This is a genomic window from Mycobacterium persicum (genome assembly GCF_002086915.1).
GTDB lineage: Bacteria > Actinomycetota > Actinomycetes > Mycobacteriales > Mycobacteriaceae > Mycobacterium > Mycobacterium persicum.
The window spans coordinates 1,676,956-1,733,364 of sequence record NZ_MWQA01000001.1 but is presented as its reverse complement, the minus strand read 5'-3'; the positions used below and the strand labels follow the sequence as shown (position 1 = coordinate 1,733,364).

The 56,409-nt window shown below is 67.0% G+C and carries 55 protein-coding genes, 3 pseudogenes and 1 riboswitch (1 of these 59 only partly in view); of the genes and pseudogenes, 34 read left to right on the top strand and 24 right to left on the bottom strand.

Annotated features, from left to right (window positions below; translation table 11 throughout):
• On the top strand, positions 1-419 hold the 3' portion of the coding sequence (locus B4U45_RS07670; protein WP_075547344.1) for a DoxX family protein. The gene continues 91 nt to the left of window position 1, outside the view; the window shows 419 of its 510 coding nt (coding positions 92-510); the start codon falls outside the window, past its left edge; the stop codon is at positions 417-419.
• Between the two features lie 38 nt (positions 420-457).
• Here B4U45_RS07670 and B4U45_RS29810 read toward each other — a convergent pair whose 3' ends face one another.
• Entirely contained in the window at positions 458-649 is a 192-nt protein-coding gene (locus B4U45_RS29810; RefSeq protein ID WP_075547345.1) for a hypothetical protein, read from the bottom strand.
• Positions 650-709: 60 nt separating this feature from the next.
• Between B4U45_RS29810 and B4U45_RS07660 the strand changes: the two genes are divergently transcribed.
• The 4 genes and pseudogenes from B4U45_RS07660 to B4U45_RS07645 form a co-directional block, all read left to right on the top strand.
• Positions 710-1,495, top strand: a complete 786-nt coding sequence (locus tag B4U45_RS07660) for a prolipoprotein diacylglyceryl transferase (RefSeq protein ID WP_075547346.1) — start codon at positions 710-712, stop codon at positions 1,493-1,495.
• Positions 1,492-1,887: a hypothetical protein gene (locus B4U45_RS29015; RefSeq protein ID WP_075547347.1), complete on the top strand. Its 396-nt coding sequence runs from the start codon at positions 1,492-1,494 to the stop codon at positions 1,885-1,887. The genes B4U45_RS07660 and B4U45_RS29015 overlap by 4 nt, the downstream gene beginning before the upstream one ends.
• Before the next feature lie 5 nt (positions 1,888-1,892).
• Positions 1,893-3,428, top strand: a complete 1,536-nt coding sequence (locus B4U45_RS07650; RefSeq protein ID WP_075547391.1) for a radical SAM protein — start codon at positions 1,893-1,895, stop codon at positions 3,426-3,428.
• A 107-nt stretch (positions 3,429-3,535) separates the two neighbouring features.
• A pseudogene (locus tag B4U45_RS07645) lies at positions 3,536-3,805 on the top strand (WXG100 family type VII secretion target); the annotation flags it as partial.
• A gap of 84 nt (positions 3,806-3,889) precedes the next feature.
• Here the strand turns inward: B4U45_RS07645 and B4U45_RS07640 are convergent.
• From B4U45_RS07640 to B4U45_RS07630, 3 genes are all read right to left on the bottom strand, one after another.
• A complete protein-coding gene (locus B4U45_RS07640; RefSeq protein ID WP_075547348.1) occupies positions 3,890-5,236 on the bottom strand; it encodes a flavin monoamine oxidase family protein in 1,347 nt (448 codons plus the stop codon).
• 120 nt (positions 5,237-5,356) lie between these two features.
• Positions 5,357-6,673, bottom strand: coding sequence for a PPE family protein, SVP subgroup (locus B4U45_RS07635; protein ID WP_075547392.1), 1,317 nt, complete (start codon positions 6,671-6,673; stop codon positions 5,357-5,359).
• A gap of 464 nt (positions 6,674-7,137) precedes the next feature.
• Complete coding sequence (locus B4U45_RS07630; protein WP_075547349.1) at positions 7,138-7,356, bottom strand: hypothetical protein; 219 nt, start codon at positions 7,354-7,356, stop codon at positions 7,138-7,140.
• A 116-nt stretch (positions 7,357-7,472) separates the two neighbouring features.
• Here B4U45_RS07630 and B4U45_RS07625 point away from each other — a divergent pair, with 116 nt between their 5' ends.
• On the top strand, positions 7,473-9,194 hold the full coding sequence (locus tag B4U45_RS07625; RefSeq protein WP_075547350.1) for a DUF3556 domain-containing protein: 1,722 nt from the start codon (positions 7,473-7,475) through the stop codon (positions 9,192-9,194).
• A 72-nt stretch (positions 9,195-9,266) separates the two neighbouring features.
• On the opposite strand, the gene metE is transcribed toward B4U45_RS07625, so the two are convergent.
• The 3 genes from metE to B4U45_RS07610 all read right to left on the bottom strand — a co-directional run bounded on the left by metE (position 9,267) and on the right by B4U45_RS07610 (position 14,175).
• On the bottom strand, positions 9,267-11,546 hold the full coding sequence (gene metE, locus B4U45_RS07620) for a 5-methyltetrahydropteroyltriglutamate--homocysteine S-methyltransferase (RefSeq protein ID WP_075547351.1): 2,280 nt from the start codon (positions 11,544-11,546) through the stop codon (positions 9,267-9,269).
• A gap of 125 nt (positions 11,547-11,671) precedes the next feature.
• Positions 11,672-11,884: riboswitch (cobalamin riboswitch) on the bottom strand.
• A 58-nt stretch (positions 11,885-11,942) separates the two neighbouring features.
• Positions 11,943-12,785, bottom strand: a complete 843-nt coding sequence (locus tag B4U45_RS07615) for an SDR family oxidoreductase (RefSeq protein ID WP_075547352.1) — start codon at positions 12,783-12,785, stop codon at positions 11,943-11,945.
• 73 nt (positions 12,786-12,858) lie between these two features.
• Positions 12,859-14,175, bottom strand: coding sequence for a TetR/AcrR family transcriptional regulator (locus B4U45_RS07610; RefSeq protein ID WP_083155797.1), 1,317 nt, complete (start codon positions 14,173-14,175; stop codon positions 12,859-12,861).
• Between the two features lie 495 nt (positions 14,176-14,670).
• On the opposite strand from B4U45_RS07610, the gene B4U45_RS07605 reads away from it, so the two are divergent.
• Positions 14,671-15,837 (top strand): PPE family protein, encoded by a 1,167-nt coding sequence (locus B4U45_RS07605; protein WP_075547354.1) that lies wholly within the window; start codon positions 14,671-14,673, stop codon positions 15,835-15,837.
• A 119-nt stretch (positions 15,838-15,956) separates the two neighbouring features.
• Here the strand turns inward: B4U45_RS07605 and B4U45_RS07600 are convergent.
• Positions 15,957-17,426, bottom strand: a pseudogene (locus B4U45_RS07600) (PE family protein); the annotation flags it as partial.
• A 751-nt stretch (positions 17,427-18,177) separates the two neighbouring features.
• Between B4U45_RS07600 and B4U45_RS07595 the strand changes: the two are divergent.
• Entirely contained in the window at positions 18,178-19,350 is a 1,173-nt protein-coding gene (locus B4U45_RS07595; protein WP_075547356.1) for a PPE family protein, read from the top strand.
• Positions 19,351-19,425: 75 nt separating this feature from the next.
• Here B4U45_RS07595 and B4U45_RS07590 read toward each other — a convergent pair.
• The 3 genes and pseudogenes from B4U45_RS07590 to B4U45_RS07580 form a co-directional block, all read right to left on the bottom strand.
• Positions 19,426-19,578, bottom strand: a pseudogene (locus B4U45_RS07590) (SDR family NAD(P)-dependent oxidoreductase); the annotation flags it as partial.
• A complete protein-coding gene (locus B4U45_RS07585) occupies positions 19,575-20,681 on the bottom strand; it encodes an acyl-CoA dehydrogenase family protein (protein WP_075547357.1) in 1,107 nt (368 codons plus the stop codon). The pseudogene B4U45_RS07590 and the gene B4U45_RS07585, both read right to left, overlap by 4 nt.
• On the bottom strand, positions 20,678-21,823 hold the full coding sequence (locus B4U45_RS07580) for an acyl-CoA dehydrogenase family protein (RefSeq protein ID WP_075547358.1): 1,146 nt from the start codon (positions 21,821-21,823) through the stop codon (positions 20,678-20,680). Before B4U45_RS07580 ends, B4U45_RS07585 begins: the two co-directional genes overlap by 4 nt.
• 95 nt (positions 21,824-21,918) lie before the next feature.
• Between B4U45_RS07580 and B4U45_RS07575 the strand changes: the two genes are divergently transcribed.
• The 11 genes from B4U45_RS07575 to B4U45_RS07525 all read left to right on the top strand — a co-directional run bounded on the left by B4U45_RS07575 (position 21,919) and on the right by B4U45_RS07525 (position 33,053).
• The gene (locus B4U45_RS07575; RefSeq protein WP_075547359.1) at positions 21,919-23,601 is read left to right on the top strand and encodes a nitric oxide reductase activation protein NorD; all 1,683 of its coding nucleotides are present in this window, start codon (positions 21,919-21,921) and stop codon (positions 23,599-23,601) included.
• 32 nt (positions 23,602-23,633) lie between these two features.
• A complete protein-coding gene (locus B4U45_RS07570; RefSeq protein ID WP_075547360.1) occupies positions 23,634-24,467 on the top strand; it encodes a CbbQ/NirQ/NorQ/GpvN family protein in 834 nt (277 codons plus the stop codon).
• Between the two features lie 87 nt (positions 24,468-24,554).
• Positions 24,555-25,667, top strand: a complete 1,113-nt coding sequence (locus B4U45_RS07565) for an ABC transporter substrate-binding protein (RefSeq protein ID WP_075547393.1) — start codon at positions 24,555-24,557, stop codon at positions 25,665-25,667.
• Between the two features lie 3 nt (positions 25,668-25,670).
• The gene (locus B4U45_RS07560; RefSeq protein WP_075547361.1) at positions 25,671-26,789 is read left to right on the top strand and encodes a spirocyclase AveC family protein; all 1,119 of its coding nucleotides are present in this window, start codon (positions 25,671-25,673) and stop codon (positions 26,787-26,789) included.
• The gene (locus tag B4U45_RS07555; RefSeq protein WP_075547362.1) at positions 26,782-27,657 is read left to right on the top strand and encodes an SDR family oxidoreductase; all 876 of its coding nucleotides are present in this window, start codon (positions 26,782-26,784) and stop codon (positions 27,655-27,657) included. Before B4U45_RS07560 ends, B4U45_RS07555 begins: the two co-directional genes overlap by 8 nt.
• A gap of 30 nt (positions 27,658-27,687) precedes the next feature.
• Positions 27,688-29,172, top strand: coding sequence for an aldehyde dehydrogenase family protein (locus B4U45_RS07550; protein WP_075547363.1), 1,485 nt, complete (start codon positions 27,688-27,690; stop codon positions 29,170-29,172).
• Positions 29,173-29,183: 11 nt separating this feature from the next.
• Positions 29,184-30,410, top strand: a complete 1,227-nt coding sequence (locus tag B4U45_RS07545) for a cytochrome P450 (RefSeq protein WP_075547364.1) — start codon at positions 29,184-29,186, stop codon at positions 30,408-30,410.
• 143 nt (positions 30,411-30,553) lie between these two features.
• Positions 30,554-30,832: a YciI family protein gene (locus tag B4U45_RS07540; RefSeq protein WP_240316683.1), complete on the top strand. Its 279-nt coding sequence runs from the start codon at positions 30,554-30,556 to the stop codon at positions 30,830-30,832.
• A complete protein-coding gene (locus tag B4U45_RS07535; protein ID WP_205411775.1) occupies positions 30,829-32,055 on the top strand; it encodes an RNA polymerase sigma factor in 1,227 nt (408 codons plus the stop codon). The genes B4U45_RS07540 and B4U45_RS07535 overlap by 4 nt, the downstream gene beginning before the upstream one ends.
• Positions 32,028-32,495: an SRPBCC family protein gene (locus B4U45_RS07530; protein WP_306770980.1), complete on the top strand. Its 468-nt coding sequence runs from the start codon at positions 32,028-32,030 to the stop codon at positions 32,493-32,495. Before B4U45_RS07535 ends, B4U45_RS07530 begins: the two co-directional genes overlap by 28 nt.
• A gap of 300 nt (positions 32,496-32,795) precedes the next feature.
• The gene (locus tag B4U45_RS07525) at positions 32,796-33,053 is read left to right on the top strand and encodes a hypothetical protein (protein ID WP_131808297.1); all 258 of its coding nucleotides are present in this window, start codon (positions 32,796-32,798) and stop codon (positions 33,051-33,053) included.
• Between the two features lie 563 nt (positions 33,054-33,616).
• Here B4U45_RS07525 and B4U45_RS07520 read toward each other — a convergent pair.
• Together B4U45_RS07520 and B4U45_RS07515 are read right to left on the bottom strand one after the other, a co-directional pair.
• On the bottom strand, positions 33,617-33,859 hold the full coding sequence (locus B4U45_RS07520) for a hypothetical protein (RefSeq protein WP_083154745.1): 243 nt from the start codon (positions 33,857-33,859) through the stop codon (positions 33,617-33,619).
• 365 nt (positions 33,860-34,224) lie between these two features.
• Positions 34,225-34,644, bottom strand: coding sequence for a hypothetical protein (locus B4U45_RS07515; protein ID WP_198929529.1), 420 nt, complete (start codon positions 34,642-34,644; stop codon positions 34,225-34,227).
• A 208-nt stretch (positions 34,645-34,852) separates the two neighbouring features.
• Here B4U45_RS07515 and B4U45_RS07510 point away from each other — a divergent pair, with 208 nt between their 5' ends.
• Entirely contained in the window at positions 34,853-36,001 is a 1,149-nt protein-coding gene (locus B4U45_RS07510) for a thiolase family protein (protein ID WP_075547368.1), read from the top strand.
• Entirely contained in the window at positions 35,998-36,798 is an 801-nt protein-coding gene (locus B4U45_RS07505; protein WP_075547369.1) for a crotonase/enoyl-CoA hydratase family protein, read from the top strand. The genes B4U45_RS07510 and B4U45_RS07505 overlap by 4 nt, the downstream gene beginning before the upstream one ends.
• On the opposite strand, the gene B4U45_RS07500 is transcribed toward B4U45_RS07505, so the two are convergent.
• From B4U45_RS07500 to B4U45_RS07490, 3 genes are read right to left on the bottom strand one after another with little or no spacing between them, the layout of a single operon-like run.
• On the bottom strand, positions 36,795-37,808 hold the full coding sequence (locus B4U45_RS07500) for an NAD(P)/FAD-dependent oxidoreductase (protein WP_075547370.1): 1,014 nt from the start codon (positions 37,806-37,808) through the stop codon (positions 36,795-36,797). The two genes, B4U45_RS07505 and B4U45_RS07500, sit on opposite strands and share 4 nt — an antisense overlap.
• On the bottom strand, positions 37,805-38,305 hold the full coding sequence (locus B4U45_RS07495; RefSeq protein ID WP_075547371.1) for an isoprenylcysteine carboxyl methyltransferase family protein: 501 nt from the start codon (positions 38,303-38,305) through the stop codon (positions 37,805-37,807). Before B4U45_RS07495 ends, B4U45_RS07500 begins: the two co-directional genes overlap by 4 nt.
• A 3-nt stretch (positions 38,306-38,308) precedes the next feature.
• Positions 38,309-39,466 (bottom strand): type III polyketide synthase, encoded by a 1,158-nt coding sequence (locus B4U45_RS07490; protein WP_371687255.1) that lies wholly within the window; start codon positions 39,464-39,466, stop codon positions 38,309-38,311.
• Positions 39,467-39,501: 35 nt separating this feature from the next.
• On the opposite strand from B4U45_RS07490, the gene B4U45_RS07485 reads away from it, so the two are divergent.
• From B4U45_RS07485 to B4U45_RS07475, 3 genes are read left to right on the top strand one after another with little or no spacing between them, the layout of a single operon-like run.
• Positions 39,502-40,398 carry a hypothetical protein gene (locus B4U45_RS07485; RefSeq protein ID WP_075547373.1) on the top strand — a complete coding sequence of 299 codons (897 nt, stop codon included), beginning with the start codon at positions 39,502-39,504 and terminating at the stop codon, positions 40,396-40,398.
• Positions 40,399-40,443: 45 nt separating this feature from the next.
• Positions 40,444-41,604, top strand: a complete 1,161-nt coding sequence (locus B4U45_RS07480) for an NAD(P)H-binding protein (protein ID WP_075547374.1) — start codon at positions 40,444-40,446, stop codon at positions 41,602-41,604.
• Entirely contained in the window at positions 41,601-42,317 is a 717-nt protein-coding gene (locus tag B4U45_RS07475; RefSeq protein ID WP_075547375.1) for a CPBP family intramembrane glutamic endopeptidase, read from the top strand. The genes B4U45_RS07480 and B4U45_RS07475 overlap by 4 nt, the downstream gene beginning before the upstream one ends.
• Before the next feature lie 5 nt (positions 42,318-42,322).
• Here B4U45_RS07475 and B4U45_RS07470 read toward each other — a convergent pair whose 3' ends face one another.
• Both B4U45_RS07470 and B4U45_RS07465 read right to left on the bottom strand, forming a co-directional pair.
• Positions 42,323-43,705, bottom strand: a complete 1,383-nt coding sequence (locus B4U45_RS07470; RefSeq protein WP_083154761.1) for an NAD(P)H-binding protein — start codon at positions 43,703-43,705, stop codon at positions 42,323-42,325.
• Positions 43,706-43,817: 112 nt separating this feature from the next.
• Positions 43,818-44,627: an enoyl-CoA hydratase gene (locus B4U45_RS07465; protein ID WP_075547376.1), complete on the bottom strand. Its 810-nt coding sequence runs from the start codon at positions 44,625-44,627 to the stop codon at positions 43,818-43,820.
• A 102-nt stretch (positions 44,628-44,729) separates the two neighbouring features.
• On the opposite strand from B4U45_RS07465, the gene B4U45_RS07460 reads away from it, so the two are divergent.
• Positions 44,730-45,818: a CaiB/BaiF CoA transferase family protein gene (locus B4U45_RS07460; RefSeq protein WP_075547377.1), complete on the top strand. Its 1,089-nt coding sequence runs from the start codon at positions 44,730-44,732 to the stop codon at positions 45,816-45,818.
• Between the two features lie 43 nt (positions 45,819-45,861).
• Positions 45,862-46,614 (top strand): 3-hydroxyacyl-CoA dehydrogenase, encoded by a 753-nt coding sequence (locus B4U45_RS07455; protein ID WP_075547378.1) that lies wholly within the window; start codon positions 45,862-45,864, stop codon positions 46,612-46,614.
• A gap of 132 nt (positions 46,615-46,746) precedes the next feature.
• On the opposite strand, the gene B4U45_RS29805 is transcribed toward B4U45_RS07455, so the two are convergent.
• Complete coding sequence (locus B4U45_RS29805) at positions 46,747-46,878, bottom strand: hypothetical protein (RefSeq protein ID WP_116526608.1); 132 nt, start codon at positions 46,876-46,878, stop codon at positions 46,747-46,749.
• Between the two features lie 264 nt (positions 46,879-47,142).
• Here B4U45_RS29805 and B4U45_RS07450 point away from each other — a divergent pair, with 264 nt between their 5' ends.
• Genes B4U45_RS07450 through B4U45_RS07440 form a run of 3 tightly spaced genes read left to right on the top strand, consistent with a single transcriptional unit; the run spans position 47,143 to position 50,799 of the window.
• Positions 47,143-49,464 (top strand): MMPL family transporter, encoded by a 2,322-nt coding sequence (locus B4U45_RS07450; RefSeq protein WP_075547379.1) that lies wholly within the window; start codon positions 47,143-47,145, stop codon positions 49,462-49,464.
• Between the two features lie 7 nt (positions 49,465-49,471).
• Positions 49,472-50,161: a TetR/AcrR family transcriptional regulator gene (locus B4U45_RS07445; RefSeq protein WP_075547397.1), complete on the top strand. Its 690-nt coding sequence runs from the start codon at positions 49,472-49,474 to the stop codon at positions 50,159-50,161.
• Entirely contained in the window at positions 50,158-50,799 is a 642-nt protein-coding gene (locus B4U45_RS07440) for a class I SAM-dependent methyltransferase (RefSeq protein WP_075547380.1), read from the top strand. Before B4U45_RS07445 ends, B4U45_RS07440 begins: the two co-directional genes overlap by 4 nt.
• A 66-nt stretch (positions 50,800-50,865) precedes the next feature.
• Here the strand turns inward: B4U45_RS07440 and B4U45_RS07435 are convergent, their stop codons facing one another.
• Positions 50,866-51,723, bottom strand: a complete 858-nt coding sequence (locus B4U45_RS07435; RefSeq protein ID WP_075547381.1) for a hypothetical protein — start codon at positions 51,721-51,723, stop codon at positions 50,866-50,868.
• A 123-nt stretch (positions 51,724-51,846) separates the two neighbouring features.
• Positions 51,847-52,560, bottom strand: coding sequence for an NAD-dependent deacylase (locus tag B4U45_RS07430; protein WP_075547382.1), 714 nt, complete (start codon positions 52,558-52,560; stop codon positions 51,847-51,849).
• 37 nt (positions 52,561-52,597) lie between these two features.
• Here B4U45_RS07430 and B4U45_RS07425 point away from each other — a divergent pair, with 37 nt between their 5' ends.
• Positions 52,598-52,963 (top strand): Rv1152 family transcriptional regulator, encoded by a 366-nt coding sequence (locus tag B4U45_RS07425; RefSeq protein ID WP_075547383.1) that lies wholly within the window; start codon positions 52,598-52,600, stop codon positions 52,961-52,963.
• Positions 52,964-52,967: 4 nt separating this feature from the next.
• Here B4U45_RS07425 and B4U45_RS07420 read toward each other — a convergent pair whose 3' ends face one another.
• The gene (locus tag B4U45_RS07420) at positions 52,968-53,804 is read right to left on the bottom strand and encodes a class I SAM-dependent methyltransferase (protein ID WP_075547384.1); all 837 of its coding nucleotides are present in this window, start codon (positions 53,802-53,804) and stop codon (positions 52,968-52,970) included.
• A complete protein-coding gene (locus B4U45_RS07415; RefSeq protein ID WP_075547385.1) occupies positions 53,801-54,316 on the bottom strand; it encodes a DUF1697 domain-containing protein in 516 nt (171 codons plus the stop codon). Before B4U45_RS07415 ends, B4U45_RS07420 begins: the two co-directional genes overlap by 4 nt.
• 56 nt (positions 54,317-54,372) lie before the next feature.
• Between B4U45_RS07415 and B4U45_RS07410 the strand changes: the two genes are divergently transcribed.
• The 4 genes from B4U45_RS07410 to B4U45_RS07395 all read left to right on the top strand — a co-directional run bounded on the left by B4U45_RS07410 (position 54,373) and on the right by B4U45_RS07395 (position 55,825).
• On the top strand, positions 54,373-54,816 hold the full coding sequence (locus B4U45_RS07410) for a PPOX class F420-dependent oxidoreductase (RefSeq protein ID WP_036401561.1): 444 nt from the start codon (positions 54,373-54,375) through the stop codon (positions 54,814-54,816).
• 23 nt (positions 54,817-54,839) lie between these two features.
• Positions 54,840-55,013, top strand: coding sequence for a DUF5302 domain-containing protein (locus tag B4U45_RS07405; protein WP_089025177.1), 174 nt, complete (start codon positions 54,840-54,842; stop codon positions 55,011-55,013).
• Between the two features lie 87 nt (positions 55,014-55,100).
• Positions 55,101-55,682, top strand: a complete 582-nt coding sequence (locus B4U45_RS07400) for an HhH-GPD-type base excision DNA repair protein (RefSeq protein ID WP_075547398.1) — start codon at positions 55,101-55,103, stop codon at positions 55,680-55,682.
• Entirely contained in the window at positions 55,679-55,825 is a 147-nt protein-coding gene (locus tag B4U45_RS07395) for a hypothetical protein (RefSeq protein ID WP_064774821.1), read from the top strand. Before B4U45_RS07400 ends, B4U45_RS07395 begins: the two co-directional genes overlap by 4 nt.
• A gap of 52 nt (positions 55,826-55,877) precedes the next feature.
• Here B4U45_RS07395 and B4U45_RS07390 read toward each other — a convergent pair.
• On the bottom strand, positions 55,878-56,409 hold a 532-nt coding region (locus B4U45_RS07390), incomplete at its 5' end, for an Rv1157c family protein (RefSeq protein ID WP_479724741.1).

Below are 56,409 nucleotides of genomic sequence, written 5' to 3'. Positions count from 1 at the left end.
GCCGGATACCGGGCACCGCACGCTGGTTCGAGAGCATCGGCATGAAGCCCGGGAAGTTTCACGCGACGGTGGCCGCCAGCACCGAGACGGCCGCCGGACTGGGGTTGGCCGCGGGTCTGCTCACTCCCATCCCGGCCGCGGGTTTCGTGTCGCTCATGCTGGTCGCGGCATGGACCGTGCACCGGCCCAACGGCTTCTTCATCGTCAAGGAGGGCTGGGAATACAACCTGGTGCTGGCGGTCAGCGCCATCGTCATCGCCACCCTTGGCGCGGGAAAGCTCAGCCTGGACTGGGTGATCTTCGGAAAGAACTGGTTCGACGGGTGGCCCGGCCTGCTGATCTCACTCGGACTCGGCCTCGCCGGCGCCATCGGGCAGTTGCTGATCTTCTACCGGCCGCCGGTCCAACAAACCGGGTAGCGCATATCGGGCACGCGACCGGGCGGGTCCGCCGACTATCACCGGCCGTTGTTGCCGTGCTGGCCGAGCAGCTGGCCGCCGGCGCCACCGGTGGCGAACAGCCTGCCAACCGCCGCCGCTGAGCCGCCGGTCCCGCCGGCACCGCCGATCCCGAACAATCCCGCCGGCCCACCGTTACCGCCCGGCATGCCGGGCGCGCCCGAGCCGCCGGAGGCGGGTGCCGCGGTCAACGTAACGCTGTCCTCGGCGCGACGAGTCCGTTCGATGCCGGATCAATATAGGCTGTCCGGGTGGTTCCGCACTGGCGGGTAGGACCGCTGACGCTGCCGGTACACGGCGTGTTCGTCGGGCTGGGTGTGCTGGTGGCCACGGTAGTTTTTTTCGCCGAAGCCCGCCGCCGCGGTGCGGTGAATGACCAATCGCTGGTGGCGGTGACAGGAGCTCTGGTCGGCGGGGCAATCGGCATGCGGCTGTCCGGGTGGGCGGAACATATCGATGTCCGGCTCAACCCGACCTTGTTGCAGGCCTGGGAATTTGGGTCGCGCAGCATCCTGGGTGGCCTCGTGGGCGCCTACGTCGGCGTGCTGATCGCCAAGCGGATCGGCGGCTTCCGCGGCAAAACCGGCGATCTGTTCGCCCCGGCGGTCGCATTGGGAATGGCTGTCGGTCGCGTCGGCTGTCACCTCACCGAAGCTCCCGGCCGGCCGACCGGCCTGCCGTGGGGTGTGCACGCCCCTGCCGCCACGCCGAAATGCCCGGGTTGCCTCATTGGCGCCGCGATGCATCCGTCGTTCCTTTACGAGATCGGTTTTCAGCTGGCCGCGTTCGCCGTTCTGCTATGGCTGCGCAATAAGCTCACCCAACCCGGTGAGCTGTTCGTCCTCTACGTCGCGGGTTATGCGGTGTTCCGGTTCTTCGTCGAGTTCGTCCGGGCCAACGAAACCGTGTGGCTGGGTTTGACACGGCCCCAATGGTTTTTGCTGCCCTCGGTTGTTCTCATCGCCGTACGGCTAGGCTACGGGTACCGGCGTGGCCACTATGAGCCACTGCTGCACAGGCAGGCACTGCCAGCATGACAAACCCACCACCGGGTTGGCCTCCGCCGGGCCATCCCTACGACCCGAACCAGCCCTACCCCGGCTGGCCTCCGCCACCCGGCAGGTCCGGTGGGGAGATCTTCGGGGCGGTCGTGGTCGGTGTATTCCTTTATTTCGGAATCAATCTGGTGGTCGGATTCATGGTGGTTGCGGGCCTTGCCCAAGCCGTCTCGTCCCATGCCGCTCTGGTGACGGGAGCTATTGTCCTGGGGCTGATCGCCTTTGGCGGCGGTGGCGTACTGGTGGTGCTGCGAAACCCTTGGGCGAGGGGAATTGGGATGGGGTTGATGATCGGTTGGGCGATCACGTCGATCGTCACGGTCGGCTTCTGCACGGGCTTGAATCCGACGCTGTACGGATCTGCCGGATGACCGGCATGGGATTGCGGGGCGACAGCATTCATCGCTACGTCAACGCGTTCTGCCCGCGCTGTCACGACCAGGAACCGGATCGTCCGTTGAGTGATGTCGCCCGGCTTAGCGGCTGGCTGGCCGTGCGCGACGGGCTGGTCTGGCTGGAGCGCGGCTGCCGCTCCCACGGCCTGGTCCGAACCCTCTACGACGAAGATCCGGAAATCCTTTCCTACCTTGAAGAATGGACGGCTCCGACAAAGGCTCACGTCCCCGATACGCCGGTCAACTTCGACCCGATTCCGTCGGCGTATCTGCGTGGTCTGCCGCAGATGCAGACCCAGCACACCTGCATCCTGCTGGAGGACATCGCCGAGACGTGCAACCTGCGCTGCCCGACCTGCTTTGCCGATTCATCGCCGGACCTACGTCATGTCGTGGCGATCGGCGACGTGCTGGCCAACGTCGACCAGCGTCTCGAGCGCGAGAACGGGCGCCTCGATGTGCTGATGCTCAGCGGCGGCGAACCCAGCCTGCATCCGCAATTACCGGAGTTGTTGGCCGAACTGAGTGCGCGGCCTATCACGCGAATATTGCTCAACACCAACGGAATCCGAGTAGCCCAGGACGACGGATTACTCGACGTGCTCACCGAGCACCGCGAGCGCGCCGAGGTGTACCTGCAATACGACGGGCTCTCGCAGGCCGCACATCGATACCATCGAGGCGGGGATCTTCGTCGGATCAAGCAAGACGCGTTGCGCCGGCTGTCGGAACGGGAGATCTTCACCACCTTGGTGATGACGGCCACTCTGGGCGTCAACGACCACGAGATCGGCGACGTGGTTCGGCTTGCCCTACAAACACCCTATGTGGGCGGGGTCTGCATTCAACCCCAGTTCGGTTCGGGGCGTTCGGGATTCATCGACGCCGACAATCGGCTCACGCACACCGGTGTGCTCAGGAGGCTGGGGCCACAGACCGACGATCTGGTCACGTGGCGGGATCTGACCGCGCTACCGTGCTCACACCCGCATTGTTGTTCGGTGGGGTACCTGCTGCGCGACGACGGCGGGCGGTGGCGCTCACTGGTGGCCTTGATCGGTCACGACAACCTCAAAGACAAGCTGGGCCTGGTCGCAAACCGTATCGCCGACAGGGATATTCCCCGCGAGTTGCGGCTGGCGGTGCGTGAATCGCTGCTGGCGTTGCTGTCGGAACAGTCGTCGTTGTCGCACCCGCAGATGTCCGACGTGTGGCGTCTGATCTGCCAGAATTGCGACCTGGGCATGGCAACCCTGCTGACCCTGGCCTCCAGCGCGCTGCCCGGGCGACGGCGCCAGCTGCGGCGGCTGCTGGGGGAGCGGGTGCTGCGTATCACCGTCAAACCGTTCATGGATATGTCGACGATGATCGAAGAGCGGCTGGTGCAGTGCTGCGTGCATGTCGGCACGCGGTCGTCACAGGATCAGTGCGCACCGTTCTGCGCGGTGCAGGCCTGGCCGGCGCTCGGCCGGCAGCGGCTATCGGTGGCTGCCGAGCGGCTGCTGCCGGTGGTGTGATGATTCCGGCAGCGGCGAGTTCGTCGCCGGTAGGCGACCGCAGCTAGGCTGCCGGGTCGCACGCCCGGCGGCTACTGCCGCCCGTTATTGCCGTCAAGTCCGAACAACTGCCCGCCTTTGCCGCCGGATGCTCAGGTGCGTTGATTCGGGCGCAGTTGGCGTGTTGAAGGCCGAGCATCAGGCGATCGTGCGGGATGTGTTGGCCGCCGACGACTTCTGGGGCGGGGTCGGGTCGGTGGCCTGCCAGGAGTTCATCACTGCGTTGGGCCGCGACTTCCAGGTGATCTACGAACAGGCCAACGCCCCACGACCAAAAGGTGCAAGCCGCCGGTTCCAACATGGCCCAAACCGACTCCGCCGTCGGCTCCGGTCGGGCCGAACCTACAGCCCCGCGCCCGCCCACCGAGAAAAGCAGTCGGACTCCTTGCGGCCGGGTCGAATTGCGTTGCCGCGAAAGCGATTCAGGCCGCCAGCACCTCCGACGCGGCGCGCTCCCCGGAGCGGATTGCGCCGTCAACCCAGCCGCACATGGTGGCCGAGCTCTCGGTTCCGGCCCAGTGGATGCGCCCGCACGGCGGACGCAGGGTGTAGCCGAATTGGGTCAGCACACCGGTCGGCGCGTGACTGATCATTCCGCCGCCGGAGTAGCGATCCAAAATCCAGTCCTGCTCGTGGAATTCGCGCGGCGCACGCGCCTTGGCGCCGAACCGGTCGGCGAGTTCGCCGATGACCACCGCCCTGCGCTCGGCCTCGCCGAGCCGCGCCAGCCGGCGCGCGGCAGGTCCTTCGGTGATCACGCACATGATCCCCGGCACCGCCCTGTCCGTACAGGCGTCGATGGTCAAGGTGACCGTAGAACCGGGCGCGGCGGACTGGCCGGACAAACCATCGGCACGCCAGAACGGCTCGTCGTAGACGATTGAGATCTTGTAGACGGCGCCGCTGGGCATCCGATGATGCAGCAGCGCCCGGTCCACCGGAAGCGTCGGCTCGTAGTCGATCGTGTTGGCGATTGCCAGCGGGATCGCCACGATCGCTCGCCGCGCGCGCACCGTTAGGTCGTCCGAGCGGATCGTCACGCCATCGCCGTCCTGCGCGATGAGCCGCACCGGTCGTGAAAAGTGCACCGCATCACCAAGTTCGGCGACCATCGGGCCGTAGATGGCACCCATCCCGCCAACCGGGCGGGCGTCCTGCGCGCCGCCCTTACCCGAAATGACGAAGGTGGGACCACCCCCGGAGGCCATCTGCAGCAGTACCCACAGCAACGACGTCTCCGATGCCGCGGAGGTGTAGGGTCCGGCCAATGCCATGTCCAGCATGTCGCGGGCGGGTTTGGACACGGTGTTCTTGTCGAGCCATTGCCCCAAGCTGATGCGGTCCCATTCGGCGGCGCGCTTTGCCTCCCACGGGGCTTCGCGGGGGATCGATTTGCACATCTTCTCTACCGCGGCCAAACCAAGGCCAAGGTTGGTGACCGCCCACGGGCTCATCGTCCACGGGATGGTGCCGCCGTAGCGATGCTTTTTGCCGCCGACGACCATCATGGCCTCGCCGTCGTTGTACTGCTTGTATTCGGGTACCCCGAATTCCGCCATCAGGGCGTAGATGCGGTCCTGGCCGGGTCCGATCCATGCCCCGCCGCGATCGATCCATACCCCGTCGTCGCGGGTCACGGTGTAGGTACGACCGCCGGCCCGGTCACGGGCTTCCAGCAACACCACCGAATGACCGGCTCGGTGTAACCGCAGCGCCGCAGTCAAACCCGCGAAGCCGGCACCCACCACGCAGAAATCGACATCCGCCACGATTTGCTCCTCGGTTGATGTGCGTTGGCCAGCAAACTACACCGATTGCGGCCTTTCGGCGGCCGAATCCGGGCGGATGCAACGACTCGAACAACAGGCCCCGAAAAGGTCTGGCTCGGATCAATGCGGCAGCAGCCGTTGTTTCTGCTCGATGAATTCATCCTCGGTGAGGATTCCGGAATCGCGCAGGGACGCTAGCTCACGCAGCTCCGCCGCGATACTCGTGATTGGCCCGGTTGCTGAGCTGGCCGGTGATATCGGATCTCGCTTGACCGCGCCGACCCGCTCACGCCTGCTCCCATTGCCCGCACACGCCATTGCTCGCCCGGCCATGCCGGCCAAGGCCATTTGGCTGAACAGGCTTCCGGCGCCACCGGCTTCTGCGGCCGCACCGAGGCTGGTGGCGGGCAATGCGACTGCCAGAGAGCGGATCTCGGGCGCGGCCGCTGTCCAGGTCGGCGGCACCGACAGCCCGGCGATCGAGTTCGCGTCGCCCAGAACCGCCGAAACCGCCGACCCGCCCAGATCGGTGATGGGTGCCGACGTCACTGGCGCGGTCCCCGGAAAGGACTCGATTCCGGCCCAACCACTGACGATGTCATCCGTGTGGACACCAATCTGATAGCCGACAATGTCGTAGGGAAGTCCGGTAATCCCGACAATTGAGTCGAAACCAAGTCCCGCGGCCCCTATTTCCGGGTCGACTAACAGCCCACTGAGGTCCGCCAGCAGGTCCAGCCACTCTAGGGGCGTCAGTGAGGGAATGGCCGCCGCCGGGCTCGCGAGGCTTGACAGCGTATTGGGCACCGCGGACAAGGATCGACTGGTGCTCGACGCGTTGTGCCGGGCGTTGCCGGCCGAGGCCCCAGTGGACCGGGCCACCGCGGCGGCTTGGACCGATAACCCGGTGGTCTCGGTGTTGGGCGGCGGCGGGGTGAATGGGGTCAACCTGGTCGCCGACGCCGACGAACCCGCATAGCCGTACATCGCCGCGGCATCTTGGACCCACATATCGGCGTACTGTGCCTCGGCGACCGCGATGGCCGGGGCGTTTTGCCCGAAAAGATTGGTCGCGATCAGCGCCGTCAGCAGCATGCGGTTGGCCGCGACCACCGGCGGAGGCACCGTTTGCGCAAACGCCGTCTCGAATGCGGCGGCCGCGGCCACGGCCTGGCCGGCTGCCTGCTCGGCTCCCGCGGCGGTAGCTCTGGTCCACGTCACAAACTCGGCGGCCGCGGCGGCCATCGACGCCGACGACGGGCCAACCCAGGGACCGCAGGCCAACCCCCCGATCACCGACTCATAGGAGCTCGCTACCGAGTGCAGCTCGGCGGCCAGCCCGTCCCAGGCCGTTGCGGCGGCCAGCAGCGGTCCCGAGCCGGGACCGGCGTAAATCCGGGCAGAGTTGATCTCGGGAGGTAGTACCGCGAAATCCAATGTCGTTTCTCCGATCGGTGCGGCGCGGCCGGGACGGTGCCAGCGCCGGTCACGGCATATTAGGGGCGCAATGCCCATCTCGGCCAACCGAACTGGAACCGGACTCGTCGAAATTCGACACATCGCATCGCGGCCACAGGCCGTGCCGGTCCTCGGGCGCGGCAATCGACGACACCACCGCGATTCGGGCGGTCGCACGCCGAGACTCAGCTCACCCGTTATCGGTGTAGCGCCGCTGCGGCCGGTGAGTACGTGCGGGACTGCGCAATTGGTCATCGCCCAGGATCGGTATCGACAAGATGGCCTACCCGCAGCGGCGCCGCCGAACGGTGTCGTCGAGCACGGCTCGAGTCGCTGGGCTAGAAGGCCGTGGGCCGCCACAGGCAGGCGCGGGCCCGGTGGTTCGACCCGTTAGGTGACCAACGCCACTTTCTGACTCACGTCGGCTGCGATGTCGCCGGCCGCTAACCCGGTCCGCCGTATTGCCACACCAGGCTGTGATCGCCGGTCATGGTGGGGTTGCACCACATCGTCCGGCCGTTGGCGTCCTGGGTGGTCGCGTGCAGCACCGCACAGGAATCACCCGGAGACGGCGCCTGGGCCGCGGCGATGCCGCCCCCGGCGACCGCGATCGGCGAGAACACCGTCACTATGGTCAATGCGACAAACCGCCATCTGCTCATCTGAAAGCCTCCTCAGCACGGCAGAACTCCACGCTATCCGCGCCCGCGGGGACCGGTAAAGAATTGGCCGCGAAGATGAACCCACGCGGCTAGAACACGTTCTAATCTGAGACACCATGGGATTCCTCAAACCCGAACTGCCTCAGGTCGACATCCCCGAGTGGAGCAAGGGCACCCGCAGCGAGAAGATCCGCCCGATGGCCCGCCACTGGGCCGAAGTCGGCTTCGGCACACCGGTGGCGCTGCACCTGTTCTACGTCGTCAAGATCGGCCTCTACATCGTGGGCGCCTGGCTGGTAGTGCTCAGCACGACAGGGATCGACGGGTTCACCGACGTCGGGTCGTGGTACGCGGAGCCGATAGTCTTCGAGAAGGTCGTGCTCTACACGATGCTGTTCGAGGTGATCGGATTGGGTTGCGGCTTCGGACCATTGAACAATCGGTTCTTCCCGCCGCTGGGGTCGATCCTGTACTGGTTGCGGCCCAACACCATTCGGCTGCCTCCGTGGCCCGGCAGGGTCCCGCTGACCAATGGCACGACGCGGGCTCCGGTGGATGTGCTGCTGTATGCGGCGCTGTTGGTGATGACGCTGTGGGCGTTGTTCTCAGACGGCACCGGCGCCGTCCCGGAGTTGGGCACCAAGGTCGGGTTGTTACCGGTGTGGCAGATCTGGACGATTCTGGCGATCCTGGCCGTCGCCGGATTGCGCGACAAGGTGATCTTTCTGGCCGCCCGCGGCGAGGTCTACGGTTCGCTGACCGTGGCGTTCCTATTCAGCGGTGCCGACCTGATCGTCGCCGCCAAACTGGTGTTTCTGGTGATCTGGATCGGGGCGGCGACGTCGAAGCTGAACAAGCACTTCCCGTTCGTGATCTCCACCATGATGTCCAACAACCCGCTGATTCGGCCGCGGTTCATCAAGCGGATGTTTTTCGAGAAGTTCCCCGACGACCTGCGGCCCGGACGTTTGTCCCGGATGATCGCCCACGTCAGCACCTTCATCGAGATGGCCGTGCCGGTGGTGCTGTTCTTCGCGCACGGTGGCTGGCCGACCGCGGTAGCAGCGTTCGTGATGGTGTGCTTTCACCTGGGCATCCTGACCGCGATCCCGATGGGGGTGCCGCTGGAGTGGAATGTGTTCATGATCTTCGGCGTGCTGTCACTGTTCGTCGGCCACGCGGGTCTCGGCCTGAGCGATGTGAAAAACCCTGTGCCGGTTGCGATTCTGTTCGCGGTGGTGGCCGGCACCGTCGTTCTGGGCAATCTGTTCCCGCGCAAGATCTCGTTTCTGCCCGGCATGCGCTACTACGCCGGCAACTGGGACACCACGCTGTGGTGCATCAAGCCGTCGGCAAGCGAGAAGATCGGCAAGGGCATCGTCGCGATTGCCAGCATGCCGGCCGCGCAGCTGGAGCGCTTCTACGGCAAGGACAAGGCGCAAATCCCGATGTATCTCGGATATGCGTTCCGCGCCATGAACACTCACGGCAGGGCGCTGTTCACCCTGGCGCACCGGGCCATGGCCGGGCAGAACGAAGACGACTACGTCATCACCGACGGCGAGCGGATCTGCAGCACCGCGATCGGCTGGAATTTCGGCGACGGCCATATGCACAACGAGCAACTGATCGCCGCGATGCAGCACCGCTGCCACTTCGAGCCGGGCGAGGTGCGGATCGTCCTGCTCGACGCGCAACCCATCCACAAGCAGACACAGGCCTACCGGCTGGTGGATGCGGCGACCGGCGAGTTCGAACACGGCTACGTGCGGGTCGCCGACATGGTGACCCGACAGCCCTGGGCCGACGACCTGCCGGTCCAGGTGCTGTCCGAATAGGTGGCGCCGAGCGTGACGCCACTGCGAGATTTCGTGCCGAAACTCGCAGTGACGTCACGCTGGCGAGAAACGCTAGGCCTCTGCGCGCACTTCCTGCGCCGCGGCCACCATGTTGCGCAGCGACGCGGCCACCTCAGCGGCGTTGCGGGTCTTCAGGCCGCAATCGGGATTGACCCAGAGCCGCTGCGCCGGAACCGCTTTCAGCGCCGCACGCAACGACTCGGCGATCTCGCGGGTGCTCGGCACCCGCGGCGAATGAATGTCGTAGACGCCCGGGCCCACACTGTTGCCGAAGCCGGCCGCATTCAGGTCGTCGAGCACCTCCATATGTGAGCGCGCCGCTTCGATCGACGTCACATCGGCATCCAAATCGGCAATCGCGCCGATGATTTCGCCGAATTCCGAATAGCACAGATGGGTGTGGATCTGGGTCGAGTCGGCCACACCTGAGGTCGCCAACCGGAAAGCGGCTACCGCCCAACGCAAATACTCGTCCTGCTCGACACGGCGCAGCGGCAGCAGTTCTCGTAGCGCGGGCTCGTCGACCTGGATGACCGCGATGCCGGCGGCCTGCAGGTCCACGGTCTCGTCCCGGATCGCCAGCGCCACCTGGTTGGCGGTGTCGGCCAGCGGCTGGTCGTCGCGCACGAACGACCACGCCAAGATCGTCACCGGACCGGTCAGCATGCCCTTGACCGGCTTGTCGGTCAGAGACTGCGCGTAGGTGATCCAGTCGACCGTCATCGGGCGCGGCCGCGACACGTCGCCGTAGAGGATCGGCGGGCGCACGCAGCGGCTGCCGTAGGACTGCACCCAGCCGTTCTGGGTGGCGAAGAAACCCTCCAGCTGCTCGGCGAAGTACTGCACCATGTCGTTGCGCTCCGGCTCACCGTGCACCAACACATCCAGCCCGAGCTGCTCCTGCAGGGTGATGACGTCGGCGATCTCGGCTTTCATCCGGCGCACGTATTCGCCCTGGTCGATCTCGCCCGCCCGTAACGCCTGTCGCGCCTTGCGGATCTCCGAGGTCTGCGGGTAGGAGCCGATCGTCGTGGTGGGCAGCACCGGCAGCTGCAGACGTGCTTCCTGGCTGACGCGACGGGCGGGCGCCTCGCCCCGGCGGGCCCCCGAGGCGACGATCGAGTCGATGCGGGCCCGGACCTGTCCGTTGTGCAGGCGCGGGTCCCGCTTCCGCGACGCCACCGCCGCGTTGGAAGCCGCGATCTGCTCGGCGACCGCGTCGCGTCCGTCGCGCAGTGCCCGCGCGAGCACGACGACTTCGCCCACCTTTTCCGCGCCGAACGCCAGCCAGTCGCGCAGGTTGTCGTCCAGGTCGGTTTCGGAAGCCAGCGAGTATGGCACGTGCATGGTGGAGCATGACGTCGAGACCGCAACCGTGGCCGCCGAACCCAGCAGGGTCGCCAGCCGGCTCAGTGCCGCTTCCAGGTCGGTGCGCCAGACGTTGCGCCCGTCGACGATGCCGGCCACCAGCGTCTTGCCGGCCAGCTCGGGCACCCCGGCGACCGCGGTGCGCGCGCCGGCCACCAGGTCCACCCCGATGGCTTCCACCGGCGTGCGGGCCAGCGCCGGCAGCGCGGCGCCGGGATCGCCGAAATAGGTTGCGACGTGGATGGCCGGCCGATCACTCAGCGACCCCAGCGCGGTGTACATCCGCTCGGCCAGCGCCGGCGCGTCGGGACAGATGTCGGTCACCAGCGCGGGCTCGTCGAGTTGTACCCACTGGGCGCCCTCGCCAGCCAGCAGCGACAGCAGTTCGGAGTAGACCGGAACCAACTCCTGCAGTCGGTCGATTGGCGGGCCGGCACCGTCGACGGCCTTGCTCAGCAGCAGGAAGGTGACCGGGCCGATGATCACCGGACGCGCCGGAATACCAAGCTGCTGAGCCTCTTTCAGCTCGGAGACCACCTTGGCCGGGTTCAGCGTGAACCGGGTCGACGGCCCGATCTCCGGCACCAGGTAGTGGTAGTTGGTATCGAACCACTTGGTCATCTCCAGCGGCGCGACGTCGGCATTGCCTCGTGCGGCGGCGAAGTAGCGGTCCAGTTCGTCGGGGATCGCGCTCACCCGGGCCGGCAGCGCACCGAGCAGCACCGCGGTGTCGAGCATCTGGTCGTAATAGGAGAAGGTGTTGATCGGCACCGAGTCCAGGCCGGCGGCGGCCAGATCGGTCCAGGTGCCACGGCGCAAGGCGGCGGCGACGGACTCCAACTCGGATCGGCTGGTGCGTCCGGCCCAGTACCCCTCGGTCGCTCGCTTGAGCTCACGGCGCGGGCCGATGCGGGGGGAGCCGGTGATGGTGGCGGTGAACTTCTGAAAATTACCTGCGGTCACGGCGTGTCCTTAACTCGACGGGTTGGTCACCGCCCGCGGACGTACAGCCGAATCCGGTTGCGGCGCAACACCGCAACCGGTACGGCCAAACGCCCACTCCACGAGGCGACGACCCGCCGGACGCGGCGCGCCCGGCACGGCTGGCAGGTCTTCGGACTCGCAGGCGCGCACCGGTGGTGGTGCTCCTAATGGCCGTCGCTTCCCAGTCGTGCGACCAGTGCTATTGACGGCGGTCGTTCCTGCATACCGCTGCGGGACAGTTCCGGACTCTCACCGGATTCCCTCTCGCCAGGCATCGCTAACATGCCTCGCTCGGTGCCGACGCCGCGGGATGCGATGACGGCAGACCAGCTGCGTGGTCCAGGTTACGTCAGCCGGCAACCCTGCCGCGAGCCGCTAGGGCATCGGCACGCGGCCCATGATCAGATCGAGGATCGGTTTGCCCGGCGGGTAGGCTCCGGTGAGCGACGCCATCGTGTGCCCGTAGTCCACCAGCAACGTGATGCCGCTGATCCCGAAGGCTGCCGCGCTGTTGAGGAACGCCATCACGTCGCCCATCTGCTCGGGGGTGTGCACCTTGGCTCCGGTCTCGTCGCGGTAGTCCTGCGCGTAGCTGAGCCACAGGTCCGCGTTGGCCTGGGCCAACGGCGTGTCGGTGGGCCCCGGACAAATGGCGTTGATCCGGATTCCCTTCTTCAGCAGGGGATAGGCCTGCATCGCCACGTAGGCGTTGATCGCCTTCTTGCTGAAGCCGTAGTGGATGATGCCCTCGGCCTCGTGCGCGGCAACCCAGTCCTGGGCCGCTGCGTAGTCGGGCGTGGCCAGGAACTCCTGCAGCCGGGGCAGGTCGTTTTCCCATCCCATGCCTGCCACCGAGGAGATGAAACAGATCGCCGAGCCGGACGGCAGCTGGTCGTGGTCCAGCAGCCGCTGGATCAGATGGCGGTGGCCGATGAAGTTGATCTTCATCAGGTCCGGACCTTCGGCCACCCCGGCTGCGGAGAACACCGCATGCACCGGTCCACCGAGCTGCCCGATCGCGGCGTCGATGGACGCGGGGTCTCGCAAGTCGACCTGCAGCGACTGGGCGACGTCAAAGTTCACCGGCGCGTAGTCCATCACGGTGACGTCGGCGCCGAGTTCGGTCGCCGCCCTGGCCGCCGCGGCGCCCATACCCGTCGCGCCGCCGACCACCAACGCCAGCTTGCCGTCGTAGCGCAACCGATCCAGAACAGTCATGGAGATCCCTTCCCCGCGGGCCCTACGTACTCGCCGTTTACCTGCCCCACTCTAGGGAGAACATATTTTTGGTTCAATACCCCTCGCCACGCACCGCGGCGCCGCGCAACACCGTGTCACGGGCATGAATCAGCGCGGCACGCGGGCCGACAGCGCGAAGGATGTTCTCCGGTATCCACTGCAGGGCGATGACCGATCGTGCCAGCATCGCCAGGGACGGGGTCTCGATCTGGATCTCGTCCGAGCGAAAGCCTCCGGAGAGAAGTGATTTCAGCTGACGCAGCCGGGTGGCATACAGCCACCCCGGGTTGGGGGTATTGGGCGGCGACTGCCGCATCCAGGCGAGCTGAATCCGGAATTCATCGGAAAACTGATCCAGCGCATTGATATTGATCCAGCTCAGCGCGTCCAGCTTTTCGATCGGCGTCGCATCCGAGCGCAGTACGCTGACCCAGCCTGCCTCGACCTTCTGGCCGAAGGACCGCATGATCGACGCCAGCAGTTCGTCCTTGGATCCGATCACCCGATAGACCGTGCCGGTTCCCAGGCCGGTCGCAGCCGCGATGTCCCTGATGGTGGTGACTTCATATCCTCTGCGCCCGAACTCGGTTCGGGCGACCGCCCGCACCCGGGCAGCTTTGTCGCCGGGGTCGGCGTCCCGGTCGTCGGTCCATGTCGCGATGGCGTCGTTGGCGGCCGCCAAGGCGCTCGATCCGTCCAGCTCCGGATCGTCCGGAGGGCGGGTTGCCAATCCCTGCAGGATGATTCGGCACATCAGCCGGGCGACCTGGTCGGCTGAGGCGTGGTGACGGATGACGTCGAGCCCCACCTGCAGCATCGTCTGGCAGATGCGGTCGGCCAATATCGGCAGATCCATTTCCGGTTTGATGTAGCCGCTCCACCTGGCGGCGCGCAGGGTCTGCAGCATCGCCTCGTGCAGCGCCGCCGGCCGCTGTTGGGTGAGCTTCATCAGTTCGGGATCCGCGCTTGGTCCCTCGTAGAACGACATCTGAAGCGCTGCTTGGTGCGCCACGGCGCAGTTGGCGATCGCCGAGCCCAACTCGGTGATCTTCTCGGCCACCGGCCGCGAGTCCGGCTCGTCCAACTGCTGCTGCGCGGTGAGGCCGATGCGGTTCAGATCGTTTTGATAGCGGCGGATCAGTTCGATCAGGATCGCTTCTTTGGACTCAAAATGGTGGTAGAGGCTGCCCGGCAGAATGCCTGCCGCGTCGGCGATTTCCTGCAGCGACGTTCGCAATCCCGACGACGCGATCAACGACGCCGCGGTCTGCAGAATCTCGGCCCGGCGCGTCCCGGAATCGTCGGCGACGGATTCGTCGCGGTGATCCACCGGCTGGCGGCCTTTTGCCAAGGCGTTGGCTTTTGCCATAGCTACCGGGACGCACGTCCGCAGGACAGCGGTTTGGCAGACATAAGCACTCGCCCTCCCGCCGAACCAAATCTTTGTTGCTAAAGACTATCAGACCGTAGACCGGTCGACGCCCTGCTGAATAGTGGTTGACAGGGCGATTCTAAAACGGGCGTTCCGGCTGCCGCGGATTAGCATCGGGCGGGCGAAGGCACACCCGTTGCGACGGGGCACGCGACGCAAATCCGCCGGGAGGGGGCTGCGCGCCGACCCGCCCGCCCGGCCGATGTGGCCAAACCGCCGGCCTTTGATAGCTGATTGACAGGCGGCTTTGAGCATATTGACAGGAAGGTTTGGTGCGAAAGTCCGGATTTTCTGCGTCGCACCGCCTTAGCATTCGGCCGTGGCGCAAATAGTCGCACGAGGTGACTGTTGCTGCAGATGAATGTCGTCGTGGAGGTAGTCGGCAGGAGCGGATGTCCGAGCTGTTAATACGGCCGGCGGTTTGGGGTTGGCATGATTCCTGAGTTTGTGTGGTTGCCTCCCGAGATCAACTCGGCACGGATTTTCGCCGGTGCGGGATCGGGTCCGCTGTATACGGCGGCCTCGGCCTGGGAGAGCCTGGCTGCGGATCTGCGGGCGTCGGCGGCGTCGTTTGATTCGGTGGTCAGCGGGTTGGCGGGCGGGCCGTGGTCGGGTCCGGCTTCGGTGTCGATGGCGGCGGCGGCGACGCCGTACGTGGGGTGGTTGAGTGGCGCCGCGGGGGAGGCCGAGTCGGCCGCCGTTCAGGCGCGGGCGGCGGCGACCGTTTTCGAGGCGGCGTTGTCGGCCACGGTGCATCCGGCGGCGGTGACCGCCAATCGGGTGTCGTTGCTGTCGTTGGTGGCGACAAACTTCTTGGGGCAGAACACCCCCGCGATCGCGGCCGCTGAGAGCGACTACCTCGAGATGTGGGCTCAGGACGTAGCCGCGATGGTGGGGTATCACGCCGGAGCGGCGTCGGTGGCGTCGACGCTGACGCCGTTCAGCCTGCCGCCGCTGACGATGGCGGGGTTGGCCGGGCTGGCATCGCAGGCCGCCTCGGGTGTCAGCGCGATAGTGTCGTCGGCGGGCGCCGCGATAGCCACACCGGTGCAGGGAATCGTGTCGGCGGCTCCGTCCGCCCTCGCGATGCTGCAGTCGGTGCCGTTGTCGTCGTTCATGTATCCGGTGAGCATGGCGATTTCGCCGTTGATGAGCGTGCTGACCAATGCGGCGCGCACTCCGGCCGCGGGGTTGGCCGGTGCCACGGCGGGCGGAGCGGCGGCAGCCGAGCCGAAGTTCGTGGGTGCGGCTCATCCTGGGACCAAGCCGTTTGGCGGTGGCGGGCTGGGTGCGCCGATGTCGGCGGGTCTGGGTAAGGCCCGGATGGTGGGGACGATGTCGGTTCCGCCGACGTGGCAGGGCTCGACACCGACGCGGATGGCTAGTTCGCCGTTATCGGGCTTGGGTGCTGCAGGCATGCCCAATCCGGCGGAGCTGACCGGGGCGGCGCGGCCCACCGGGATGCCGATGATGCCGATGCCGATGGGCATGGGCGGTGCCGGCACCGGGATGCCCGGCGGCATGATGGGCCGCGGTGGGGCGGGCGGAAATCCGGTGCAGTCGCGGCCCAGCGTGATACCGCGGACCGGGATCGGATAGGCCCGGATCGGAACGGCGCCCAGAGGCATTGCGGCCGAGCCAAATTCGAGAAGTAGCATGCCGCCGTCGCGACGACGTCAGGACACGTCACTGACCAACGGAAGTGGTTGTCGCGCGGGCGCTACCCCATCGAAGCCGGGCTGCCCGATCAGCTTCCCACCCGCACCGCCGGTCCCGCCAGCGCCGGGCGAATGTCCCGTCCCGCCGTTACCGCCGTTACCACCGTTGCCGATCATCGAGGCGTTGCCGCCGTTACCGCCGTTTCCGCCGCTGACGTAGCCGGCACCGCCGTCGCCACCGTTACCGCCGTCGCCGATCAGGCCGGCATTGCCACCGGTGCCGCCTGCCCCGCCGTTGCCGCTCAACCCGTTTCCGCCGCCGCCGCCGGCGCCGCCCGATCCGAAGAAATGTCCCGCGTTGCCGCCGGCCCCGCCGTTACCGCCGTTGGCGACGCCCTGGCCGCCGGCGCCGCCGGCGCCGCCGTTGCCCGAAAGCCAGGCTCCGCTGCCGCCGTCGCCGCCGCTGCCGCCGTTGGTGGTGCCGCCCACTCCGCCGGTCCCGCCATTGCCGCCGTCACCGGCGAGCCAGCCGGCGTCGCCGCCCGCGCCACCGCTGCCTCCGTTGTTGTTGCCGTATCCGCCGACGCCGCCGTCACCGCCGTTTCCGGAGAGCAAACCGGCATTGCCGCCGGCCCCACCGTTACCCCCGTTGTTGACGGCGCCGGCGCCACCGGTTCCGCCGTCGCCACCGTTGCCGGAAAGCCACCCGCCATTGCCTCCGGATCCGCCCTGGCCGCCCGAGCCGGAGGTTCCCGCACCTCCGCCGGCACCTCCGGCGCCCCCCGATCCGGCAAGCCAGGCGTTGCCACCGGACCCGCCGGCACCTCCGTTTCCCACACCGGCCCCGCCGGCGCCGCCGGTCCCTCCGGTGCCGAAAAGTCCTCCGGTTCCACCGGTTCCGCCGGCACCGCCGGTGCCGTCCATCGACATCCCGCCGGCCCCGCCGGCGCCGCCGGAGCCGAACAACCCGCCGGCCCCGCCCGCGCCGCCAGCGCCGGCGGTGCCGTTCACGGCGTTTCCACCGGCTCCGCCGGCGCCACCGGAGCCGAATATCCCGCCGTCGCCACCGTTGCCGCCGGCGTGGCCGGGCGCACCTGATCCGCCGTTACCCCCGTTTCCCCAGAGAATGCCGCCGTCCCCGCCGTTTTGTCCCGTCCCGGGAGCCCCGTTGGCGCCGTTGCCAATCAGCGGGCGCCCGAACAAATACTCGGTCGGTTCGTTGATGACCTGCAGGACATTCCGCTCGGCGTTCTCCAGCTCGGTGGTCGCATACTTGACGGCGCTACCGTTGAGGACATCCACAAACTGCTGATGAAGCCACGCAGCGTCCTGACTGAACGTTCGCCAGACTTGTGACTGCGCGGAAAACAGCGCTGCGATCGCTGCCGACACCTCGTCGGCGCCTGCGGGGAGTATTTCCGTCGTAGCTGTGGCCGCAGTGGCATTGGCCTCGCCGAGCCAGGATCTGATAGTCGCCAAGTCGGTTGCGGCGGTCTGCAATGCCTCGGGCACCGTGGACACAAATGACATGGAGATCTCCTAATCGCACTGAGCGCTTGTCGGGTAACCACTTGCTCCCGGACTGCACGCGCCCATTCCCCTCCGTGCAATTGGGTCTCTGCAGACTAGCACCGCAGCCGCTCGGTTGCAGCATGTTTCTCGACGGTCGTCAATCAGAGTCCCTGACGTACGCTACATTTCGGCCAGGAGCTGGTCTTGAAGGACCGATGTGCTCGTCGAGACGACGTCCCACCAAGGCATTTCAGGTGATTGCACAATTTTACACCGGCAGTGGCGGCGTTCTGCGGCGCGATTCAGTAGACAGCCAGGCGGCGCGCGGGATAGCTCGGACGCTCGAAATAGTGTTAATAGACTACGAATTCGTAACTTCCGGCTACGTAAGCGTAGCCAAAGGCAACTGTTGACAAGGCGTATGGTTTGTGGGAGTTTTTGTCCGGCTGAAGATCCCGGTTCGGCTGCGGTTCCCGACAACCGCGATGTGACAGCGGGTAACCATCCGCATTGAAAAGGCTGGATTCACTGGATGACTCAGATACTTGTTCACGAATTCTCATTGCTTGGTGGTACGCGAACTAGCGCGGCGTCCGGTCTGACTTGGAATATCGTTCTATATCAGCGTGATTCGGATATCGCCTGAGTCGACCGTGTGGTAGCGCTTTCGGGTGCTCGTCATCACCAATGAGTTCGAATTGTTTTGGAGTGCAATGTATATCAGTGCTGCCGCATTTCGGCTAACGACGGCGGAAGGGTTTAGGTTGAGATGATTTTGGACTTCGCTTGGCTGCCGCCGGAAGTCAATTCGGCGCGAATCTTTGGCGGTTGCGGGTCGGGCCCGCTGTGGAGAGCGGCGTCGGCCTGGCTGAGCCTGGCAGCGGATTTGCGGGCATCGGCAGCGTCGTTTGATTCGGTGGTAACCCGATTGGCGACCGGGCAGTGGTCAGGTCCGGCATCGATGTCGATGGCGGCTGCGGCGGCACCATTTGTGGGCTGGCTGAGCGGGGCGGCCGGGGAGGCGGAGGTGACCGCTGTTCAGGCTCGGGTTGCGGCGACAGCGTTCGAGGCGGCTCTGTCGACGACGGTGCATCCCGGGGCGGTGACCGCCAATCGGATGTCGCTGCTGTCGTTGGTGGCAACGAATTTCTTGGCTCAGAACACCCCGGCGATCGCAGCTACGGAGTTCGACTACCAGGAGATGTGGGCGCAGGATGTAGCCGCGATGGCGGGGTATCACGCCGGCGCGGCATCGGTGGCGTCGACAATGACGCCGTTTAGTCCGCCGCCGTCCAATCCCGGCTTGGCCGGGTGGGCCGGGTTGGCCGGGTCGGCGTCGCAAGCTGCCTCGGGTGTGCCGGCGGTGGTTTCGTCCGCGGCGGCGCCGGCTCAGGATCTCGTGGCGATCGGTTCAAACGCCGGCTCGGGGCTGGGTTCATTGCTCTTGTCGGGTGTGCCGGTGTTGATGTATCCGCTGAGCATGGCGATGTCGCCGCTCATGAGTTTGATGAGCAATGCAGCGCGCACACCAGTCGGCGGAGTGGCCGGTGTGGTTGCCAGTGGGTTGCCGGCGGACGTGCCGAAGTTGGTGACGCCTCCTCATGCTGAAATTACGTCATTGGGCGGCGGAGGGCTGGGTTCGCCGATGGCGGCGGACTTGGGTAACGCCCGGATGGTCGGGGGCCTGTCGGTTCCGCCGACTTGGCAGGGGTCTGTGCCGGCGCCGATGGCGAGTTCGGCGATGTCGGGTTTGGGTGCGGCCGGTATCCCAGCCCCGGCGGCGCTGACAGGAGAGCCGAGTTCGCCCGGTATGCCGATGATGCCGATGCCGAGCGGTACCGGTGCTTCCGGGATGCCCGGTGAGACGATAGGCCGCGGCGGGGCCGGCCCTCAGGCACCGCAGTCCCGATCCGGCGTGATACCAGTTACCGGGATCGGATAGCGACTGGGCCGCCCCAGTGCCAACTGCGACCGGCATCTGGCGCACCAGTCGCTACCGGTCTGGCGTGCGTCGGTCGACGCTGGCGTCGGAGCCGTCGCCGTGCATGGTCGCACCGACATCGTTGACCACCACCGCGGCACCGCGGCGGGCCAACTCGAGTGCGTACAACCGGCCGAGCCCCCGGCCGGCGCCCGTGACGATCGCGACCTGGTCGGTGAAATCGATCATCGGTAGCCTTCTGTTGTTGGGTGCGCAAGGCGCGCACCGAGTTCGGTGAGATAGCGGTCGGGTCCACCCAGAAATGCGCTCCAGCTCAGCAGGCGTTTGAGATAGAGGTGAGCGTCGTGCTCCCAGGTGTAGCCGATGCCGCCGAAAATCTGGATCGCCGTGTCGGCGACGGTGGCCAGCCGCCCGGCGAAACCCTTGGCCCGCAGTGCGCACAAGTGTCGCTCGTCGGCGGCGTCTTCGGGCAAGGCATCCGAGGCCCACAACGCGTGGATCACCCCGCTGCGGGCCAGCTCGACCGTCTCGTACATGCCGACGCACAGCTGCTGGATCGCCTGGAACGAGCCGATGGCCTGGCCGAATTGCTTTCGCACCTTTGCGTATTCGACGGCCGAGTCCATGACGGCGCGGGCCGCGCCGAGCGCATCGGCGGCCATGGCGATCAGCACGTCGTCGACGACGGCCGCAACGGCGGCCGGCGACGGGGTGGCCACCCGGTTTGCCGGCACACCGTCGAGCTCGACCCGAAACGTCTTGCGGGTCTGGTCGATACCGCGCTTGGGCATCACCGAAACGCCGGGGGAAGCGGTGTCGACCGCGAAAAGCTCGGTGTCGTGCCCGTTTTGAGCGAGAACCAACAGCACGTGGGCGGCTGCGGCGTCGGGAACCGAGGCGAGCTCGCCGTCGAGGGTCGTGCCGTCGGCTGTCGGCAGGGTCTTGATGTCCAATGGGCCCACGGTGGCGATCGTGGTGCCCTCGGCTATCCCGGTGAAGATCTGGGCCGCGGCGGGGCCGGCGTCGCACCGGCGCAGCGCCCGCGTCGCCGCGACCGCTGTGGACAACCAGGGCCCCGGGTGCAAGGCGGCGCCGAGCTCCTCGGCGACCACGCCGGCCTCGACCATCGTCATGCCGGCGCCGCCGTATTCGGGTGGCACCAACAGCCCGGTTGTCCCCAGCTCGGCCAGGCCGCGCCATACCGCCTCGGTGGTGCCGGTGGGATCGTCGAGCAGCGCGCGCACGTGTCCCGAAATCGGCGCCTTCTCGGCGAGAAAGCGCCGCACCGTGTCGCGCAGCGCCAGCTGCTCCTCGGACAGTTCCAGGTTCATCGGCGCGGCAACCCCAGCACGCGGTGCGCGGTGATGTTCGTGTTGATCTGCGTGGTGCCGCCGGCGATGGTCAGCGACCGCGACGTCAGCCGGTAGTCGGCCCACCGGTGAGCCTGCGGACCCAGCACATCGAAAGCCAGCGCGGCCAGATCTTGGCCGATCTCACCCCACACCGTCTTGGCCAGGCTGGCCGACCCCAAGGCGGTGATTTCCGAGCCGCCGTGCAGGGTCGCCGAAATCGAGCGCAGACATAGCACTTCGAGATACTTCACGCGCACCGCGATCTCACCGAGGCGCCGCAACGTCACCGGGTCTTCGCCGACCCCGACTGCGGCGAAGTCCGCCGCCAGCTCCTCGAGCCGCACCTGCAATTCGGTGTAAAGTCGCGCCGCCCCGGCCCGCTCGTGGCTCAGCGTGGTGGTGGCGACCTGCCAGCCCGCGTTGAGCGGACCCAGCAGCGCGCCGGCCGGCACCACCACATCGTGGAAGAACACCTCGGCGAAGTCGGTGTCGCCGTTGAGCGTGACCAGCGGCCGAGCCTCGATACCGGGCAGCCTCATATCGACGATCAGGCAGGAGATGCCCCGGTGTTTGGGCGCCTCGGGATCGGTGCGGACGTACAGCTGGCACCAGTCGGCGCGGTGCCCGAGCGAGGTCCAGATCTTCTGTCCGTTGACCACGAAGGTGTCGCCGTCGCGCACCGCGCGGGTTCGCAGCGCGGCGAGGTCGGATCCGGCGTCGGGCTCCGACATGCCCTGGCACCAGATATCGTCGGCGCGCAACATCCGCGGCAGCAGTGTCGTCTTCTGCGTTTCGGTGCCGTATTGCATGATCGCCGGAGCGATGTTGTTCATGCCGATGACGTTGAGCGGCAAGGGGGCTCGGGCGCGGGTGGTTTCCTCGGTGTAGACCAGCTGCTCGAGCACGGTGGCGCCGCGGCCACCGTACGCAGGGGGCCAGGAAACGGCCGCCCAGCCGGCGTCGGCCAGGGTCGCGTTCCAGGCACGCAACATGTCGAATACCGCGTCGCTGCGGCCGGGGGATCGGCGGGCGGTGATCAATTCGTCGGTCAGATTCGCCGAGAGCCAGCTGCGTAGCTCGTCGCGGAACTGTTCCACCTCCGCCGGGTATGAGAAGTCCACGTGCGTGTGTCGACCTTGCGCGATTGACTGCCTGTCAAGCCGGACTCTACGTTGGAACAGATATTTGGTCAACACGATCAACCAGGACGAACCGCGTGACTGGCGACCAGCACCACACCGATCGGCTGCCGCGACTGGGCATCGTGGCCTCCGCTATCGCGGGCCGTACGGTACGGGTCGCCCCGGCCGGCGCCGGTGAGCCGGCGTGGACCGATGGCCGCACCATCTTTGTCGACGCCGCCCTGCCGGGGCGCGATCAGCTCGCCTCGCTGGCCGTGCAGGCGTCGCTGCTGGCGGCGGGAAGTCTCGATCCGGATCTGGTCCGCGCGCTCAACCGGCGCCCGGCGGTTGCCAGGCGATATCTCGCGGTGGAGGGGCACCGGGCGCTGGCGGCCAACGAATACTGGTTACCGGAGCCAACGCGGGGGTTGATCGACCGCGACATCGCCGCTCGCACCCATTCGCCGGCCGCCTCGTTGGCTGTCGCGCGGAGCCCGCACCCCGTCGCCGGCGCGCCGGCGAGCTTCGGCGCCATCCACGCCCGGAAGCTGCTGGCCCAGTTGGCAACGCACCGAGATGCGCCGGCGGGCGGTGAGCATGGTCGTCAGGCCGGGCCGGCACCGGCCGACCTCGACGACGATCCCGCAGGCCCACAGGAGACCGTCTTCCCCAGCCCAATCGGCGGTTCCGGAGCCCTCGGCCGGTTGCTGCGCCGCATGCTGCGCCCGGTGCGCCGGCTCGGAGACAGCGGTCAGCCGGGGGCCGACGCCCCCGCCCACCGCACCCGCTCAGGGATCGGGTCCGCGCAAGGGGTGTTGTCGACGGCACCGGCCGGATTGTTCGACGAACGCGCCGGCGGACCACGCGGGAAAGCGGAGTCGGTCAGCTATCCCGAGTGGGATGTCCACCGTCGCTGCTATCGGCCGAACTGGTGCACGGTACGCGAAATGCCGGCGGTTGTCGGCGACGCATCGTTTCCGGATTGCCTGGACCGCTATGCATTACGGCGCTCCCTGGCCCGCCTCGGTCTGGGGCCGGACTGGTTTCGCCGGCAGCTGCACGGCGAGGACATCGATATCGATGCGGCGGTCGAGGCCCGCCTCGACGCGGCGGCCGGCTCGCTGCCCACTGACGCGATCTACCTCGATCGGCTGCGCCGCCGACGTGATCTTGCGGTGCTGTTGTTGCTGGACATCTCCGGCTCGGTCGCCGAGCCGGCTGCGACCGGAAAGACGGTGCACGAACAGCAACGGGCCGTCGCCGCGGCACTCGCTATTGCCTTTGATGATCTCGGAGATCGGTTGGCGCTCTATGCATTCCACTCGCAGGGGCGGGCGGCCGTGCAACTGGTGCCGGTCAAGCGTTTCGACGATCCGCTGGATGCTCCTGCGCTGCGACGGCTCGGCGGCCTGGTGCCCGGCGGGTATTCGAGGCTCGGTGCCGCGATCCGCCACGGTGCGGCCGTGCTGGAATCCGGTGGCGGTACGACGCGGCGGCTATTGGTCGTGGTGTCCGACGGGTTGGCCTACGACCACGGCTACGAACGCGCCTACGGGGCGGCGGACTCCCGTCGTGCGCTGGCCGAAGCCCGCGGCCGTGGCACCGGCTGTGTGTGCCTGGCCGTCGGGGCGAGCACCGATCCCGAGGAACTGCAGCGGGTCTTCGGCAGCGCGGCGCTGGCCGCCATCGCCGAGCCGGAACAACTTCGGCGGGTGGCCGGGCCGCTGTTTCGCGCGGCCCTGCGCTCGGCCGAAGTTCGCAGGCCCGCCGAGAGTTGAGCCAAATATCTGTTCCGCGTTACGCTGCGGCCATGCCAGGCACAGGCAATGCGGGCGCAGGCAACGACGGGGCGACACCCGCGGCGTCCCGTCCCTTCTACGTGTCGGTGGGCAATGAGGAACACGTCTTCAAGGCCGCTTTCCGTCAAGGCCTCTCAGTGCTACTCAAGGGGCCCACCGGCTGCGGCAAGACGCGGTTCCTGGAAGCCATGGCCCATGATCTGCAGCGGCCGCTTGTGACGGTGGCCTGCCACGACGACCTCACGACCGCGGATCTGGTCGGGCGGTTCCTGCTGCGCGGTGGGGAAACGGAGTGGGTCGACGGCCCGCTCACCCGCGCCGTTCGCGAGGGCGCGATCTGCTACCTGGATGAAGTCGTCGAGGCGCGCCAGGACACCACCGTCGTGTTGCACCCCCTGGCCGATCACCGTCGCCAGCTTCCGCTCGAACGCCTGGGCGTGACACTGGATGCCGCACCTGGCTTTTGCCTGGTGGTGTCCTACAACCCCGGGTACCAAAGCGTCCTCAAGGATCTCAAGGACTCCACCCGGCAGCGCCTGGTGGCCATCGAATTCTGTTTTCCCCCAGCCGATGTCGAGGAAAAGATCGTTGCTCACGAGGCCGGCGTCGGCTCCGAGGCGGCCGCCGAGTTGGTGCGGCTTGCCCAAGCGATCCGGCGGCTGGAAAACCGCGGATTGCGTGAGGTGGCGTCGACCAGGGTGCTCATCGCCGCGGGCCGGCTGATCGCCGAGGGGCTCGGCACCCGGGAGGCGGCCCGCGCCGCCGTCGCCGGCCCGTTGACCGACGACATTCACGCCGGTAATGGCCTGTCGGAGTTGATCGATGTCTACCTGTCCGACACCTAGCCGATGGCGATTGACGCTGCGCCGCCCACCGCGCTAATGTCAGAACAAATGTTAGGTTTATCGGGAGCCGCTGACGGAGATGGAGACTTGTCCTACGAGAGCACCGCGCAACCGATCAAGATCGGCTACCTCTTCGACCTCCTGCTGCCGGAGTTCTATCCGCAGGAGATGCGCGACGACCTGACCCAGCCGTTCGAATTGGTATTCGCCGACGGGCTGCGGCAACGGGTCATCGACCGTCCGGTGGAGATCGTGTACCGGGAAGTGGAGGGGCTGCCCAAAGGCGCGGTCAAGGCCGTCATCGACGCCTACGGCGAACTGGTCGACGAGGGCTGTCTGGCGGTGTTCGGGCCGCACATCAGCGAGAACGCCGTGCCCACCAAAGAGGCGATCGAAGAACGGTTCCGGGTGCCGGCCATCAACGTCTGCGGCAGCGACGACTGGTTGGGGGAGTGGACGTTCGCGTTCCCGCAAGGGTCGATGACCGACGAGCCGATCTTCTGGGCGGAATTGCTCGCCAAGGGCGGCCACACCGAGGTGGCCGTCCTGGTCGAGCAATCGCTGGTCGGTCAGAGCTATCTCACCAACTTCCGAAACACGGCCCGGCGCAAAGGCATTCGTATTGTGGCCGAAGTGCAGATCGCCCAAACCGCACAGGACGTCACCCAGGCGATGCGCACCGTGCACGAGGCAAAGCCGTCCGCGTTGGTGCACTGCGGGTTCGGCTTCGGCATCGTGTTCATCAACCTGGCCCTGGCCGAACTCGACTGGGATCCGCCCCGGTTCACCAGCACCGCGTTTCAGAACGCCTGGATCAATCCGATTATGTGGCAGGCCTTGATGGGTTGGACCGGGATCGACCAGTACGACGAGGACAACCGCGTGGGCCAGGCGTTCCTGGACCGCTACGAGTCGGAATACGGCCGTCGGCCCCAGTATTGCGTGCCGGTGGTGAACCACGACATCGCCAATACGCTGCTACACGCCTTTGCCGACGCCCACCCGCTGAGCCCCCGCGGCGTCAAGGAGGCGCTGGAGCGGGTGAAGATGCTGCCCGCCGCCGCCGGTGCCCCGGGGACCCGGGTCTCGCTGGGGAAGTGGACCCGGCGGGGCTGGATGGGTGCGGGCTACCTGGTGGCGCGGAGGCTGGACCCCGACGGCGTGAACTCCCATCTCGTCGATCGCTTCGGCGCCGGTTGAGCGATGACCACCGAGCAGGCAGCGCCGTCGGTCACGGCCACGCGCCAGAGGGGCTCGGGGTGGGCTGTCGGGTGGATATTCATAGCCGTCGCCGTGCTCGCCGTCGTCGCCCACCACGCGCGAAAGGGCGCCGTCTCGCCGCGAATCCGCAATCCGGAGGTCACCGGCGCGCCCCGCCCGGTCGAGCCGCTGTTCGGTTACCAGCATTGGCTGGGGCTGTTCCAGATCTTCACGATCATCGCGATGTCGGTGATCATCGCGGTCTACGTGGTGGCCTGGCGCCGCTACCCGGCCCACCCGGTCCTGCTCATGGGCATCGTCACCACGCTGATCGTCTGGCAGGACCCGATCATGAACTGGGCGCCCTACGCCGTCTACAACCCGCAACTGTGGCACTGGCCGGAGGACTGGCCGCTGGTGTCACTGTCGCCCACGGTGGAACCGTTCCTGGTGATCGGCTACATCATGTTCTATCTGGGCCCCTACTTCCCGGCGATCTGGATCCTGCGCAAGATCCAGGCCCGGCGCCCGCTCGGCTCGTTCGTCTGGCGCCATCCGCTGATCACGCTGGCGGTGATCATCCTGCCGGTGGGCATGGTCATCGACGCGATGCTCGAGATGACGCTGGTACGCACCGGCTTTTATGTCTATTCCCAGGTCATTCCGTTCGGGTCGGCCTTCGCCGGCCAGACCTACCAGTTCCCGTTCATCTGGGAAACCGTGATGGTCACTTTCGTGATGATCCCCGCGGGAGTGTTGCTCTATCGGGACGACACCGGCCGCACCGTCGCCGAAAAGCTCGCCCAGCGGGCACGGATCCTTCCCGGGCGGCCCAAGCTCGCGATGTTCGCGGTGATGTTCGTGCTGATCAACCTCGCCTACTTCGCGTACGGCACCGGCTTCGCCGTCATCAAATGGACTCGAACCGCCACCTCCGTCGCCTGCCCATGGCCCTATCCGGAGGCCAAAGTCTATGACCCGCAAGGCTTTTACGAACGCAACGGCCAGCCGGGCCCGTATTCGGTGGGCATCTGGTCGACTTGGATGAGCGCACAGCCGCACGGCCGCCCGGACGTGACGCCGCCCGCCGACGGCGGCCGCTGTGGGGCGGCGCATGGGTGAGCCACCTGCCGTCGTCATCACCGGCGCGTCTCGCGGGCTGGGCTTCGCGTCGGCCGCGCACCTGTACCGGCAGGGGTGGCGGGTGGTGGCCGCGATCCGCTCACCGGAGTCCGGGCTGGCGGCACTGCGGTCGACTGCCGGTGCCGCAGAAGAGGATTCGCGGCTGATAGCGGTCCAGTTGGATCTGACCGACCAGGCATCCGTCGATGCCGCGGCCAAGGCGATCGAGGAGGCCGTCGGCGCTCCGCGGGTGCTGGTGCACAATGCGGGCATCTCCGCGGCCGGGACCGTCGAGGAGACGCCGATTGACCTGTGGGAGCGGATGTTCGCCACCCACGTGCTCGGGCCGGTGCTGCTGACCAAGGCGCTGTTGCCGTCGATGCGCGCCGCGGGCCAAGGACGCATCGTCATGATCTCCAGCCAGGGCGGCGTGCGCGGCATGCCGGAGATCGCGGCGTACTCCGCGGCCAAGGGCGCACTCGAACGGTGGGCCGAATCGTTGGCCGCCGAGGTGGCGCCGTTCGGACTCGGCGTCACCGTCCTGGTGGCCGGAACCTTCGACACCGACATCATCACCGACGCCGGGACATCGGATCACCGCAACCTCACCGGGCCCTACGCCGCGCTGCACAGCAAAATCGACCGGCGCGGCCGGGCCGCCATGCGATTTGCGCGCCCACCCAAGCAGTTTGCCCGCGCGCTGGCCGGGGCCGTCGAGGACCGCTCGCCCTTTGCCCGGCGCGCCGTGGGACTCGACGCCCGGTTGCTGATGGTTGCCAACCGGCTGCTTTCCAGTAAGGCTCTCCATAGGGTGACCCGGCTGGCGCTGGGTCTCCCGCGCTCTGGGGCACTACGAGCGCCGGAATAGTGAGCCTCGTCTGAAGAGAGCTGAACAAACATGGCTGACACTGTAAAGGTCCGGTTCGAATCCAGGATGATGATCGACGGCAAGCTCGTCGACGGACAGGCCGGCACCTTCACCAACATCAACCCGGCCACCGAGGAGCCGATCGGGGAGGTCGCCGACGCGTCGAAGGCGGATATGCACCGGGCCATCGACGCGGCCCGGCGGGCCTTCGACGAGACCGACTGGTCGACCAATCCCGAATTGCGTAAGCGCTGCCTACTGCAGCTTCAAGAGGCCATCGAGGCCGAACGGGAGGAGCTGCGCGAGGAGCTCATCGCTGAAGCCGGCGCGCCCCGGGCGATCACCTACGGGCCGCAACTGGATGCGCCGCTGGCCGACGCGCTGCGCTATCCCGCCAAGCTGATCGACGAATACCCCTGGGAAACGGACCTGGGCGACGCGCTGGTCAGCATCACCGGGCAGCTGACCAGCCGCAAGGTCTGGCGGGAACCGGTCGGGGTGGTCGGCGCGATCGTGCCGTGGAACTTCCCGTTCGAGGTCACCATCAACAAGCTCGGCCAGGCGCTGGGCACCGGCAACACCGTGGTGCTCAAACCGGCGCCGGACACCCCGTTCAACGCCACCCGCCTGGGCCGCCTGATCGCCGAAAAAACCGACATCCCACCGGGAGTCGTCAACGTCGTCACCGCGTCGGATCATCTGGTCGGCGAAGAGCTCACGCTCTCGCCCAAGGTCGACCTGATCTCGTTCACCGGTTCGACCGTCGTCGGGAAGCGGATCATGGAAAAGGGTGCGGCGACGCTCAAGCGGCTGTTTCTGGAACTCGGCGGTAAGTCGGCCACCATCGTGCTCGAGGACGCCGAGTTCGGGTTGGCGTGTGCGATCGGCATCGCACCGTGCATGCATGCCGGGCAGGGCTGCGCCAACCCGACCCGGATGCTGCTGCCGCGGTCCCGCTACGACGAGGGAGTGGCGATCCTGAAGAGCATCTACGACAACGTCATGCCGGGCGACCCCCAGGATCCGGCCACCCTGTGCGGACCGGTGATTTCCGACAAGCAACGCAAGCGCGTACTGGGCTACATCAGCAAGGGAGTCGAGGAGGGTGCCACCTGCCTGGTCGGCGGTCCCGACGCGGCCACCGGTTTCGACAAGGGATTCTATGTCCGGCCAACGCTTTTCGTCGACGTCGACAACTCCATGACGATTGCCCAGGAGGAGATCTTCGGCCCGGTGCTGTCGGTCATCGGATTCGACGACGAGGAAGACGCGATCCGGATCGCCAACGACAGCGTGTACGGGTTGGCCGGCAACGTGATGTCAGGTTCGCTGGAGCACTCGCTGGCGGTGGCCCGGCGGCTGCGGGCCGGCTTCATCGGTGTGCAGGGCGCCGCGCCGTACGGCGCCGACACCCCGTTCGGCGGTTACAAGGACAGCGGGGTAGGCCGGCAGAACGGGATCGCCGGGTTCGACCAGTACACCCAGATCAAGTCGGTGGGCTATCCGGCTACCTGAAGGGGGCGCGCATGCAGCTGTTCGACGATCTCGAGGATTTCGGGGCCTTCGACGACGTGGTATCCGGCGACGTCCGGGATCCCTACACCGAGTTGGCCCGGCTGCGGCGCGAGCAACCGGTGCAGCGCATCGACTTCTCGGCCATGCCGCACGAGGAATCCAAGCCCGTCTTCATCGTCTACCGCCATGAAGACGTCGCGCAGCTGCTGCGGGACAACGAGACGTTCTCGTCGGCGATCATCATCGATGCCTTCGGTGACGTGCTGGGCCGCCACGTCATGCTCGGCATGGACGAACCCGAACATGGCCGCCATCGCGCTCTGGTGGCAAAAGCCTTCTCGCAGAAGGCATTGGCTCGCTGGGAGGACGAACTGATCGGCAATGTCGGCAATGAGCTGATCGACCGGTTCGCCGGTCGCGGACACGCCGATCTGGTCAAGGAGTTCACCTTTCCCTATCCGACGCAGATCATCGCCGGTCTGCTGGGTCTGCCACGCGAGGACTATCCGCAGTTTCAGCGCTGGTCGATCTCATTGCTCAGTTTCACCGTCAACCCGGAGCGGGGCCGGGCCGCCTCGCAGGCCCTGCAGGAGTACTTCGCGCCCATCCTCGCCGCGCGGCGGCGCGAACCCCGCGACGATCTGATCAGCGGCCTGGCCCGGGCCGAGATCGACGGGGAGAAGCTCTCCGACGAGGAGATCTTCTCCTTCCTGCGGCTGCTGCTCCCCGCCGGCGTCGAGACCACCTACCGGTCGCTGGGCAACATGCTGTACGGATTGCTGTGCAACCCAGACCAACTCGATGCGGTGCGGGCCGAGCGCGCACTGCTGCCGCAGGCGATCGAGGAGGCGGTGCGCTGGGAACCGCCGCTGCTGACCATCACTCGCATCGCCACCCGTGACACCGAGCTGGGCGCGGTGCCGATTCCGGCCGGCTCCTCGGTGATGCCGATGCTGGGTGCGGCAAACCGGCAGGAGGACCGCTACCCCGATCCGGATCGGTTCGACATCTTCCGCGCGGCCAGGGCGCACATCGGCTTCGGCCACGGCGTGCACGTCTGCCTGGGCATGCATCTGGCCCGGCTGGAGATGCGGGTGGCGCTCAACCTGCTGTTTGACCGGCTGCCGAACCTGCGTCTGGATCCCGCAGGTGACGACCCGCATATCCGCGGCCAGGTTTTCCGGTCGCCCACGTCGCTTCCGGTGCTGTTCGGTCCGACTTTCGCCGGGGTGTCCTGATCGGGCCGATCCCGATCGTCCTCTTGATGACATCCGCGAATTGCCCGGATGATCATCGAGACAAGGAGGACACCATGCCGCAATACGCCGCGCTCACCTACACCAGGGACGTCGACTGGTCAGCCCCCGAGCAGGCCGCCGATATGGCCGACTACATGAAGTTCGGCCAGGACCACGCCGCAGCGATCCGCGGTGGCGCAGCGCTGTATCCGACCGCGACCGCGACGACGGTGCGGGTCACCGGCGCCCGCGGCGGTGACGTCGTCACCAGCGACGGTCCGTACGCCGAAACGAAAGAGGCCCTGACCGGCTTCTATCTCATCGAGGCGGCCGACCTGGACGAGGCGCTGCGGATCGCCGCCGAGATCCCGGCGGCCTGGGACGGCGCCGTCGAGGTGCGTCCCATCATCGATTTCGCTTGACCGCGGAATCGGCGCTCGCCGAGACCGTCCGGATGGAGGGCACCCGCATCCTGGCAACCCTCGTCCGGACGGTCGGCTCGCTGCAGGTCGCCGAGGACGCGGTTCAGGAAGCGGCATTACGCGCGCTGCGGGACTGGCCGCGCAACGGTGTGCCCGACGAACCGCGGGCCTGGCTGACGGTGACCGCGCGCCGGGTGGCGATCGACCTGCTGCGCCGCGAGGGCGCTCGAGCGCAGAAGGAGCGTGCCAGCATGGAGCTCGCGGTCCCCGACCTGCCGCCCGACAGCATGGTGGCCGACGACCGGCTGCGGCTGATCTTCACCTGCTGCCACCCGGCGCTGGGGCTGGAGGCCCAGGTGACCCTGGCGCTGCGCACCTTGTGCGGCCTGTCGCCGGCGCAGATCGCGGCGGTGTTGCTGACCAGCGAGGCGGCCGTCGCCAAGCGCCTGACCCGCACACGCGCCAAGATCGCCCGGGCCGGCATCCCCTATCGGGTGCCGGCCGACGAAGAGCTGCCGGGCCGGGTGGCGGCGGTGTGCGCGGTGCTGCACACGTCCTACACGATTGCCCACACCGCGGCCGGCGGCGACCGGTTGACCGACGTCGACAGCACTCGCGAGGCACTGCGCCTGGCGCGGCTGGTGCACCAGCTGATGCCGGACGAACCGGCGCCGATGGCGGTGCTGGCGCTGCTGCTGCTGACCGAATCCCGGCGTGCCGCACGGCTCGACGACGCCGGCGATCCAGTGCCGCTGTCCGAGCAGGACCGCTCGGCGTGGGACATCGGCATGATCACCGAGGCACTTCGGCTGCTCGACGAATCGCTGCGCCGCACGGGCGCGGTCGCCGATCCCTACCAGCTGCAGGCTGCGATCGCGGCCGAGCATGCTCGGGCCGCGTCGTACCAGACCACCGACTGGGCCGAGATCGTCCGGCTCTACGACCTGCTGCTGTCGGTGTGGCCGAGCGCCCCTGCCGGGCTGGCCCGGGCGGTCGCCGTCGCCGAATCCGACGGGCCCGCAGCGGGTTTAGCGGAGCTGGCGGAACTCGAGCCGGATCAGCGCTGGCATGCCGTCCGCGGTGAACTGCTGGCCCGTCAAGGTAAGTTCGCCGAGGCGGTCGCGGCGACACGGCTTTCGCTGACCGATGCGATCACCATGCCCGAACGCCGATACCGCCAGCGGCGCATCGCCGAATGGTCTGCGGGACGAGAAGTGACATGAAAGTCGACGTGACAAGCGTGATACTGATCGCCCGGCCGCGCGCCGAAGTCTTTGGCTATGCCTGTGACCCGGACAACGCTAAGGCGTGGTACGCCAATATCACAGCAGCGCAATGGAAATCACCGAAGCCGCTAGCCGTCGGCTCGCAGTTTGCTTTTACCGCAAGGTTTCTCGGTCGGACGCTGAGTTACACCTATGAGGTGGTGGACCTGCGGCCGGGCACCAGGTTCGTGATGCGCACCGCGGAAGGACCGTTTCCGATGGAGACGACCTACGTGTGGGAAGACGGCCCGAACGGTACGACCAAGATGACCCTGCGCAATCGCGGTGAGCCGTCAGGGTTTTCCGGGCTTGCGGCACCTGTTTTGGCGAAGGCGATCAAGCGGGCCAACGGTAAGGACCTCGCCCGGCTCAAGGCGGTACTGGAATCGGCGACCTAACCGTCGGGTAGCTGCAGGTTGTCGTGGCGCGCCCAGATATCGGCTCGTTCGCAGCTGCGAGCCGCAAACCCGCCCTGAGGCGCGCTCGAGACCCCAGGATCATCTCGACGACCTGATGCGATGAGTCCTTACTCCACATCGGCAACGGGTCAGGCGGCGCATAGGATTTGGAACAGGCCCCACACTGAAGGTCCGTCGGTGGACTGGCCCGCGATTGACAGAACTGCGCGGCCACATTTTCCTTATGCCGCACAGCAGTCCGGTCAGTGGTGGGTGCTGCGACTTAACCACGGATTTCCGGTGCACGACCTGTACACCTTGTTCGTCGACGGCAGGCCCGTTGCCGACATCACGGCCAAACTCCATGACCGATCCCCATTGGTCGTCAGCGTGGCTGCCCTTAAGCCGTTCGATCAGGCGGCCGCGGAGCCGGTTCTTGATGTCGGTGCGGCCGCGGCGGTGGTCAGGACCGTCTCGCGCTACGCCAACTACGGCAGCGAATACGACGAACCCTGTGGCTGCTGCTCCGACAACTACGACGGCATGGCCCGCATCTAGTCGGGTTGCGCCAGAATGAGATTCACGCGCCGGATATCGCCCGAATCTTCTGAGAAAGATCTGATCACTCCCGAATCTGTCGAAATTGGCCTGCTTGGTTGGCTACGCGTCAAGTTGTGTGCGGCCGGAGTCTGCGGTCTGAGTACGGCCGGGCGCGGTGGCGTTCGAACTGTGATCACTTACGCATTGGCCATCACCGGGCCGCCCTGATACCAAATGATCGGGGTCTGCCCCAGCGCTTGCGCCCTCAATCGACCACGGAGTGCGTTATCTGGTCGTTAGCAACCTCTAGCGTCCTGCAGCCCACACTCTCGAAGGGCCTGGCGTCCAGCGCACCGTTCTTCGCAATTTTTTGCGGTCTCAAAAAGCTAGGAGATCAGCAGCCTTTCGGTGGGTGACTGTGCTCAATCGAGACGAGAACCAAGACGCACCACGGGGTGTCGGCGCTGACGACGATCGAAGCAATCCGCAATGTACGGTGCAACTAGTTCGCTGCTGATTGGCTATTTCGGAGGAGAGCCCGGGACTTCGCCCACGCCAATACGCAATGCACCATCGTGGGGTCAGCTTCGGGAGTCCCGGGCTTTCTTGCCGACGAACACTGACAACCCGCCAATCATCGCTGCTGTGACCAAATAGGTGATGTCAGAGCCGGTAGGCCGGTGCAAACACCAGTCGATGACGGTCATGGCACCCAAAGCGGTCAGCAGTAATGTCAACGTGATCCAGGCTCGCCGTGATCGTGCCGGGGCGGCGATGATCAAACCGACCCCGGCTGCCGCGATAATCAGCGGTAGGTAGCGCATTTGCACTGTTGTGGAAGCGGGTGCGCTTTTCGGGTACCCCTAGCTGACCAAAAGACCTGCAATTCATCCGATCCCACGCGGGCGAGTCTAAATCGAGGCCACCCGGAGGGCTACTCAGACCGCTTCAAGACCGACGAAGGTTAGGACACCACCTCTTGGGGCCAGAGGCAGGGCCCGACCATTCCGAACCGCCAGATCTGAGACGTGCACGGTCAGAACGCCTGATGCCCGGGCGGGGTGGCGTCTTCATCGATACGTACTCGCCGTGTCCGGCCTCTCAGCTTCGAGTCGTTCAGGAAACTGTCGATGAGCCGAACCGGTCCACCGATACAGGTCCAATCGTCGTCCCAGAGGGTGGATATCAGCTAGGATCGATCCGCCGGGAAGATCAGGTCCGGTAGGCGGGTAGACCGTGGTGACCATGAGTCGGCGCCGCGCCAGCTGGCGGCCTGCTCCGGTCCGGCCTTCAGAAGCACATACGGCCAATCTGCATACATGCGCACCCTCGGAGCGTCGGGAAAGACGACGTCGGAGCAGCCGGTATCGAGGTACCCAAGCCACCACGGCTGGGCGGACGACTGCCTGCTGAGCAACGCGACCACGGCCCGCTCGTGCGCGAATTGCTCTTCCGGGGTTTCTGCCAGTACCACGGTGGCGTAGTCGTCGAACACCGGCGGGATCGCCGAGGTGATGCTGAGGCCGATGGACGTGGCTGCGTCAATCCACGCGACGTCCGCAGGCGTGCCGAGCAGCCAGCTCCGGTCGTCTCGGATGACGCGACTCACCGCACTGACCAACACCGATAACGCGCTCGCACCACATCATCATCGCCTCATCGTGGGGGATTTCGCCGGCCACAACGCGGCGACACAAAGACCGATCGCCCCCGGCGTCAAGGCGGCAACCTAGCCTGGAGTCCGACCCCCGCCCCCGCCCGCTGATTACATTGGTTAACAATGTACTCAATATCACGCTGTCAAAGGAGACATAGTCATGGCTGAAGCCGTCATCGTCGAGGCGCTACGTTCACCGATCGGCAAGCGCAACGGCGGGCTGTCCGGGGTGCACCCGGCCGAGCTGTCCGCGCAGGTCCTCAACGGTCTGGTGCACAAGGCCGGCATCCACCCCGAGCTCGTCGACGACGTCATCTGGGGCTGCGTCATGCAGGCCGGCGAGCAGGCCCTCGACATCGCCCGCACCTCGCTGCTGGCCGCCGGCTGGCCCGAGACGGTCCCCGGGGTGACCGTGGATCGCCAGTGCGGGTCAAGCCAGCAGTCGGTGCACTTCGCGGCAGCCGGGGTCGCGGCCGGCCACTACGACGTCGTCGTCGCCGGCGGGGTGGAGTCGATGTCACGCACCCCGATGGGGTCGTCGCTGGCCAACGGCGGGCGGCCCTATCCCAAGTCCTTTCTGGACCGCTACGAAGGCAAGATCCCCAACCAGGGCATTGGTGCGGAGATGATCGCCGAGCGGTGGGGCCTCGACCGCCTCGCGCTCGACGAATTCTCCCTCGGATCGCACGAAAAGGCCGCAGCCGCACAGGATTCCGGTGCCTTCGATGACCAGATCGTCGGCATCAAGGACCAGGACGGCAATACCGTGCTCAAAGACGAAGGCATCCGCCGCGGCACTCCGATGGAGAAGATGGCGTCGCTGAAGCCGGCGTTCAAGGAAGACGGCGTGATCCATGCCGGCAACTCCTCGCAGATCTCCGACGGCTCGGCCGCGCTGCTGTTCATGTCCGCGGAGAAGGCGAAGTCGTTGGGGCGCAAGCCGATCGCCAAGGTGCACACCGTGGCGCTAGCTGGGGCCGACCCGGTGATCATGCTGACCGCGCCCATCCCGGCCACCCAGAAGGTGCTCAAGCGCTCCGGTCTGTCCATCGGCGACATCGGCGCATACGAGGTCAACGAGGCGTTCGCCCCCGTGCCGCTGGCCTGGCTGCGCGACATCGGCGCCGACGAGAAGAAGCTCAACCCCAACGGCGGCGCCATCGCACTCGGCCACCCGCTCGGCGGGTCGGGCGCGCGTCTGATGACCACCCTGCTTTACCACATGCGCGACAAGGGAATTCGTTACGGCCTGCAGACGATGTGCGAGGGCGGCGGTCAGGCCAACGCCACCATCCTGGAGCTGCTGTGACCCAAGCCGATGGCCAGCCGGGGGCGCTGGTCGAGCGCCGCCGCAATGTCATGGTCATCACGATCAACCGGCCCGAGGCCCGCAACGCGGTCAACGGCGCTGTCAGCGGCGCCGTCGGGGATGCCCTGGACGAAGCCCAGCGCGACCCCGACGTGCGGGCGGTGGTGATCACCGGCGCCGGCGACACGTCGTTCTGCGCCGGCGCTGACCTCAAGGCGATCGCCCGCCGGGAGAACATCTACCACCCCGACCACGCGGATTGGGGCTTCGCCGGTTACGTGCACCATTTCATCGACAAGCCCACCATCGCCGCGGTCAACGGCACCGCCCTGGGCGGCGGCACCGAACTGGCGCTGGCCAGCGACCTGGTGGTGGCTCACGAACGGGCCAAGTTCGGGTTGCCGGAGGTCAAGCGCGGGCTGATCGCCGCTGCCGGTGGCGTCTTCCGGATCGTGAACCAGCTGCCCCGCAAATTGGCGATGGAACTGCTGTTGACCGGCGAGCCGATCACCGCGGCCGACGCCTACGACTGGGGCCTGATCAACCAGGTGGTCAGGGAGGGTTCGGTGTTGGACGCCGCGTTGACCCTGGCCGCTCGGGTCACCGTCAACGCGCCGCTGTCGGTGCAGGCCAGCAAGCGCATCGCCTACGGGGTCGACGACGGCGTCATCACCGACGAAGAAGCGGGCTGGCAACGCACCATGCGTGAGATGAGTTCGCTGATCCGATCCGAGGATGCCAAGGAAGGGCCGTTGGCGTTCGCCGAGAAGCGGGAGCCGATCTGGAAGGCGCGTTAGCGCGCCAGGGTGTTAACCGCCCACCGGAAAACCGAGGGCAGCACCGCACCCGCCGGCACGATGGCCCGTCGCACCGGGTAAGGCGTACTGGCCAGCACCAAACCCCGGGTGAGCCACCGGTAGTTGCGGGTAACCCGGTGCCAGGCAGCCTCATACGAGGCGGGTGCGTCGTCGACGATGGCCTGCACGGCCGCGGCCGCCTGCTTGACGGCAAGGCTGATGCCCTCACCGGTCAGGGCGTCTTCGTAGCCGGCCGCGTCGCCCACCAACAGCACCCGCCCGGCGACGCGGCGGGACACCACCTGCCGCAGCGGGCCGCAGCCGCGCGCTCGCCCGGGTTCGGCGTCGCGCAAATGATGGGAAAGCCAGGGAAACCACGAAAGTTCGGGACGTCGACGGGACAGGATCGCCACGCCCACCAGGTCCGGTTCCACCGGCGTCACGTACGCCTCACCCCAGCGCGACCAGTGCACTTCGACGAACTCCGACCACGCCGGCACCCGGTAATGCCGGCGCACCCCGTAGCGCCGTGGGCTACCCGCCGTCGCGGTGATTCCCACCGCCCGCCGCACTCCCGAATGCAATCCATCGGCCGCCACCAGCCACCGCGCGCGCACACCGCCGGCCGTCACACCGTGGGCGTCCTGCGACACACCGGTCACTCGGGTCCGAATCCATTCGGTGTCTTGTTCTTTGGCCCGCGCCGCCAACGCCGCGTGCAACGCGGTGCGCCGCACGCCGCGGCCCGGACCGCTGCGAAACCGCGCCTCGGCGCGGCGATTTTCGCTGACGTAGGCGATGCCGTGAAACGGCATGCCGGCCGGGTCGACGTCGAGCGCGATGAGTTCGGCCAGACCGCCGGGCATCAGCCCCTCGCCGCAGGCCTTGTCGATCGGGCTCTCCCGCGGATCAGCGACGATGACCGAAAGTCCGTGCCTGCGTGCGTGTAACGCCGTGGCCAGACCTCCCGGTCCGCCGCCGACGATCAGCAGGTCGGTGTCGTAGGTCATGAATAGCCCAAAACGGAGTTCTCCACCCGCAGGCGCACCGTCAACAACATGGCGTTGGCCACGGTGAAACTCAGCGCGGTCAGCCATGCGGTGTGCACCATCGGCAGCGCGAACCCTTCGGCCACCACTGCAACATAGTTTGGGTGGTGCATCAGCCGGTAGGGGCCCCGCCGCACCAACGGCTCGTGCGGCAACACGATGACCCTGGTGTTCCAGCGTCGTCCCAGCGACCTGACGCACCACCAGCGCAGGCCCTGACTCAACACCAGCACAGCGACCATCGGCCACCCCAGCCACGGGATGAACGGCCGGTGCAAAGCCCAGGGTTCGACGAGGCAGCCGAGCAGCAGCGCGGTGTGCAGAATGACCATCACCACGTAGTGGGGACGACCAAACTCCTTGCCGCCCTGGGCAAAAGACCAGCGCGCGTTGCGCCTGGCCACGATCAGCTCGGCCAGTCGTTCCACGCCGACGGCCAGGATCAGCAGGTAATACATCGCCTACCAGCCGAGCAGTACGAATTCGGAAGAAAAACCCGGGCCCATGGCGATCATGATCCCAAACGATCCCGGTGGCGGCGGCGGATCGGCCATGGTGGCCCGAAGCACGTCCAGCACCGACACCGACGAGATGTTGCCATTGTCGCGCAATGAGTCTCGGGTGCGATCCAGGGCGTGAACGGGTAGCTCGAGCGCATTCTCGACGGCGTCGATGACCTTGGGCCCGGCCGCGTGCAGCACCCATGTCGACACGTCGGCGGTGGTCAGCCCATGGTCGCCCAGGAAATTGCGGATATCGTCGGCCACGTATTTCTCTACGACGGTCGCCACCTCGACCGACAACACGATCCGGAACCCGTCACTACCGATCTCCCAGCCCAGTACGTCCTCGGTGTCGGGATAGGTGCGGCTGCGGCTGGCCAGTAGCCTGGGCCCGGCCCGCAATCCGGTAGCCAGCTCGGCCCCGGTCGCGATAACCGCGGCGGCGCCGTCACCGAACAGGCTGGACGCGACGAGGTTGGCCACCGAGTGGTCGTCACGCTGAACGGTCAGCGAGCACAGTTCCACCGCCAGCAGCGCTGCGACCTGGTTGGGGAAGCCCCGCAGATAGTCATGCACGCGCGCCACCCCGGCGGCGCCGGCCACGCAGCCCAGTCCGAATAGCGGAATGCGTTTGACGTCCTGGCGCAGCCCCACGCGGGTGGCCAGGCGCGCTTCCAGGGTCGGCACGGCCAGCCCGGTTACCGTGGTCGAAAAGATGACATCGACATCCGCGGGCTTGACCCTGGCGTCATCGAGCGCCGCCAGCAGGGCCTGCTCACCCAGGTCGAGGGCGACGCCTACCCAGGCGTCGTTTGCTTCGGTGAAGCCGCTCAGATGGCCGTAGCGAGACAACGGCAGCGCGGTATGGCGTGTGGTGACCCCGCTGCTGCTGGCGAACCGGCGAAACTCGGGGCCGGCAAAGGTCGTCAGCGCACCGATGGTTTCGTCCTGGCTGTACCGGTGCTGTGGGAATGTCACCGCCACTCCGGCTACCGAAGGACTCGTTGTCGTCGATGTCCGATCGGCCGCCGGTGGCTGCGTACCGAGGCACGCCGGCCTACCCCCTATGAATGTATTCATGTGGGGAGTCACGTCGTCGCCACCGGATCGGTTCAGAGTTCGCGAAATAACCCTGACGCTACGATCCCCGGATGGCCGACCACGAGCCGGGTGACGGGTACCAATCGGGTGAGATCGACGACATGCCCGACGCAGGGGAGCAGGAATCGACCCCGGTGCGGCGGGTTGCCGGTTGGCAACGGGCGTTGCGATGGGCGGCCTGGCTAACCTTGCTGGGCCTGGCGATCGCCAACTCCGACCGCGAATCCTTCGGTCCGCTGGAGTTGTTAGCGCTAGCTGCGGCGATCGGCATCAGCGTCTGGTGCCTGGCCAAGCCGCTGGGAGGGCCACTGGTGGCGATGGACGAAGCGGCCGACGTGCACGGGACTTTTGTTTCCCGGACGAACTGGGGGTTGCTGTTGATCGGTGTGGCCCTCACGCTTGGTGGCATCGGCGCCACCGGCGCCATCGTCTACGACCTGTCCGCAGGTCGCGCGACCGTCCATGACGTGCTGGCCGACATGGGGACCTTTGTTGTGGGCTGGACGTCCGAGGCGCTCAGCGGCTGGTCCTATGACGCCCACCTGGAACGTACCCATGCCTACGCCCTGTTCGTCCTGGTCGTGCCGGGTCTCCTGCTCCTGCGGTGGAATCTCGTTCCGCTCGTCAAACGGGGACACGAGTTCCGGGTGGAACCCGATGCTGTGATTTGGGTCCGCGGCCCGCGCGGGTGGGGCCAGCTGCTCGAATATAACTATGCGTCCGTCACCGCCGATGGAACGACGATCCGGTTCACCCCTTCCGGTGACGCGACACCGGCCGTCATCCTTCCGCAGGCCCGCGTGTTCTGCCGCGAGACCGGTACAAGGTTGCGTAGTCAGGTGAGCGCAGAGCTGTTCCAGCAACGGCTGGCCCGCCACGGCTTCACCATCGAAGTGATCGACGCGAAACGCGGCAGCTTCCGCGGCCGTCGCGGTTTAGGCGCTTGACGACCGTTCCGGTGCCGACGCCGTTGCGCGGCTAGCTTGGATGTCATGCGGATTTTGGTCACCGGCGCCACCGGCTACGTCGGATCGCGTCTCGTAACAGCGCTGCTCGCCGACGGCCACGAAGTCCTGGCCGCCAGCCGGAGCCTGGCCCGGCTGCGACGGTTGGGCTGGTTCGACGACGTGACACCGGTGCTGCTGGACGCCTCCGACCCCGCGTCGGCGCACGCGGCGATGACCGCCGCCGGTCAGGTCGACGTGGTCTATTACCTGGTCCACGGAATCGGTCAGCCCGGCTTCCGCGACAGCGACAACGCCGCGGCCGCCAACGTGGCCGTCGCCGCCCGCGCTGCCGGAGTGCGGCGCATCGTCTACCTGGGCGGCTTCGTGCCCGAGGCCCCGGAAAACGAGGCGTTGTCTCAGCACCTGACCAGCAGGGCCGAAGTGGCCACGGCTCTGGCCGTGCAGGACGGCCCGGAACTGGTATGGCTGGGCGCCGCGATCATCATCGGCGCCGGTTCGACGTCGTTCGAGATGTTGCGCTATGTCGGGGACCGCTTCCCGGTCCTGCCGATGCCGAACTGGATGGACAATCCGATCGACCCGATCTCCGTTCGAGACGTGCTGCATTACCTGGTCGCCGCGGCCGACACCGACCGGGTACCGGCGGGCTCCTACGACATCTGCGGCCCCGACACCACGTCCTACCGGCGGCTGCTCGAGGCATATGCCCGCATGTGCGGCAGATGGCACGCGGCGGTGCCGGTGGGCAGCCGGCTCGACACCGCGACAGCGTCACGCATCACGGCGGCCGCGCTGCCCATTCCGCCGGGCCTGGCCGCAGACCTGGTCGAATCACTGGATCACCCGATGCGGGCCTCGGCCAGCGGCCTGCGAGACTGGGTGCCCGATCCGCCGGGCGGTTTGCTCGGCATCGAGGATGCCCTCGCGCTGGCCCTGGCCGACGGCCCGCATGCGCCGCCGGCTCCGGTCAATGCGCTGGCCGATCCGCATCGCCTCGCCGATACCGACCCCTCCTGGGCCGGTGGTGATGCGTTGCGCATCCGGCGGCTCGCCTGTGCGGTGACACCGCCCGTCGCACGACCCACGCTGCGGCTGCTCAATGTCGTCCCCGGCCCGCTTGCCGGCGCGCTGCGAACTAGTCTGGACATCCTCATCACCCTGACTCCGAAAGTTCTGTTCGTATGAGCCAGTCCACCGCACCCCGCCCCCGGGCGATCCACGACCTTCGCCGCGCGATGACCAATGTCGCAGTGCCGCACCACGAGTCACCCAAGGTGGTGCTGCGCCGGCGCATCGTGGTCGGCGTGGTGCTGCTGATCGGGGCCGCGGTGCTGGGGCTGTCGATGAGTCGCCGGCCCGGGGAGGCGACGTTTCACTGGCTGACCCTGGCTCTGGCCGTGGTATGGGCCGTCGGGGCGCTGGCGTCGGGACCGTTGCATCTCGGCGGCATCTGCTGGCGGGGGCGCAATCAGCGCCCGGTGATCACCGGGACCACGGTGGGGCTGGTCCTTGGTGGCGTGTTTGTCCTGGGCGGTTTGGTCACCCGGGAAATCCCGGCCGTGTCCGACCTGACGGTCCGCGTCCTGCGATTTGCCGAGCACGGATCTGTGCTGGTGGTGCTGATCACCCTGATCAACGGCGTCGCCGAGGAGATGTTCTTCCGCGGCTCGCTCTACACCGCCTTGGGCCGGTTCTATCCGGCACTGCTGTCCACCCTTGTCTACGTTGCCGCCATCATGGCCACCGGCAACCCGATGCTCGGATTCGCCGCGGTCATCCTGGGAACGGTGTGTGCGTGGGAGCGGCGTTTCACCGGCGGTGTGCTGGCACCGGTCCTGACCCATGTCGTATGGGGCCTGATCATGGTGCTCGCGTTGCCGCCGTTGTTCGGCGTCTAGATCTCCTACCCGGCCGACGCGATGATGTCATGCGCCAACGCGCGCAGCGCGGCGGTGTAGAGCGGCCGCAGCATCGACCAGGACAACCGCCCCGGAATGCCGCGGGGAAAGACAATCGCCCGCTGCGTGTACCTGCTGCCGTCGGTTCGCCGGGGCGTGACCGTGATTTCCAGCCACGTCGGCCCGGGAAACCGGGTGGCCGCGGCCAGCCGCAATGTGGTCGCGTTGCGTTCTGCCACCGTCCACCGCCGCGGCGAGCGCCGGCGCCGCGGCACCAACGCCAGTGAGTACCACCGGCCACTGTTGGCGGCGTTGTGAGTGGATGCCCAGATGTCCTCGGGTCCGGCGGTGGTCACTGCGGTGCGGACGTCGGTGTAGACGATTTCGCCGGCCCACTTAGGGTCGCTGGGCAGCAGATCAGCGGGCTCGGGGTGCGGCGAGTCCCAGGTCGCGTCCGGCAGTCCGTGGGCCGCGCGCGCGAGCGCCAACGCAACGGCCTGGCGGTACCCGGTCAGCCCGCCCGGTGGCGGCGCGACGAGGGTGTCGATATCCGAGTTGCGCATCACCGCATCGCATTCCAGCGACTCGATCAACGGGCGCGCCAGGCCGGACGGGATCGGCGTCACCGTGCCGACCCAGAGGCTGGCAATGCGCGGCGTCAGAAACGGCAACACCAACAGGTAGCGCCGGTGCAGTCCGGCTACCTCGGCATAGATCCGCATCATGTCGCCGTACTCCAAGACGTCGGGACCGCCGATGTCCCAGGTCCGAGATGACGGCAGCTCCACCGTGGCCGCCGCGACCAGGTAGTACAGCACGTCCCGAACGGCGATCGGCTGGATTCGGTTGTGCACCCACTTCGGCGTGGTCATCACCGGCAACCGGTCGGTGAGGTGCCTGATCATTTCGAACGACGCCGATCCCGATCCGACCACCACGCCGGCTTGCAGTACGACGGTCTCGATACCGGATTCGATCAGAGCCTCGCCGACCGCTTTGCGCGACTCGAGGTGGGGCGAGAGGTTGCGTCCGTCGGGGTGTAGACCGCCGAGGTACACCACGCGCCGCACTCCGGCTCGTCGCGCCGCTTCCACGACGTTGCGCACGGCCCTGGTTTCCTCGATGGCGAAGTTCTTGGCGGTGCCCATCGAATGGACCAGGTAATACACCACCTGGACCCCGTCGAAAGCTGCGACGAGCGAATCGACGTCACCGAGGTCGCCCCGGGCCACCTCGGCCCGGTCCCGCCACGGCACGTCCGCGAGCTTGTTCGGGTCGCGGGCCAACGCCCGAACTCGATGGCCCTCGTTCAGCAGGCGCGGCACCAGTCGGGCACCGATATAGCCGGTCGCTCCCGTAACGAGGCAGTTGACCTGTCCACTCGACAATGCGATCTCCGGGGGTCTTTTTCGTTGTTCACCGTTATTCGGAGCCGCCGCCGCCAAGGATTGCCGCTTCGTCCCGGAGTCGAGAGGCCGCCGCGTCCGGCGCACTCGGCAATCAGAGGTCGGTGAACGTCGGTGTGCGGCGCTGCTGGAATGCCCGTGCGCCCTCGGCGAAGTCGGGTGATCGCAACAGCATCGACTGCCCCGTGAACTCCCGTTCGAGGGCGTGGTCCAACTCGGTAAGAGTGGCCGCGTTGATCGCGTCCTTGGTCTTGGCGAACGCGACCGCCGGGCCCGCAAGTAACCTCGAAATGACTTGGTCCACTTCCCTTTCGAAGTGCTCGGCCGGATAGACCGCGCTCACCAGGCCCCACGACAGCGCCTCGGCGGCCGGCAATCGCTCCGCCAACAGCGCCATCCGCATCGCCCGGATGCGGCCGGCCGCGGCGGCCACCAACGCCGATGCGCCGCCGTCGGGCATCAACCCGATTTTGGTGAACGCCAACATGAAAAATGCTTCGTCGGAAGCCAATACGAGGTCACACGCCAGGGCAAGCGAAACCCCGACCCCGGCGGCCGGGCCCGGTACCACGGCGACCACCGGATGCGGCAGCGCCGTGATGGCCCGGATCGCCCGGTTGATCTCCGCGATGGTTTCGGTGCGGGACTTGCCGCGGACCACATCCTCGGCGCTCATCCCGGCCCCGGAACTGAAGCCGCGGCCCCTGCCGCCCAAGCGCACCACCCGTACCCGCCGATCGGTGGCCGCGCGCTCCATCGCATCGGCAATGCCCGCCAGCACCGCTGCCGTCAGGGAATTCAGCGTCGCCGGCCGGTCGATGGTCACCGACAGCACACCGTCGGCCAGCTTGACGTCAAGTCCCGCGACTGGCGCCAGCGTGTCGATCCCGTCCTGCGGCGGCATGGGCCTCACCCTATGCGACCCTGAGCGACCGGAATGCAGGGCTGTCGCGGCCGGCTGCAAAGATGCGAACGACGTCACCGCAGACGAAAGGTCGGTAGATCAATGGCAGGACCGCTGAACGGATTACGAGTTGTGGAGCTGGCGGGGATCGGGCCGGGTCCGCATGCCGCGATGATCCTGGGGGATCTGGGTGCCGACGTGGTGCGTATCGACCGCCCGTCGGCTGCTGCCAGCGGCGGCACAGCCAACGACGCCATGCTGCGCAGCCGGCGCATCGTCACCGCCGACCTGAAGTCCGATCGGGGACGCGAACTCGTCCTCAAACTCGTCGCCAAGGCCGACGTGCTGATCGAGGGTTACCGCCCCGGCGTCGCCGAGCGGCTGGGTCTGGGCCCCGAAGACTGCGCCAAAGTCAACGACCGGCTGGTCTACGCCCGGATGACCGGCTGGGGTCAGACCGGGCCGCGCAGCCAGCAGGCCGGTCACGACATCAACTACATCTCGCTGAACGGCATCCTGCATGCCATCGGCCGGGTCGACGAACGGCCGGTGCCGCCGCTGAACCTGGTCGGCGACTTCGGCGGCGGTTCGATGTTCCTGCTGGTCGGCATCCTGGCCGCGCTGTGGGAGCGCCAGAGCTCCGGCAAAGGTCAGGTCATCGACGCGGCGATGGTCGACGGCTCCAGCGTGCTGGTGCAGATGATGTGGGCGATGCGCGCCACCGGCATGTGGACCGATGTGCGGGGCACCAACATGCTCGACGGCGGCGCGCCCTACTACGACACCTACGAGTGCGCCGACGGCCGCTATGTCGCCGTGGGTGCCATCGAGCCGCAGTTCTATGCCGCCATGCTGGCGGGGCTGGGTCTGGACGCAGCCGACTTGCCACCGCAGAACGACGTGACCCGGTGGCCCGAACTGCGGGCGGTGTTGACCGACGCGTTCGGCCGGCACGACCGTGACCACTGGGCCAAGGTGTTCGCCGACTCCGATGCCTGCGTGACGCCGGTGCTGGTGTTCGGCGAGGTGCAGACCGAGCCGCACATCGCCGAGCGGAACACCTTCTACGAGGTGAACGGCGGCCTGCAGCCGCGACCGGCGCCGCGGTTCTCGCGCACCGTGCCGGATCAACCGCGGCCGCCGGTGGCGCCGGCGACCGGCATGGACGCGGTTCTCGAGGACTGGGTATAGTCCCGACCAACCGGTAGGTCGGGTGCTCAACGAAAGGACTCGCATGGAAATCAGGGACGCCGTGGCCGTCGTTACCGGGGGCGCATCAGGACTGGGACTGGCCACCACCAAGCGGCTGCTGGACGCGGGAGCGCAGGTGGTGGCGTTGGACCTCAAAGGCGACGACGTGGTGGCCCAGCTCGGCGATCGCGCGCGGTTCGCGCAGGCCGACGTGACCGACGAGGCCGCCGTGAGCGCTGCGCTGGATCTGGCGGAATCGCTGGGGCCGTTGCGTATCGTCGTCAACTGCGCCGGCACCGGTAACGCGGTGCGGGTGCTGGGCCGCGACGGTGTTTTCCCGCTGGCTGCCTTCCGCAAGATCGTGGACATTAACCTGGTCGGCACCTTCAACGTGCTGCGGCTGGGCGCCGAGCGGATGGCCAAGACGGAGCCGATCGGGGAAGAGCGCGGCGTCATCATCAACACCGCGTCGGTGGCGGCGTTCGACGGCCAGATCGGACAGGCCGCCTACTCGGCGTCCAAGGGCGGCGTGGTCGGCATGACCCTGCCGGTCGCGCGCGACCTGGCCAGCCATCTGATCCGGGTGATGACGATCGCGCCCGGCCTCTTCGACACCCCGCTGCTGGCCGGTCTACCCGAACCGGCTCGGGAGTCGCTGGGCAAGCAGGTGCCGCATCCGTCGCGTCTGGGCAACCCCGATGAATACGGGGCGCTGGCCGTGCACATCATCGAAAACCCAATGCTCAACGGCGAAGTCATCCGTCTGGACGGCGCGATCCGGATGGCGCCGCGTTAACCGCCGGAAACGGAAAACCCCCCGCAATCGCGGGGGGCTCACGTAGGGGAAAAGCATTCAGTTATCGACGAAACCATCTACTGATGGCAGGTTCGGCAATGAGTAGCCGTGCAAGCATGCCCATGGTGTGCCTCAGCTTGCCGTAGGCAGCGGGTGCCAGTCTTCGAACTGCTCCGAGGTCTCGCCTTCCACCAGCATGTCGCCGTGGTAGAGAGCCTCGAAGTCGGCTTTGATGACGTCGGCACTCGAGTCGTCGATCCACATGTCACTGAGCGTAGGAGTCACCCTTAAGGAATCGCTGAGTCACGATTCGGAAAATGGTGGCAATTCTTACCCGTGGGTAGGGTGCGCGTCCGGGGTAGGAACGCCGTTCAGGCGGTGCTTTCGCCTACCGGTGAACCGTAGCGGTACCCAGGTTCGTGAGTAGGGCAGGCGTTGTTTGACGCCTGTAAGTTATCGCTGATAAGTTACCGCGGATACGGTGGGCCGCTCGGGGACGGCCGGCGCCGGCGCCGGAGGGGACGCATCATGTTGCAGGGAATCGCACGACTCGCCATCGCGGCACCGCGCCGAATCATCGGGGTCGCCCTGCTGGTGTTCCTGGCCGCAGCGGTCTTTGGCATACCGGTCGCCAACAGCCTGTCGCCAGGGGGTTTCCAAGACCCCGACTCTGAATCGGCACACGCCATCAACGTACTGACCAACAAGTTCGGCCAAAGCGGCCAGCAGATGCTGATCTTGGTGACCGCTCCGGCCGGAGTCGGCAGCGAGGCCGCTCGCAGCGTCGGTACCGACGTCGTCGGCCAGCTGCAGCGGTCGCCGTTGGTCTACAACGTGACATCACCGTGGACGGGGCCGCCGCAGGCCTCCGGCGACCTGGTCAGCACCGACGGCAAGTCGGGGTTGATCGTGGTCAACATCAAAGGCGGCGAGAACAACGCGCAGAAGAACGCCCAGACGCTGGCCGACGAAATTGTCCACGACCGTGACGGTGTCACCGTCCGCGCGGGCGGGTCGGCCATGGAGTACGCCCAGATCAACAAGCAGAATCAAGCGGACCTGCTGGTGATGGAGGCGATCGCGATTCCGCTCAGCTTCCTGGTGCTGGTGTGGGTCTTCGGTGGCCTGCTGGCAGCGGCGCTGCCGATGGCGCTGGGCGCTCTGGCCGTCGTCGGCTCGATGTTGGTGCTGCGACTGGTGACGTTCACCACCGAGGTCTCGATCTTCGCGCTCAACCTGAGCACCGCGCTGGGTTTGGCGCTGGCCATCGACTACACCCTGCTGATCATCAGCCGCTATCGCGACGAGCTGGCCGAGGGCAGTGATCCGGACGAGGCGCTGATCCGGACGATGGCCACGTCCGGTCGCACGGTCCTGTTCTCGGCGACCACGGTGGCGTTGTCGATGGCGGCCACCGTGGCGTTCCCGATGTACTTCCTGAAGTCGTTCGCCTACGCCGGTGTGGCCACGGTCGCCTTCGTGGCGACCGCGTCGATCGTGATCACTCCGGCCGCGATCGTGTTGCTGGGTCCCCGCCTCGACGCATTGGACGTTCGCCGCCTGATACGCCGCATGCTGGGGCGCCCCGAGCCGGTGCACAAGCCGGTGGAGCAACTGTTTTGGTATCGGTCCACCAAGTTCGTCATGCGCCGGTGGTTGCCGATCGGTCTGGCGGTGGTCGCGCTGCTGGTGCTGCTGGGACTGCCGTTCCTGTCGGTGAAGTGGGGTTTCCCGGACGACCGGGTGCTCCCGCGTACGGCTTCTGCCCATCAGGTGGGTGATCAGCTGCGCAAGAACTTCGCCCATGACCTGGCGATGGCTGTTCCGGTCGTCATCCCCGATACCCGCGGTCTGACTCCGGCCGACCTTGACGGCTATGCCGCCGACCTGTCGCGGGTACCCGACGTGTCGTCGGTGAGCGCCCCGAGCGGAACGTTCGTCGGTGGGAACAAGGTGGGTCCGCCGGCGGGAGCCACCGGGTTTGCCGACGGCAGCGCGTTCCTGACCGTGCACAGCACCGCCCCGCTGTTTTCCCACGCCTCCGACACCCAGCTCGCGCGCTTGCACCAGGTGGCCGGCCCGGCCGGGCGATCCGTCGAGATGGCCGGCGTGGCGCAGGTCAACCGGGACAGCGTCGATGCGGTGACCGATCGGCTCCCGCTGGTGCTGGGCCTGATGGCCGTGATCACGCTGGTGCTGCTGTTCCTGCTCACCGGCAGCGTGGTGTTGCCGGTCAAGGCGCTGGTTTGTAACATGCTGTCGCTGAGCGCGGCGTTCGGCGCGCTGGTCTGGATCTTCCAGGACGGCCATCTTGGGGCACTGGGCACAACCCCAAGCGGGACGTTGGTGGCGAACATGCCGGTGCTGTTGTTCTGCATCGCCTTCGGGCTGTCCATGGATTACGAGGTGTTCCTGGTCGCCCGGATCCGCGAGTACTGGCTGGCTTCCGGGGCTGCCCGTCCGGCAACCCCGAAACCGGCCGAAGCGCATGCCGCCAACGACGAGAGTGTGGCGTTCGGGGTGGCGCGTACCGGTCGGGTGATCACCGCGGCGGCGTTGGTGATGTCGATGTCGTTTGCCGCGCTGATCGCCGCGCATGTGTCCTTCATGCGAATGTTCGGTCTGGGCCTGACCCTTGCCGTGGCCGCCGATGCCACCCTGGTGCGCATGGTCTTGGTGCCGGCCTTCATGCACGTGATGGGCAGCTGGAACTGGTGGGCGCCCAAGCCGTTGGTGTGGCTGCACGAGCGGTTTGGCATCAGCGAGGGCGCCGCGGTCCAGCATGAGGCCGGGACAACGGGCCGCAGTGACGAGGCGGCGATTCCCGCGGCGTTGACGGGTAAGGGTTGAGGTGTCGATGGAACTGCGTCGCTCACGTGCCCCGCGCGGATCGGGGAACCGGCTACGCCGCGAAATCCTGGACGCGGCCACCGAATTGCTGCTGGAGACGGGGCAGGCCCGGGCGGTCTCGATCCGATCGGTGGCTCAACGCGTGGGCGTCACACCGCCGTCGATCTATCTGCACTTCGAGGACAAAGACGCGCTGTTGGACGCGGTGTGCGCACGCTACCTGGCCAGACTCGACGGTGAAATGGAGCGGGCGGCGACCGGCCAACCATCCACGGTGGACGTGCTGCGGGCACAGGGTCTGGCCTATGTGCGGTTCGCATTGCAGACCCCGGAGCTGTACCGCCTGGCCACCATGGGGGAGTGGCGGTCGGGCAGCGACGTCGACCTGGCTCTGGACAGCTCCGCTTTCCAGCACATGCGCGCCTCCGTTCGGGCGCTCATGGACGAGGGCGTCTACCGCGTGGACGACCCGACCATGATTGCCCTGGAGTTGTGGGCCGCCGTGCACGGCGTGGCCGCGCTATTGATTACGAAGCCGCACTTGCCGTTCGACGACGCGGAGGCGTTCGCCGACCGGGTGCTCAGCGCGGTCCTGTGCGGCCATATGGTGGCCGGTCTGGCGGGTCGGCACGCGACGTCTCGACAGGTGTTGGATTGGGTTATGCGGCATCGCTCGCCGGAGGCGGCGCAGGTATGACGCGCGGTACCCGGTTCGAGCACCCGTTCTTCGCCCGTATCTGGCCCATCATCGCCGCCCACGAAGCCCAGGCGCTACGAGATCTGCGCCGAGAGAATCTGGCCGGCCTGACGGGCCGGGTCCTCGAAGTCGGTGCCGGTGTCGGGACGAACTTCGCCTATTACCCGCAGACCGTGACAGAGGTCGTGGCCGTGGAGCCCGAGCCGCACTTGACGGTGAAAGCCCGTGCGGCCGCCGAGGGCGCGCCCGTTCCCGTGATGGTGATCGGCGATACGGCAGAGGACTTCAGCGCCGGTGAGCCCTTCGACGCGGTGGTCTGCTCGCTGGTGCTGTGTTCGGTGAACGACCCGGTCGAGGTGCTGCTGCATCTGCGCTCGTTGCTACGGCCGGGTGGGCAGTTGCGGTATCTCGAGCACGTAGCCAGTGCCGGTGCTCGGGGCCGGCTTCAGCAGTTCGTCGACGCGACGTTCTGGCCGCGACTGGCCGGCAACTGCCATACCCATCGCCATACCGAACGCGCGATCGTCGCGGCGGGATTCGACGTGGACACCGCGCGACGGGAGTGGACGCTGCCCGCGTGGGCGCCGTTGCCGGTGTCGGAGCTGGCGCTGGGCCGGGCTCGGCGTCCGTTGCTCTGATCGCGAAACTGCGCTCAGCGCGCGATCCCGTCGGCCAAGCGCGATCTGTGCGCAGGCTCGATGTGACTAGCGCAGGCTCGACGCGCGAAACTCCAACGCGGCACGGATCCGGCGAATGATGTCGGCAGGACTATCGGTTGCCACCACTCGGACGATCAGCCAGCCGAGCCGCTCCAACTCCTCGCTACGCCTGATGTCCTTGGTGTATTGCCAGCGGTCGCGGCGATGATGCTCGCCGTCGTATTCGACGGCGACCATCACATCTTTCCAGCCCATATCGAGGTAGTACATCCGGGTTGCGTCCAGTGTCGGCACCGGGATTTGCGTGGTCGGCCGGGGTAAACCGGCGCGGATGATCAACAGCCGCAGCCAACTCTCTTTCGGCGACTGCGAACCGGTGTCGACGAGCTCCAGCGCGGTTTCCAGTTGCCTCAAGCCCCGGGCACCGCGATGCCGGTCCGCCACGTCGGCGACTTCTGCAACCTTGACGCCGGTTGCGCCCAGGAGAGCGTCCAGGTGTGCGATCGCGGTGCCCATCGGCTTTCGCCGTCCAATGTCGTATGCGGTGCGTTGCGGTGTGGTCACCGGGATGCCGCCGACGAGGTCGTACTCCTCGGGCCGGAGCCGCACGTCATAGGTGCGCAGGCCCGGTGGCGGTCGCGCGTTGGACCACACCAATTCGACGGGCAGGCGTTCGTCTATCCATTTCGAGCCGTGCCACGCGGCGGCGGTCAGCCCGGCGAGCACGCCTCGCCGGTGCGACCACAGCCATGCGGCAACCGCACGGTGTCGCAGCGTCAGTTGCTGATCGCGCCGGACGTAGACGTCGGGATACACCAACCGGAATCCGGAACGCAGCTGGTGGGGCCGCAGCGTTCCGCTGCGCACCGCTTCGCTGCCGATAAATGGTTCCGCGCCGGCCATGACGGCAGAATCGCGCGGCCCGCCGCCGTCGGCTCACCGAAACTGCGCCCAGCGCGCGCTCCTGTGGGCGAACCGCGATCTGTGTGCAGTTTCGATGCGACGACCGCAGGCTCGACCCGAAAGCTAACCCAACAGCGACGGCAACCGCTGCAACAACCCGGGCAACGCCCGACTCGCCGACTGGCGTACACAGATCGTCGCGCTCCCGGACAGCGGTGTCGGCTCAGGATTGACCTCGATCACCGGAATGCCACGCGCCAGTGCCAGCTCCGGTAGCCCGGCGGCCGGGTAGACAATCGCGGAGGTCCCCACCACCACCATCACATCGGCGGCTTCGGTCGCCTCGACGGCATGGTGCCACGGCCCTTCGGGCAGCGCCTCGCCGAACCACACGATGTCGGGCCGGATCAGGCCGCCGCAGCGGCAGACCGGCGGCTCCACCTCGATCGCCGGCTCGGTCATCACCGGCAGCGCCTCGGTGTAAGGCATACCGCAACGGGCACAACGGAATTCAAAAAGGCTGCCGTGCAGGTGGTGCACTGGTGTGCTACCGGCTCGCTCGTGCAGATCATCGACGTTCTGGGTGACGACGCTGACGTCGGCCGCGCTCTGCCAGTCGGCGATCGCGCGGTGACCCTGGTTGGGTTCGACGGTGGCCACCAGGTAGTGGCGCCACAGATACCAGCCCCATACCCGCTCGGGGTTGCTCTCCCATCCTTGTGTGCTGGACAGCTCGTAGGGGTCGAATCGGGCCCACAATCCGTTCTTGTCGTCACGAAAGGTTGGTACGCCGCTTTCCGCCGAGATCCCCGCCCCGCTGAGCACCGTCACTCGCATCCCACAAAGATAGCCGTGCCTGGTAGATACTGGGTGGGTGGAGCTGCGCGACTGGTTACGGATCGATGTGAAGGCGGGCAAGCCGCTGTTCGACCAGCTCAGGACCCAGGTTATCGACGGGGTGCGAGCCGGTGCGTTACCGCCGGGAACCCGGTTGCCGACGGTGCGCGACCTGGCCGGCCAGCTCGGGGTTGCCGCCAATACGGTGGCCCGCGCCTACCGGGAGCTGGAGTCGGCAGCGATCGTCGAAACCCGCGGGCGCTTCGGCACTTTCATTTCCCGCTTCGACCCGACCGACGCGGCGATGGCCGCTGCGGCCAGGGAATACGTGGAAGTCGCTCGCGCACTGGGCCTGACCAAGTCCGACGCCATGCGTTATCTCACCAACGTGCCCGACAACTGACGCCTCAGCCGAATTCGAGCAAGGTCAGGCACGGACGCAGCGCGTCGAACACGGGCATGCGGTAGACCGTCGACAGCGCGGCGTTGAACACCAAGCCGCGCCCCGTGGGCAACGGCACGTCGCGAACCGCGCGGATGCCCGGCACCGTGTTCACCAAGTCCGCGGCCTGCCCGACGGACAGGCTGAACGGCATCGGCGGAATCTTGTAGCGCAGCGACGTCCGGATGCCGAGCCGGCTGAAGAGGGTAAACCAGCGCGGCGGCAGGTCGAAGAGCATCTGGCCGCCCGGGAAGTTCTTCGCGCACTCGCTGATCAGTGCCAGCGCCTGCTCGGGCTGCAGGTACATCAGCAGCCCCTCGGCGGTGATGAACACGCCGGCGGAGGAGTCGACGCACTCCATCCAGCTGTAGTCCAGCGCGGACTGGGCGCACACCGACGCCCGGGCAGGCGTCGGCAGCAGTCGCGTACGGATATCGATAATCGGCCCTAGATCGACGGTGAGCCAACGGAATCGGCCGTCCGGAAGGGCTGCGTCCAAACGCCAGAAGCTGGTTTGCAGACCTTCTGCCAGCGCCACCACGGTGGCCGATGGATGTCGGCTCAGATAGGACAGCGTTGCGGCGTCGAAGGCCCGGGCCCGCAAGGCAATGTCCTGGCGGGTGGGGCCGAACTTCGCGAAGTCGAAGTCGATGGAATCGGCCAGGGCGATGGCCATCGGGTCCTCGATGATCGGGTCGCTGCGGCGGGCCTCCGCGGCCCTGGCATTCAGCGTCAATAAGGCGGTCTCGGAGACTCCGGTGAGGGTGACCTTCTGCTGGGAGGCTTCGTTGGCGGGGGTCATTTCAGCACCTTGTCCAGTGTTCGCAGGTTGCGGGTGGTGGTCGACGACTTGTAGCGCTTCTTTCCCATGGTTTGGCCGATGGCGCTGTCCAGAGTGCTTCCCTTCGGCACTTGCCAGTAAACGACGCCGTCGCCGCGGCTGATCTTCTCCTCCGGGCCGGCTTCCAGCGCCGCCAGTTCGTCGAGCAGTCCGGCGTCGCTGACGAACGTGACGTACGACTGGTATCCGTCGACTTCCCGCTCAAACGGGTACCGCTCGTTGACAGCGCGCACGGTGTCGATGTCGTAGACCAATACCCACGCGTCATAGCCGAACCGCTCGCGTAGCGCGGCCTCCGCGGTCAAGCGCACCTGCGCGGCATCCAAGGATGCCTCCAGCAGGACGTTGCCGCTGGCCAGGATGGTGCGCACGTGGGCGAACCCGGCGTCGGTCAACGCCGCGGCCACGTCTGCCATTTTCAGGTTGACGCCCCCGACATTGACGCCGCGCAGGAATGCCGCGTATCGAGCCATCATCCGATTCCACCAGGTGGTCTTGGACCGTCGCGACGCAACGTAGGCTTTCGGGCATGGGACGCCACGTCTTCGACGACAAACTGCTGGCCGTGATCAGCGGCAACTCCATCGGAGTGCTGGCCACCATCAAACGCGACGGACGCCCCCAGCTGTCCAACGTGCGGTATCACTTCGATCCGCGCACATTGGTGTTTCAGGTATCGATCACCGAGCCGCGGGCCAAGACCCGCAACCTGCGCCGCGACCCGCGGGCGTCGATCCTCGTCGATGCCGACGACGGATGGTCCTATGCCGTCGCCGAGGGCACCGCGGAGCTGACGCCGCCGGCGGCCGCCCCCGGCGACGACACGGTAGAGGCGCTAATTGCCTTGTACCGCAACATCGCCGGTGAGCATCCGGATTGGGACGAATACCGCGAGGCGATGGTCACCGATCGGCGGGTGGTGCTGACCCTGCCCATCTCGCACGTTTACGGTCTGCCGCCGGGTAAACGATAGACACTCGGGTTAGGCTGCCGGGTATGCCTGAATCGAAGTCCTCCGAGGACGAGACCAAGCGCAAGTTCCGCGAAGCCCTCGACCGCAAGCTGGCCAAGTCGGCGGGTGGATCGGATCACAAGGACGGCGGCGCCAAGCAACCGCGGGCACACGGTCCGCTGGAGAGCCGTCGGGAATTCCGCCGCAAGAGCGGCTAACACGACAAAGCCTCTGGCGGGCAAGCCAATTCGATGCTGTACCGATGCTCTGCCGGTGGGTCGCCCATTGAGTTCTAAACTGTGTGGGTGGTGAAACTGCAGCTTGCCCAGGACCAGGCCGCCGACGCGCTGCTCGACTCCAACCCGTTCGCGCTGCTGGTCGGCATGCTTCTTGATCAGCAGGTTCCGCTGGAGACCGCGTTCGCCGGGCCCAAGAAGATCGCCGACCGGATGGGCGGCTTCGACGCCGCTGAGATAGCGGACTACGACCCGGAAAAGTTCGCCGCACTGTGCTCGGAAAAGCCTGCGATACACCGCTTTCCGGGCTCGATGGCCAAGCGCATCCAGGCGCTTGCGCAGATCGTCGTGGACCGCTACGGCGGAGACGCGGCCGCCGTGTGGACGGCCGGCGATCCCGATGGCGATGAGTTGCTGCGGCGGCTCAAGGGGCTGCCCGGGTTCGGCGAGCAAAAAGCCCGGATCTTCCTGGCGTTGCTCGGCAAGCAATACGGCGTGACGCCGCCGGGCTGGCGGGAGGCCGCCGGGCCCTACGGTCAACCCGGCACCTATATCTCCGTCGCCGATATCGTGGACGCCCGCTCGCTGGGGCAGGTGCGCTCGCACAAGAAACAGATGAAGGCTTCAGTTAAGGGAAAGGCGGCAACGTGAAAACACACATTACGTGTCCGTGCGGCGAAGCCATCGTCGGCAAGGACGAGGACGAGTTGGTCGAGCTGACCCAGAAACACCTTGCCGATGTTCATCCCGGTCTGGAGTACGACCGCGACGCAATCTTGTTCATGGCGTACTGACTGGTGCACGACGCGCCGTAAGCGGCGTACATCTGCGCGCCCTCGCGCTGTATTAGGGAACCACCGTTGAGCCGATGGTCGGCATGAACTGGCACTGCCGTTCCTTGGTGGTGACCTGACCGAAAATCGTCGACATGATGCTGCCTGAACCGGTGTCGGCGATCACGGTCAACGTGGTCGGCCCGTCCGGATTGATGTCCGGCCGAGGCTTGAGCGTGGCGCTGCCGGACCTGCCGGTGGTCAGGTTCACCCAAGTGACGTTCAACGGCAGCCGCTGCACCTCGGCGGGTCCGGGGGTGCCGACGGCAGTGAACACATAGGCCGTCTGGCCCGGCCCCGGGCCGGGCGACGGAATCTTGGCCGGGCCCGCGACCGAGAGCGCGGTGGCGATCACGTTGCTACCGTCGGCCAGGCAATTCGTGCCGATCGAGGGGTACATGAAGTCCTGCGTGGGTGGGGCGTCGGGGCCGAATCCGGGAGCCGCGGCCGGAGCAGGTGGGGCCGCTTCGGGGGCCGGCGCGATCGCGACGGCTGAGGGCGGGGCCGGCGCGGGTGCCCCGCCTGGCGCGGAAGCCGGCGCGTGC

Bases quoted from the DNA above. Each gene is read 5' to 3' on its own strand.
- B4U45_RS29015 (WP_075547347.1), top strand. From the start codon at position 1,492: ATGACAAACCCACCACCGGGTTGGCCTCCGCCGGGCCATCCCTACGAC.
- B4U45_RS07650 (WP_075547391.1), top strand. From the start codon at position 1,893: ATGGGATTGCGGGGCGACAGCATTCATCGCTACGTCAACGCGTTCTGC.
- B4U45_RS07630 (WP_075547349.1), bottom strand. From the start codon at position 7,356: ATGAGCAGATGGCGGTTTGTCGCATTGACCATAGTGACGGTGTTCTCG.
- B4U45_RS07625 (WP_075547350.1), top strand. From the start codon at position 7,473: ATGGGATTCCTCAAACCCGAACTGCCTCAGGTCGACATCCCCGAGTGG.
- B4U45_RS07615 (WP_075547352.1), bottom strand. From the start codon at position 12,785: ATGACTGTTCTGGATCGGTTGCGCTACGACGGCAAGCTGGCGTTGGTG.
- B4U45_RS07610 (WP_083155797.1), bottom strand. From the start codon at position 14,175: ATGGCAAAAGCCAACGCCTTGGCAAAAGGCCGCCAGCCGGTGGATCAC.
- B4U45_RS07605 (WP_075547354.1), top strand. From the start codon at position 14,671: ATGATTCCTGAGTTTGTGTGGTTGCCTCCCGAGATCAACTCGGCACGG.
- B4U45_RS07595 (WP_075547356.1), top strand. From the start codon at position 18,178: ATGATTTTGGACTTCGCTTGGCTGCCGCCGGAAGTCAATTCGGCGCGA.
- B4U45_RS07585 (WP_075547357.1), bottom strand. From the start codon at position 20,681: ATGAACCTGGAACTGTCCGAGGAGCAGCTGGCGCTGCGCGACACGGTG.
- B4U45_RS07570 (WP_075547360.1), top strand. From the start codon at position 23,634: ATGCCAGGCACAGGCAATGCGGGCGCAGGCAACGACGGGGCGACACCC.
- B4U45_RS07560 (WP_075547361.1), top strand. From the start codon at position 25,671: ATGACCACCGAGCAGGCAGCGCCGTCGGTCACGGCCACGCGCCAGAGG.
- B4U45_RS07555 (WP_075547362.1), top strand. From the start codon at position 26,782: ATGGGTGAGCCACCTGCCGTCGTCATCACCGGCGCGTCTCGCGGGCTG.
- B4U45_RS07550 (WP_075547363.1), top strand. From the start codon at position 27,688: ATGGCTGACACTGTAAAGGTCCGGTTCGAATCCAGGATGATGATCGAC.
- B4U45_RS07545 (WP_075547364.1), top strand. From the start codon at position 29,184: ATGCAGCTGTTCGACGATCTCGAGGATTTCGGGGCCTTCGACGACGTG.
- B4U45_RS07540 (WP_240316683.1), top strand. From the start codon at position 30,554: ATGGCCGACTACATGAAGTTCGGCCAGGACCACGCCGCAGCGATCCGC.
- B4U45_RS07530 (WP_306770980.1), top strand. From the start codon at position 32,028: ATGGTCTGCGGGACGAGAAGTGACATGAAAGTCGACGTGACAAGCGTG.
- B4U45_RS07520 (WP_083154745.1), bottom strand. From the start codon at position 33,859: ATGCGCTACCTACCGCTGATTATCGCGGCAGCCGGGGTCGGTTTGATC.
- B4U45_RS07510 (WP_075547368.1), top strand. From the start codon at position 34,853: ATGGCTGAAGCCGTCATCGTCGAGGCGCTACGTTCACCGATCGGCAAG.
- B4U45_RS07500 (WP_075547370.1), bottom strand. From the start codon at position 37,808: ATGACCTACGACACCGACCTGCTGATCGTCGGCGGCGGACCGGGAGGT.
- B4U45_RS07495 (WP_075547371.1), bottom strand. From the start codon at position 38,305: ATGTATTACCTGCTGATCCTGGCCGTCGGCGTGGAACGACTGGCCGAG.
- B4U45_RS07485 (WP_075547373.1), top strand. From the start codon at position 39,502: ATGGCCGACCACGAGCCGGGTGACGGGTACCAATCGGGTGAGATCGAC.
- B4U45_RS07480 (WP_075547374.1), top strand. From the start codon at position 40,444: ATGCGGATTTTGGTCACCGGCGCCACCGGCTACGTCGGATCGCGTCTC.
- B4U45_RS07475 (WP_075547375.1), top strand. From the start codon at position 41,601: ATGAGCCAGTCCACCGCACCCCGCCCCCGGGCGATCCACGACCTTCGC.
- B4U45_RS07465 (WP_075547376.1), bottom strand. From the start codon at position 44,627: ATGCCGCCGCAGGACGGGATCGACACGCTGGCGCCAGTCGCGGGACTT.
- B4U45_RS07460 (WP_075547377.1), top strand. From the start codon at position 44,730: ATGGCAGGACCGCTGAACGGATTACGAGTTGTGGAGCTGGCGGGGATC.
- B4U45_RS07455 (WP_075547378.1), top strand. From the start codon at position 45,862: ATGGAAATCAGGGACGCCGTGGCCGTCGTTACCGGGGGCGCATCAGGA.
- B4U45_RS29805 (WP_116526608.1), bottom strand. From the start codon at position 46,878: ATGTGGATCGACGACTCGAGTGCCGACGTCATCAAAGCCGACTTCGAG.
- B4U45_RS07450 (WP_075547379.1), top strand. From the start codon at position 47,143: ATGTTGCAGGGAATCGCACGACTCGCCATCGCGGCACCGCGCCGAATC.
- B4U45_RS07445 (WP_075547397.1), top strand. From the start codon at position 49,472: ATGGAACTGCGTCGCTCACGTGCCCCGCGCGGATCGGGGAACCGGCTA.
- B4U45_RS07440 (WP_075547380.1), top strand. From the start codon at position 50,158: ATGACGCGCGGTACCCGGTTCGAGCACCCGTTCTTCGCCCGTATCTGG.
- B4U45_RS07435 (WP_075547381.1), bottom strand. From the start codon at position 51,723: ATGGCCGGCGCGGAACCATTTATCGGCAGCGAAGCGGTGCGCAGCGGA.
- B4U45_RS07430 (WP_075547382.1), bottom strand. From the start codon at position 52,560: ATGCGAGTGACGGTGCTCAGCGGGGCGGGGATCTCGGCGGAAAGCGGC.
- B4U45_RS07420 (WP_075547384.1), bottom strand. From the start codon at position 53,804: ATGACCCCCGCCAACGAAGCCTCCCAGCAGAAGGTCACCCTCACCGGA.
- B4U45_RS07415 (WP_075547385.1), bottom strand. From the start codon at position 54,316: ATGGCTCGATACGCGGCATTCCTGCGCGGCGTCAATGTCGGGGGCGTC.
- B4U45_RS07410 (WP_036401561.1), top strand. From the start codon at position 54,373: ATGGGACGCCACGTCTTCGACGACAAACTGCTGGCCGTGATCAGCGGC.
- B4U45_RS07405 (WP_089025177.1), top strand. From the start codon at position 54,840: ATGCCTGAATCGAAGTCCTCCGAGGACGAGACCAAGCGCAAGTTCCGC.